Source organism: Nocardia coubleae NBRC 108252, from assembly GCF_001612805.1.
In the GTDB taxonomy this organism is placed as follows: Bacteria; Actinomycetota; Actinomycetes; order Mycobacteriales; family Mycobacteriaceae; genus Nocardia; species Nocardia coubleae.
Map to the genome: position 1 here is coordinate 1 of NZ_BDBD01000028.1, position 44,621 is coordinate 44,621.

Below are 44,621 nucleotides of genomic sequence, written 5' to 3' on the forward strand. Positions count from 1 at the left end.
CGTATCCGGTATTAGACCCAGTTTCCCAGGCTTATCCCGAAGTGCAAGGCAGATCACCCACGTGTTACTCACCCGTTCGCCGCTCGTGTACCCCGAAGGGCCTTACCGCTCGACTTGCATGTGTTAAGCACGCCGCTAGCGTTCGTCCTGAGCCAGAATCAAACTCTCCGTTGAAGACTCACGAAACACCCCGAGGGTGAATCAGAAATATCTAACTAGAGTCCGAAAAATCTAGCAAAGCGAACACCAGCAAATAAGATTCGCTGTTGTTCAAAATGTCCAACCTCCCACGACCGGGGGGTACGCGAAGGCTGGAACCAATAATAATATTGGCACTGACATTCATCGACACACTATTGAGTTCTCAAAGAACACACGCACCAGCAGATCACTGAATCTCTTCAGATCTTCCGTTGGGCAACTGTTCCAGCCTAACCACGCTTCCAGGCGATGTCAATCGTTACCCTGGTCACTTGATCTTGGCCTGTCAGGCGCTCTCCGGCTCTTGCGTCCGTGTCGCTCTGACTTCCAATAAGTTACGCGCCGGATAACGCAACGTCAAATCGCCTGGACACCACCGGATCCCCGCAGGTCAGCGACTCGATGGACGCCGCGGAACCGGCCTGAATCACACGAATGTGATTCAGGCCTCCGCTCCTGGATCAGGCTATCCGACGGACACCCGCCATGTTCTTCTTTCCGCGACGCAGCACCAGCCACTGGCCGTGCAGGTAGTCGGTGTCCGACGGGGTCCAGTCGATGTCGGAGATGCGTTCGTTGTTCACCGAGGCACCGCCTTCGTTCACCGCGCGCCGTGCCGCTCCCCGGCTCTCGCACAGGCCCGAGGCCACGAGCAGGTCGACGATGGTGTCGGGCTCGCCGGGCGCGACCTCGGCGACCTTGCCGTCGATCGCGGTCTCGCGCAGGGCCGCGCCGAGCGTCGACTCGGGCAGTCCGCGCAGATCACCACGACCGAACAGGGCCTGGCTCGCCAGTTCCACCGCCCGGGTCTCGGCTTCGCCGTGCACCAGGGTCGTCATCTCGGCGGCCAGCCGCTTCTGGGCCTCGCGTGCGAAGGGCCGTTCGGCGGTGGCCTGTTCCAGCTCGTCGAGTTCTTCGCGGCTCAGGAAGGTGAACCAGCGCAGGTACCGGACCACATCGGCGTCGGCGGTGTTCACGAAGTACTGGTACCAGGCGTAGGGGCTGGTGAGTTCCGGGTCGAGCCAGAGGCTGCCGCCGCCGGTGGACTTGCCGAACTTCTTGCCGTCGGCCGAGGTCACCAGGGGGACGGTGAGCGCGTGCACGTGGGCGCCGTCGACACGCCGGTTGAGTTCGACGCCGGCGATGATGTTGCCCCACTGATCCGAGCCACCGACCTGCAGTGTGCAGCCGTGTTCACGGCGCAGCTGCAGGTAGTCGTTGGCTTGCAGCAGCATGTAGCTGAACTCGGTGTAGGAGATGCCTTCGCCTTCGAGACGCCGTTTGACGGTGTCGCGGGCAAGCATGACGTTCACCGAGAAGTGCTTACCGATATCGCGCAGGAAGTCGACGGTGGTGAGCGGCCCGGTCCAGTCCATGTTGTTCACGATCACCGCGCCGGTCGGCGAATCGTCCAGGTCGACGAACCGCTCGAGCTGGCCGCGAATGCGCTGCGCCCATTCCGCGACCGTGTCCGTCGAGTTCATGGTGCGCTCGCCCACGTCGCGGGGGTCGCCGATGAGGCCGGTCGCGCCGCCGGCGAGCACGATCGGGCGGTGACCCGCGCGCTGGAAACGCTTGAGCGCGAGCAGCGGGACGAGGTGGCCCGCGTGCAGACTGGCGGCGGTGGGGTCGAAGCCGGCATACAGCGTCAACGGCTGCGCGGCCGCGGCTGCGCGCAACTCGTCGAGGTCGGTGGACTGCGCGATCAAGCCGCGCCAGGTCAGTTCGTCGAAGATGTCGCCGGTCACGAGGATCTATCTTTGCGCATCGCGTCGGCCGGGCGCACCCCGGTTATGACCTCAGGTCCGGACGCGGGTGATCCAGGCGATCAGCTCGGCTTCGACCTCGTCGCGGTCGACTTCGTTGAGCACCTCGTGCCTGGCACCGGCGTAGACCCGGTAGGTGAGGTCGGTCAGGCCCGCGTCGCGGTAGCGCTGGACCAGCAGTTCGCTCAGTCGCAGTCCCGCGTTGAGCGGGTCCTGGTCGCCGACCATCACATAGACGGGCAGGTCGGGGCGCACGACCGGTTTCGCCAGCCGCTCGGTGGCGACGGCAGCCAGCTCGCCGAGGTTCGTCGGGTCGATGGCGAAGCCACACCAGGGATCGGCGATGTAGGCGTCGACCTGGGTTTCGTCGCGGCTGATCCAGTCGGCGTCGGTGCGGGTCGGCTGGAATCGGGCGTTGAAGAAGGCGGTCAGGTCGCCGCCCGCCGCGGCCATCTCGGCGAACAACCCGTCGACGGCGGTCGACCCGCAGAGCACGACGTCGTCGACGAGGTCGGCGTGATCGAGGATGTACTGCTGCACGGCGAAGGATCCGAGACTGTGCCCGAAGAGGGTCACCGGCAGGCCGGGATGACGTTCGCGCAGGATCCCGGTGAGCGCCACCAGATCGGCGACGAGCAGGTTCCAGCCGTCGGGGCCCAGCTCGCCCGCTACCTCACCCATGCTGAGGCCGTGGCCTCGGTGATCGTCGGCGTAGACGGCGAAGCCGAGAGCGGACAACCGCTCGGCGAGATGGCCGTAGCGCTCGGAGTGTTCGCCCATGCCGTGTGCGATCTGCACGATGCCCTGCGGTTCGGTGTCCGACGGCAGCCAGCTGCGCACATGGATCTCGGTGCCGTCGGTGCTGGAAAAACTGAACACGGGCGCTCCTGGGATGCGATCTCGAACCGGTCCCTGATCGTCGCACCTGCGTGGCGCGCGCCACAGTGGCTTCGCAGACGAGATCCGCGCCGACACTTTGTCTCCCGCGACCGAACCCACCATTCGGTCGCGGGATCACCCTGAACATGCCGAGATCACCGGACTCGGTGTCCGGTGATCGTCAGCGTGTCGGGGTGTGGCTCATCGCGTCAGCGCGGTGATGGTGGCGCGGCGTTCGTAGGCGATCCAGGCGAAGATCGCGGCGAGCACCAGCGGGAAGATCGCCATACCGGGCAGGTCGGCGATGAATGCCTGGGTGGCGGCGGCGAGCACGGTGAGCACGGAGAGGCCGACGGCAGCGAGACCGCTGAGTCGCGGCACCATGAGGCCGATACCGCCCGCCACCTCGACCACGCCGATGAAGATCAACAGGCCGAAGGGGATGGTGAAGTTCGCGGCGCCGTTCTCCATCAGAGTGTTCGGGATGACGAGCTTGGGGCCGCCCGAGGCGATGACGAAGAACAGGCCGAGCACGATCTGCAGAGTCCACAGGACGCGGTTGCGGATCTTGCCGGGGCGGTAGGTGGCGGCGGAGGTGGAGTTCGCGGAAAGCGTGGCGGTGGTCATCTTCTCGTCCTTCTGGTCGGTCGCGCTCGGTGGGTAGCGCGTTCAACTGATAGGACGGACCGTCGCCGCAGAACTCATCGCTGTCGGCGAAGAATTTCGAAATCCCTGCTAGATCGCGGGTTTGGTGGCACGCGGACTGCGCCGGTAGGTCGAGACGGCCGACGAGCCGGGCAACCAGAACCGCCAGGGCACCTCGGCGGCCAGGCTCACCCCCACGCGCGGACCCGAGGCGATCTCGTCGAGCGGCACCGGGGGCTTCAGCTCGAGCCGCACCTGCGAGAACGGGTCGAACAGCTCGGTTCCGTAGTCGGACAGGCTGATTCCCAGCGCACTGCCCACATTGCCCGGCCCCCGCGCAAGGTCGGCGTCGGTGCGTGCGGCGGGCCTGCGGTCACGGGCGATCTCGGCCCCCTCGACCACTTCCCCGGCCCGGACGAGCACCGCGCACGCGACACCGTCGAAGCCCGCGGTCACGTTGACGCACAGGTGAATTCCGTACGAGCGGTACACGTAGAGCCGCCCGGCGGGGCCGAACATCACCGCGTTGCGCGCGGTCGGTCCCGGCCACGAGTGCGCCGCCGGATCCGGCCACGGCCCGGTCGCATCGCTCCCGTAGGCCTCGACTTCCACGATGCGCATCGCCACCGGCCCCGACCTCAACACCGATCCGAGTACCCGGCACGCCGCGGCGGCCGGGTCGACAGCGAGTTCTTGAGCAGACACGACGCCCATTCTCACCCGCAACAATCCGCGCGGGCGCCACACCCCGTCAGCCGAGCAGGTCGCGACCCTGGTTCAGGCCGGCGAGTTTGGTCGGGTTGACCTGGAAGCGCAGGTTCTGGATCCGGCCGTCGACCAGGTCGAAGGTGAAGGCTGCACCCGGCGTGCCCGCGAAGGTGATCAGTGCGCCGAGTTCACCGTTGATGTCGGTGGCGGCGAGTTCGGCGCCGGTCGACGACGGTATGTCGAGCACGCCGAGGATCCAGCGCGCGACATGATCGGGGCCGTGCAGGGGGCGGCGAGCGGCCGTGACGATGCCGCCGCCGTCGGACCAGCAGGTCACATCGGGAGCGAGCAGGTTCATCAAGGCGTTCAGGTCGCCACCGGAGCAGGCGGCCATGAACTGTTCGGTGACGCGGGCGCGAGCGGCCTTGTCGGCGTCGAACCGGGGGCGTCGTGATTGGACGTGACTCTTGGCGCGGTGCGCGATCTGGCGGATGCCCGCCTCGGAGCGGTCGAGTGTTTCGGCAATCTCGGCGTGGGAGTAGCCGAACACCTCGCGCAGCAGGAAGACCGCCCGTTCCACCGGGGTCAGTGTTTCCAGTACGACGAGCATGGCGGTGGAGACGGTGTCGGCCAATGCGGTGTCCTCGGCGATATCGGGTGTGGTGAGCACCGGCTCGGGCAGCCACGGGCCGACGTACTTCTCGCGGACGGCGCGGGCGCTGGTGAGCCGGTTGAGTGCGAGATTGGTGACGGTGCGGACCAGGTAGGCGCGGGGGTTGGCCACCGCCGACCGGTCGGTCTCGTGCCACTTCAGCCAGGCGTCCTGCAGGACGTCCTCGGCGTCGGTGACGGTACCGAGCATGCGGTAGGCGGTGGCGAACAGCAGCCTGCGATGGTCGACGAACGGGTCGTGCTCCTGCATGTGCTCAACCATGACGGACGAGATCGCGGGTCGCCGCGCCGCCCTTGGACAGCTGCACATCGACGGGCATCCGCTTGGTCACCTTGATCGCCGGTACGGGGGTGCTGCTGACCATTTCCTTGTAGGTGCGGGCGGCCCAGCCGGTGAGGTAGAACCGGCCGGGGGAGTCGTCGGCGCGGGTGAACTGGATGACGGCGGCGCGGCGTCCGAGGCTGACGGGCTGGTGGAAGTAGCCGAAGCGGAAGGGACGCACAGTCTTTCCGCGCAGCTCGGCGGCGATCGCATCGGCGGCGTAGGTGGCCGAGGGCAGGCCGCTCTGGCAGGTGCCGTGGATCCGGCCCCACGGTTGACGGATCGCGGCGGCGTCACCGATGGCGCGGATCGTGGGGTGCGACAAGGATTTCAGTGTGGGTCCGACGACGATCAGCCCGCGTTCGTCGGTCTCGATCCCGGACTCGGCGGCCAGGGGTGACACGCGCACGCCGCTGGTCCACAGGGTCAGATCGGTGGCGATTCGTCGGCCGTCGGCGAGGACGACGGAATCGGCGGTCACCTCGGTCACCCGCTGACCGATCTCCCGCACGATGCCGAGCCGGTCGAGCACGGTGTTCAGGTAGGCGCGGGCTTTGGTGCCCATCATGGCGCCGAGTTCGCCGGAACTGACGAGGGTGACGCGCACGTCCGGGTGGCTTTCGGCGATCTCGGTGGCTGCCTCGATCCCGGTGAGGCCACCGCCGCACACGGTGACGGTGCGGCAGGCGGCCACCCGGCGCGCGAAGTCGTGCGCACGCCGGGGGTCGTTCAGTGTCCAGGCGTGGTCGGCGACGCCGGGGACCACGGAGGTGTCGGTGCTGCTGCCGAGGGCGTAGATCATGTCGTCGTAGGTGATGTCGCCGAATCCGTCGACGTACACGCGGCGGGCGTCCGGATCAATGGCGGTGGCGAACCCCTGGACGAACCGGATTCCGGTGCCGTCGAGGATCGTCGGGATGTCGTGGTGTGCCAGTTCCTGACCGGCCGCGATCTGGTGCATCCGGAGCCGTTCGGTGAACCGGGCCGATGGGTTGACCAGGGTGATGTGGACGTTCGTCTTCCTGGTGCGACGGGCCATGCGGACGGCCGCGAGCAAGCCGGTGTAGCCGGCGCCGAGGACGACGATGCGGTGCGTGGTGGTGGTCATGTCCTGCTCCTTCTCGGTGAGGTTGTGCATGGGACAAGACAGGAGCGTCGAACGTGACAACCCGTCGAAGTGACCCGCATCACAGCACCGGAAAGTCAGGGTCCGAATGGGTGACGCTCCCGATGTGACGGCGGGTCGGGCAGACCTAGCGTCGTGGCATGCGAACTCTCCGCCGGCTCCTCCTCGGCATCTGCGCACTCGCGATCGCTTTCGTCACAGTGATCGCGAGCGTGGTGACGTGGACGTGGTCGTCGGCCGACGTATCGACGGTCGGCACAACAGAGTTCACGCGACCGCTGAACATTCCGCCCCTGGCCGACAGCACCATCCATGCCGACGGGACCAGGGTCTTCTCCCTGGACATGCGCACGGGGACAACCGAATTCGAGGCCGGTCGAGCCACCGAGACATGGGGATTCAACGGCAGCTATCTCGGGCCGACATTGCGCGCGAACCGTGGCGAGAAGGTCCGGGTGCGGGTGCGCAACGAGTTACCCGAGGCGTCGACCGTGCACTGGCACGGAATGCACCTGCCCGCCGAGATGGACGGTGGACCGCATCAGATGGTCGACCCAGGCGACATCTGGACGCCGGAATGGACAGTGGCACAACCCGCTTCGACACTCTGGTACCACCCACATCCGCACGGTGAAACCGAAGACCACGTGCGGCGCGGACTCGCGGGCATGTTCCTCGTCGACGACGGACCCGCACCCGCCCTGCCGAGCACCTACGGCGTCGACGACCTGCCGGTGATCGTGCAGGACGTGCGGTTGCGCGACAACCGGCTCGACGGCGCGCACAAGATCTTCCGCAATGCCGGCTTCCTCGGCGATCGGACGATGGTCAACGGCACCCTCGACCCGTACCGCGAGGTGGGCGACGAGCTCGTCCGGTTGCGGCTGCTCAACGCCTCGACCGCGCGGGTCTACACCTTCGCCTTCGACGACACCCGCCCGTTCGCGCTGGTCGGCACCGACGGCGGGCTACTCGAACGGCCGGCGACTCTCGATCGGGTGCGGCTCTCGCCTGGCGAACGCGCCGAGATCGTGGTTCGGATGCGACCGGGTGAGCGCACCGTATTGCGCAGTGGTCGACTGGATGTGGGCATGGACTTCTGGGGAAACCGATTCTCCGGTGGTGACGACAGTTTCGACGTGCTCGAGTTGCGGGCGGCCGAGACCCTGAGGCCCTCGAAGGACGTCCCGGAATACCTTGCCGCGCAAACCATTCCGAACCCCGCAGACTCGGTGACCGAACGGCGGTTCGAGCTCGCCGGCATGGCGATCAACGGAAACGCGATGGCCATGGACCGCATCGACACCGTCGTCACCCGGGGCGCCACCGAGACGTGGGCGGTGGCCAATGTCGACGGCCAGCCACACAACTTCCACGTCCACGACGTGCAATTCCGGATCACCGAGTACAACGGCGGCCCGCCACCGCCCGAACTGACCGGCGCCAAGGACACCGTGTTCCTGCCGCCGAACACGACAGCGCGGCTGGTGCTGCGTTTCGACGGACCCGCCGATCCGGACACGCCGTACATGTACCACTGCCACCTGCTGTGGCACGAGGACCAGGGAATGATGGGCCAGTTCGTGGTCGTCGAGCCCGGTCAGGCCGCCGCGACACTCCCGGGTCACGAGCACTGACCCTTGCCGTGTCGCCGGTGCGGAGTTAAATTCATCGAGTAGTGAATTCAACACTTGATGAATTGAGGCGACCATGTCGCGCACCGCATCACCACCCGCCGTGGAAGTGGTAGGACTGACCGTCCGCCGAGGTAAACGCACAGTGCTCCACGGACTGGACCTCCAGATCGAGCCGGGAACCATCACCGGGCTGCTCGGGCCGTCCGGATGTGGCAAGACCACCCTGATGCGCAGCATCGTCGGCACCCAGCTGGTGGAATCGGGCACGGTCACCGTCCTGGGCGAAGCCGCGGGTAGCGGCGGGTTGCGACACCGGGTCGGGTACGTCACCCAGGCGCCGAGCATCTACGCCGATATCAGCGTCCGCGACAATGTCGCCTACTTCGCGGCGCTCTACGGGCGCGACCGCGACGACACCGAATCCGCCCTCGCCGCAGTCGGTTTGACCGATCACGCCGACCAGCTGGGCGACGAGCTCTCCGGTGGGCAGAAGACCCGCGCCTCGCTGGCGTGCGCACTGGTCGGCAAGCCCGAGCTGCTGGTTCTCGACGAACCGACCGTAGGCCTCGATCCGGTGCTGCGGGTGGAACTGTGGCAGCGATTCCGCGAATTGGCCTCGGCGGGAACGACCCTGCTCGTCTCGAGTCATGTGATGGACGAGGCCGAACACTGCGACCGGCTGCTGCTGATGCGCGACGGCGAGCTTGTCGCCCAGCTCAGCCCCGCCGAACTGCGGGAACGCACCGGCGAACAGAATCTCGAAACGGCGTTCCTCGCCCTGATCACGAAGGGAACGCGGGCATGAGCACTCCCTACACCGCGACCACCGGCAGGATCCTGCGACAGCTGCGCAACGATCACCGCACCGTCGCCATGATCCTCGTCGTCCCCGCCCTGCTGATGACGCTGCTGTACTTCATCTATCAGGACACACCACAGGCGCCACACGCTCCCCTGACCTTGTTCGACCGGGTAGGCATCACCATGCTCGGCATCCTTCCGTTCATCGTGATGTTCCTGATCACCGCCATCGCCATGCAGCGCGAACGCACCTCCGGCACCTTGGAACGGCTGCTCACCACTCCCCTGCGCAAACTGGATCTGCTCGCCGGATACGGCACCGCGTTCTCGCTGGCAGCCGCCGCGCAAGCCGCCGTGGCCTGTGTTGTGGCGTTCTGGCTGCTCGATCTCGAGGCAGCCGGTAGTCCGGGGTGGGTGATGCTGATCGCCGTGGTCGACGCGGTGTGTGGGGTGGCGCTCGGCCTGCTCGCCAGCGCTTTCGCCCGGACGGAATTCCAGGCGGTGCAGTTCATGCCGGTGATCGTCGCGCCGCAGATCTTCCTGTGCGGCTTGCTCGTTCCGCGCGATCGGCTGCCCGGCTGGCTCGAGGCGATCAGCGATGTGCTGCCGTTGAGTTACGCCGTCGACGCGCTCCAAGAGGTGTCGACCAATGCCGAAGCCACCGCGACGATGTGGCGCGATATCGCCGTCGTTGCCGGGTTCGCGGTTGTGGCACTGTGTCTTGGCGCGGCGACGCTGCGCAGACGCACGCCGTAGCGGAGCACGGCGCGGAGCGGGTCCGCACGTCGGTCGGTGAGGAGTCCTGGGATGAGCGCGAAGAGATCGCCCGGCACACGGTCGGGGCGACGGCCGGGCAATGTCGACACCCGGGCGGCGATCCTCGACGCCGCCCGCGCGCGCTTCGCGGAGGCCGGGTTCGACAAGACCTCGATCCGCGCGGTTGCCGCCGCCGCGCAGGTCGACCCCGCCCTCGTGCACCACTACTTCGGCACCAAGCAGCAGCTGTTCGCGGCCGTCGTCGAATTCCCGGTCGACCCGGAAGCCACTCTCGCCATTGTGGATTCGGCGCCGCTGGACGAGCTCGGTGCGGCGATCGTGCGCGCGGTGGTCGGGATATGGGACTCACCCGCCGGGCCGGGCATCGTCGCCATGGTGCGCAGCATGCTCACCGGCGACGCCGACATGACCCGCACATTCCTGCTGAAGGTGGTGCTGGAACGGGTGCGGGCCCGGATCGCGCGACCGGACGACGACGGTCACGCCCGTGTGTCACTGGCGGCCGCTCAGATGATGGGTGTCCTGATCGCGCGCAAAGTGATCTGTGTGGAGCCGCTTGCCTCGATGCCGCTCGACGCGGTCGTCGAGGCGGTCGGGCCGAGTATGCAGCGGTACCTGACGGGCGCGATCGATGCCGCTCAGCCGTGCTGAACCGGCTCAGGATTCGGCGAGGAAGAATTCGTGTTCGGCGTCGGTGACGTCGCGGGCCTCGTCGATCAGCAGCACCGGGATGCCGTTGTCGACCGGGTAGGCGCGACGCAGGCGGGGGTTGTAGAGCACGCTGGCACCGGCTTCGGTGCGCACCAGCTGCAGCGGGCCCTTGTCCTGGGGGCAGGCCAGCAGGCCGAGCAGAGTTGCGTCGATGGTGGATTCGTGCGCCATGTGCCTAACCTACCGCGCCCGCCGGAACGAGATGTAGCGGTGTCCGAAGAAGCTGAGTACCGCGACCAGACCCATCACCACCACCGACGCGGGTTCGGCGGGAAACCCGAACGCCTTCACCGCGAGTTCCACGAGCACCACGTTCAGCACGAGCCCACCCGCGTTCACGCCACAGAAGGCGACGAAGTCACGCAGGAGTCTGCCGCTGACCCGGAATACCAGGGTCCGGTGCAGGACGAACGCCACCACCGTGCTCACCGCGTACGCGGCGACGACGGACAGGCCGGGGCGGTCGTCGCCGAGCACCTGCAACCAGCACACGACGAGCACCATGCCGAGCAGCGTGTTGAACCCGCCGACGATCGCGAAGGCCAGTTCCTGACGTTTGACGATCCGCAGCAGTGGGCCCGGCGTGGCGAGCACGCCGTCGGTGGGGACCGCCTCGGTGGTCATCGCAGCGCGTCCGCGAGTTCGGCGTCGCCGTCGGGGATGGTTTCCGCGGCGGGCGCTTCCTGTTCGGGTTTGCGGCCGCGCACGTACAGCCACTGGAAGAACGCGACCCCGAGCAGGCCCAGGCCGATCGCGGCACCGCCGATCTTCCAGCCCGGCGGACGCCAGGTGAGTTCGAGTGCGGCATCGGTGGTTCCGGCGGGGATGTCGACGGCGACGAAGCTCTTGGCGACCACCTTGAACGGGATGTCCTTGCCGTCGAGGCTCACCCGGTAGCCCGGCCAGCCCAGCCGCGCGAACACCACCCGTCCACCGTTTTCCGAGCTCACCCGCACCTTGCTGGTGGTGTCGCTCTCGGCGGTGGAGACGGCGGTCGCGTTCTCGACGGCCGAGATGCGGCCGTTGCGGGTGGAGATCAGCCCGTTCTCGCGTTCGAGCACCGCGATGTACTTCTCGTGGCCGGGGTAGTCGACCCACTTCCAGCCCGTCGGGGCCGGTTGGGTGGCGGCGTCCGGGTAGAGGGCGCGGTGCAGAACGACCCGGTCGACGTTCATCAGGTCGACCACGGTCTTGCCCGTGGACGGCTCGACGGCGAACGCGCGCCGGTAGGCGTCGGGGCAGACGCTGGTGTCCCAGCGCATGCAGAGCATGTCGCCGAACCAGTAGTGCCCGTTCGGGGTGTAGCCGCTGACGTAGGTGCGTTCGATGTCCTTGGCGTAGTTGCCGAACACCAGCGACCCGTAGGCGCCGTCGAGGGTGCGCTCCCCCGGCGGGATCAGGGCACGGTCACCGAGTTGCAAGGTGGTGCCCGCGAATTCGGGGAACGCGGCGCGGGCGGCGGCCCGGTCGCTCGGCAGGTTCCAGCTCATGGGTGTCGGCTGGGCGCGCTCGACCTGGATGTAGGCGATGGGGAACACCGCGATGATCGCGAGGGCGACCGCGGCGGTCGTGCTCTTCTGCACCGCCAGCCACACCACGGCCGCACCGAGCGCCGCGATCGCGAGCGCGGCGATCACGTGGGCGATCCAGTTGTGCGGGTCGGCCGAGAACGACCGCACCCACAGCAGTCCGATCAGCACGGCCGCCGCGATGCCTCGCGCCCGCCAGTCCTTGAAGGTCGCGAACCGGCCGAGCAGCACACAGACCAGCAGCAGCAGGCCGAGCGCGACCATCGGCAGCACCCGGGCAGGCCAGCGCAGCGGGCCGATGGTGCCGGGACCCGCGGTCCACATCAGTGCGGCGATGGCGAACACCGCGATACCGGTGAGTTCACGCCACGCACCGCGCGCCCGGTTCCAGTCCACGAATGCCAGTGCCGGAACGAGGAACCAGGCGATGTAGACCACCGGCATCGACTGCACGTAACCCCACCACGAGGTGAACGCGGGCAGCGTGGAGGGCAGGCTGGCGTTCAGCGACTCCGACCACGGGACGGTGAGGAACTGGTCGTTGTTGATCTGGGCGGTGCCGCGCCAGGTGACCTTCGCCGACAGCATGCTCGGCAGGTAGGTGGCCAGCCCGGCCAGCGCGGCGAGGCCGGAGACGAACAGCAACCGCAGCGTCGGTCGCCAGGTCCGCTGGTAGACCAGTTCGCCGACGGCGACCGCGCCGATCATCAGCCCGGCCTCGACCGCCGGGAAGATGTACTGCACCGAAATCGCCAGGTACAGATACACGAAAACGGGGATCGGGCCGCCGTTTCCGCGCGCGTAGCGCACACCGGACGCCCACGCGTGCACCATCCACGCGGTGCCGGTGAACGCCGTCATCCAGCTGGCCTCGTCGAAGAACAGCAGCCAGCCCGTGAACGGGATCGACACACCGGCCAGCGCCGCCCACTGCACGCGCGAGCCGTAGACCAGGCAGATCCGGTAGACACCGAGCCCGAGAATGATCGCGAAAATCAGCTTCACCACGGTCGCGTAGAGCACGAGGTTGTCCACCGAGGGCGCGATCAGATCGATCAGCAACTGCGGCGGATTCAGCAGGCCCGCTTCCTCGATGGCGTAATTGCCCGCCATCCAGTGCTCGGGAACCATCACCGGCAGGTCGCCGTCGCGCAGCCGGTTGCCGAGCATCACCCACAGCGGCACGTACTGCGATTCGGTGTCGTCGGTGTAGAAGTGCCGGACGTTGGCGAGTAGCACCGCGCCATAGCCCGCGATCACGCCGAGGGCGGTGATCAAGCCCCAGATGTAGACCGAACGTCGGGACGGGTTTCTACTTTCCACCACGAGCACCAGACCCTACAGGCATCCCCGCGTGACAGCGCCTCGCACAGCCCGATCCGGCACCGCCGACCCGTCACCGTGCGGTGTTAGAGTGCCCACACCCCTCGCCTGCCAAGACACCGAAAGTCGACCCATGCCGCTTCCCACCGCACATTCGTCCCGGTCCGGCGCTGTGCCACGCGCGGGCGCCGCCGAGCGCAACGGTTCGCATCCGGTGCATTCGGTGTCGGTGGTCGTCCCCGTCTACCGGGGTGAGGACACGATCGCCGCGCTGGTCGCCGAACTGGACGGGCTCACCGGGCCGAGCACGACCCCGTCGGGTGCGCGGTTCGCGGTGGAGGAGATCATCCTCGTCCATGACAACGGGCCGGATCGCTCCGATGTGGTGCTGCAGGAACTGGAAGGCTCCTACCCGCAGGTGCGCGCGGTGTGGTTGAGCCGCAACTTCGGTCAGGACGCGGCGACCATCGCGGGCATGGCGGCCGCGCGGGGCGACTGGATCGTCACGATGGACGAGGACGGCCAGCACGACCCAGCCTTCATCGCCGACTTCCTCGACGCGGCACTGGCCTCGCGTGCGGATCTCGTCTACTCCAAGCCGTCCAACACCCGCCCGCACGGCTTCCTGCGCAACCTCACCTCGCGCGGCGCGAAGATCGTGCTGGCCACGGTGTTCGCCTTCCCCGATTCCACCCGGTTCGAGAGCTTCCGCCTGATCCGGGGCGATATCGGCCGTCAGCTCGCCGAGGTCGCGGCCAACGGCGTGTATCTGGATGTGGCGCTCACCTGGGTGGTCGGTAATACGGTCTCGGTGCCGGTGGTGTTGCGTGCCGAGGGCCGCGACGAGTCCGGCTACAACTACCGTCGCCTGTTCTCGCTGTTCTGGAAGATGGTGTTGTGCAGCGGAACTCGTGGCCTGCGGCTGGTGAGCATGCTCGGAGTGAGCCTGGCACTGGCCGGTGTCGCGATGGCCGCGTTCATCGTGGTGCAGGCGCTCACCCAGGACAATCACGACCCCGAGGGCTGGGCGTCGATCATCGTCGTGCTGCTGCTGTGCTCGGGCGCCACCCTGTTCTCGCTCGGCCTGATCGCGGAGTATCTCGGTGTGGCCCTGCACATCCTGGTCGGTAAGCCGCTGTACCTGACCGTGCAGACCCCGACACCGCGCCCGGATACGATGCACGCGCCGGTCTCCAACCATCGAGTCGACGTCGCGGTGCCGGCAGCCGTGACGGACAAGGACCTCCGCGAGTGAACGACCGCATCATCTTCAGCAGGCCGTTCCGTGCCGCCGCCGAGCGCGCCAACCTGTCGGCCGTCCTCGATTCCGATCACAGCCACGGCGACGGCCAGTTCACCAGGTCGGCAACGGCCAAGATCAAGGCCATCACCGGCGCCGAACACGCGCTGCTCACCACCTCGTGCACGCACGCGCTGGAACTCGGTGCGCTGCTGCTCGAACTCGGCCCCGACGACGAAGTGATCGTGCCGAGTTTCGCGTTCACCTCGGCCGCCACCGCGATGGCGCTGCGCGGGTCGACCTGTGTGTTCGTCGACATCGACGACGCGACCGGCAATATCGACCCCGCCGCGGCCGCCGAGGCGATCACCGAGCGCACCAAGGCGATCGTGGTGATGCACTACGGCGGTGTCGCCGCCGACATGGAACCGCTGCTGGCACTGGCCGCCCAGCACGGTGTGGCGATCGTCGAGGACAACGCGCACGGCCTCGGCGGAACCTGGCGCGGCAGGCAACTCGGCACCATCGGCACGGTGGGCACCCAGAGTTTCCACGACACCAAGAACGTCCATTGCGGCGAGGGCGGCGCGCTGCTGCTGTCGGACGAGATCCTGATGGGTCGCGCCGAGATCATGCGTGAAAAGGGCACCGACCGAGCCCGTTTCCTGCGCGGGCAGGTCGACAAGTACTCGTGGCAGGACATCGGTTCCAGCTACCTGCCCAGCGAACTCAACGCGGCGGTCCTCGACGCGCAACTGGCCGAGTTCGACACCATCCAGGCCGCCCGCCACCGGGTGTGGGACACCTACGCGGCCGCGCTGCCCGACTGGGCCGCCGCCAACGACGTGCGCCCGATGACGGTGCCCGCCGACCGTGGCCACACCGCGCACCTGTTCTACCTGCGGATGCCCACCGAGGACAGCCGCGACGGGATCATCGCGCACCTCGCCGAGCGCGGGATCGTCGCCCCGTTCCACTACATTCCGCTCGATTCGAGCCCGGCGGGGCTCAAGTACGGGCGCACTCCGGTGCCGTGCACGCGGTCGGCGGAGTTCTCGGCCACCATCGTGCGGTTGCCGTTGTGGCCGATGCTCAGCGAGGCGCAGCTCGGTCGCGTCATCGATGCCGTCACGGAGTACCGCGTCTAGGTTTCGGAAATGACGAAGGCCGCCCGGTTCGCCGGGCGGCCTTCGTCGTCGATGTGTCAGTCGCCGCCGAACAGTGCCGCCGCGCCCGCGTCGGTGAGCACCTCGTAGGTGTCGGTCTCCCGGTTGTAGATCCAGGTGCCCGGCCCGGCCTTCGGGTAGCCGGCCGCCTGGACCGCCGACGCCGAGGGCCGGAAGCTCGCGCTGCGCGGGATCTCCTCGACCACGTAGACCAGGTCGGGCCGCTGACTGCGGTCGAGCGCACGCATCGCCTCGGTGACATCGCCCGGTTCGATCCGGAACCCGTCGCGTACGCTCAGCGCGGCCGCGGCAAGGGTGCCCGACGGGGTCGGCAGGGCGAAGGCCACCTCGAGGTCGACCGGGGTGATGTCGTTGAGCACGTCGACGATCGGCTGGGTGAACACCGGACCACGAGCGGTGCGGATCACCGTGTCGCGGCGGTCGACGAGCCAGTAGTCGCCGTCGCCGTCGCGGCGGAACAGATTCTCCGTCGGCCACCAGGCGTCGCCCGCGCGGAACACCCCGCGCAGTCCGCCGTCGGAGATGTCGCCGCCGTCGACGGCCTTGCCGAGCAGCAGGCCGGGCTCGTTGTCGGCGCAGCGCCGGGCGAAGCCGTCGTCGCCGACGAGGATCTGCTCGCTGACCGGGTCGTAGGCCACCAGTTCCACCGTCGCGGTGCCGGGAACCGGTCTGCCCTTGGCACCGATCTTGGCGCCGGTGACATTGGCGAGCACCACGTCACCGTCGATGGAGGCGTAGAACTCGAGCACCCGCGCAGGCGGGAATTGCTCGATGGTCCTTCGCCACAGCCCCTTGGGCATACCGGAGCCGATGAACAACCGGATCGGATGGTTGTACCCGGCCGGGAAGACCTGCGCGTCGAGCAGATCGCGCAGCATGGTCCAGGTGTAGGTGACGACGGTGACGCCGTAGCGGTGCACCTCCTCGGCGAACCGGCCCGGGTCCATGTCCACCGGCCTGGCCAGCGCGATGCGGCTGCCGCCCGCGATCGCGCCACCGAGACTCACCAGCAGGCCGGACGAATGATGCAGTGGCGCAAGGCAGTACACGGTGTCGCGGCGGTCGAGGTCCGCGGCGCTGGCGGTACCGAAGGCGGACAGGGCCCAGCGGTGGTTGGTGATGTACTTCGCCTCGAGCCGGTCGCCGGTGCCGAGCACCAGCACGAAGGCCAGTTCGCGGGCGAGGCCGGGGTTGGGCCGGTACCACGCGGGCACGCGAACCGTATCGGGGTCGATCTGTTCGAGGTCGATCACCCGGTCGCTCGTCGGCACCGCGAGCCGGCGCTGGTCTCCGCCGCCGAGCACGAGCACCCGGGCGTTCGTCCCGGCGGCGGCACGCAGGTTCTCCGGGTCGGTGACGAGGGTCTTCACGCCGGTGAGTTCGATGGCCCGATCGAGTTCGGCGCCGGGGGCGAGCAGCACGGCGACGGCACCGAGGCGCGAGAGCGCGGCCACCGAGGCCAGCGCGCTCGGGCGGGTCTCCATCACGATGCCCACCCGCATGGCGGGCCGGATACCGACCGAGATCAGGCCGCGCACCACATTGTCGACCCGCTGCTCGACGGCGGCATTGGTGTGCACGCGGTCGTCGAACAGGACCAGGTCCTTCTGGGGCGCGCGCCTGGCGTGTTCGCTGAGCAGTTTGCCGAGGGAGATGCGGGTGTGCGGCTGGATCATGCCCAGGCGGGTCAGGCGCGGCAGTGCGCGCGCCGCCTCGCCCGCCATCTCGATGGAGCCGCGAATCGTGCTGCCCGCGACCCCTTCCAGCGCCTTGCCGACCCCGGCGCCCGCCTCGGCGAGGCTGGCGGCGGTGTGCACCATGCGGGTGGCCGCCGTGCGCGGTGCGTTGCCCGGCACGTGTTCCTGCATCGGGACGATGGTCTCGGGCAGCGGGCCGTGACCGTCCATCCAGGCGATCCAGTCGCGCACCATCGGCCACGTGTGGTTGGTGGCGGTCGAACCGGCGACCAGACCGAAATGCCCCGCGACGAGGCTGGCCTCGTACACCTCGGCGTGCGGCGCGGCACGCACGATGCCGCGCACGGCGGCAGGCTGGCCGATGTCGTCGACCTCGCCGACGAAGGCGAGGATGGGGCACTTCAGTTCGGCGAGCGAGACAGGATGATCGCGGATCACGAAGCCGCCGAGCATCATCCGGTTGTGCGCCACGAACTGCTTGAGCAAGTCGGCGACGGCGGGCCCCGCGTATCCGACCCAGCCCTCGCTGTTGAGGAAGCGACGCTGACGCTCCTTGGGCAGCAGCGCCTCCCGGTCGTGCAGCTGCAGCAGGAAGTCGATGCGCGACTTCGCGGTCTTCACCGGGTCGAGCATCTGGAAGCCGAAACGCACCATCGATTCGGTGATCGGCAGCCGGTGCATCACGTGGTCGGCCAGGAAGTCGGCCACCTCGGACACCAGACCGTAGGGCAGCCCGAACGGCATGCCTGCCACGATGTCGACGGGGCTGCCGAAGGTGACGATGGAGGCGACGCCCTTGCCGTAGCGGTAGGCGGTGGTCTGGTAGGCGAACATGCCGCCCTGGGAGTAGCCCATCAGGTGCACCTGCGCACCGGTGGCCTCGCACACGGTGTCGATGGCGGAGTTCACGGCAAGCACGTGATCGGCCAGGTCGCGTTCCCAGCCGCCCTCCTCGGTGGCGGGGGAACCGAAATCGATGACCCAACAGTCGATTCCGCCCGCGTTCAGAATCCCGACGGCACCGCCCGCCGCGTTCACGTCCCAGATGTCGGCGTTCACCATGAGCGGTGGAACCAGCAGCGCCACCGGACGACCGGGTGTCGTGTCGTCGGGGAAGTAGTGCCGCAGGCGGTACATGCGTCTGCGTTCGACGACCTCGAACGGCGAGGACTCGACGTCGTGCGCCAGTCCGCCGAAGCGGATCACCTCCAGCCCGTTCTGCGCGGTAGCCAGCAATCGCTGCACCGACCCGACCACACCTTTTGGACTGATATTCACCGTTCCCACCTGACCCTACTGACTGTGATGCACCTCACACACCCCGATGTGCTCATATGAGCTAACCACACCGGACCTCCATTATGTGTCGGCTGTGACAGGCCGCATGTTGCGGCGTTTCATGTCACACCACGCCGGTCGGGGGCCCCTTCGTCACCGGCGCGGCCGCGGTCCGAAACGAGCGTGTTGCGGAGCCGGAAGTCCAGGTGTTGGGCCGGCCGTTCACGGACACCGCCATGTCCGCAATCGCCTATCGCACAAGGGATCTCCCGGTCAGGACCCGATTTTTCGCGAACGTGCGCGATCACGGCCTCCAGCACCTAACATCGTTGTCGTCCGGAACGCTCTGCCGCACATCACTTTTCGTGCAACACGTTTCACACGCCGGGTTCGCCCGCGCAGGACCATTCGCATTCGCTTCACCAACGTCCCAACCTGTCGTCGCGCGACGACAGGTCGATCGGCCGTACCCGAATCCACTCGAGGTGAGGATGCTATGACCATCGAAATGCCGCTGCCCACAGACAATTCCGTACGCAAGAGCCTGTCCACCACCGCAGCACAGAAGCTCACCCACACCACCAAATCCGAGCCGCAGATGCAGGGCATCAGTTCGCGCTGGCTCTCGCGCGCACTGCCGTGGGTGCAGGTGGCGGGCGGTATCTACCGGGTCAACCGAAGGCTCACCCATACCGTCGGCAACGGGGAGGTCGAATTCGTCGTCGACGGCGCCCGGGCCAGGGTGATCCCGCAGGAATTGCGCGAACTGCCGCCGCTGCGCGATATCGACGACGACGACCTGTTGCGTCCCCTCGCGGACAGTTTCGTGCAATACGATCTCGACCCCGGAACCGTGCTCGCGGAATTCGGGAATCCGATGGATCAGGTCATTCTCGTCGTCCACGGGAAATTGGCCAGGATCGGTTCGGGTGAATACGGGGAGGCCACCAAACTCGGTCTCCTGTACGGCGGCGACTATTACGGCGAGGAGATGCTCACCGACCCGTCGGCGATCTGGCCGGACACCGTGAAGACGGTCACCAAAACCACCGTCCTCTGCTTGCCGAGGCAGGAATTCGAGCAGTTCCTCGAATCGACACCCGGCCTGGCGCGGATCCGGGCGGATACGTCGGCCGCGTCTTCCAGGAACCAGAATTCCAAGGGCGAGGCCGATATCGAGATCGCCTCGGGGCATTCCGGGGAACCGTTGCTCGAGGGCACCTTCGTCGACTACGACGCCAGTCCGCGCGAGTACGAACTGAGCCTGGCCCAGAGCGTGCTGCGGATCCACACCAGGGTCGCCGACCTGTTCAACGACCCGATGAACCAGGTCGACCAGCAGCTGCGACTCACCGTCGAGGCGCTCTACGAGCGTCGCGAACACGATCTGGTGAACAATCCCGACTTCGGCCTGCTGCACAATTGCGATCTCAAACAGCGCATCACCACCGAATCCGGCGCACCGTCCCCCGACGACATGGACGAATTGCTCAGCATGCGCCGTGGAACGAAATTCTTCCTCGCCCACCCGAAGGCGATCGCCGCGTTCGGTCGTGAATGTTCGCGCCGCGGCCTGTACCCCGACCCGGTGGAATTCCAGGGCCACCGGGTGCCCGGCTGGCGCGGTGTGCCGATTCTGCCGTGCGGCAAGATCCCGATCAGCGAAACCCAGACCACCTCGATCATGGCGATGCGTATCGGCGAGAAGGACCAGGGCGTGGTCGGACTGCATCAGACCGGCATTCCCGACGAGTACGAGCCGAGCCTGAACGTGCGGTTCAAGCAGATCGACGATCAGTCGATCATGTCGTACCTGGTGAGCTGCTACTACTCGGCGGCGGTGCTGGTGCCCGACGCGCTCGGTGTGCTCGACGACGTCCTCGTCGCGCGCCGGGCCGACTGAACGGTCGGGCCATGTCCCTGCTCAGCAGAGCCGCCGCTCCCCCGGCGGCCGACGACCTCGCCGCGACGGTCGTTGCCCTGTTACACGGCGCGTCAGCCCCGGCCGACGTGTTCGCGGGTGCGTCACCGGTCGCCCGACCCTTCGCGCTCCACTCGAATCGCGGCGCGGAGCTCATCGGCCGTGTGCCCCGGCTCGCGGCACCCACCTCGGCGGCGCGGAGCGGCACGTCCGATGTGGTGAGCCCGCCCGCCGCGCACCGGCTGCGCGGTCCGACCGGTCTCGGCACGTCGGGCCTGCAGGTGTCCCTGCTCGCGAACCGCACCACCGAGCAGCCCGAAAGCGGTGGAAGGCAAGACATCCCGGCGCTCTACTGCCCGCCGCCGGAACGTGACGACCCCGCCCTGGCCGAAGCCGTCAATGTCGGACTGCTCGCGTGGGCCGCCGAGATCGGCCTGTACGAGGGCCGCCTCGACGAACTCGGCAAGGCCGATTTCGGCAGGCTCATCATGCTGGCCCATCCCGACTGCGACGACCCCGATCTGCTGCTCGCCGCGGCCCGCTGCGCCGTCGCCGAATGGTCGGTCGACGACTACTACTGCGAGGAGGACGCCCCTGGCGACACCGCACCCGACGGCACCCCGTCCAGCGCCGCCGCCGAACTCGGGCCACGGCTCGAACTCGCCGCCGCCGCCATGGACCCGGCGCACCTGCCCATGCGCTACGCGCCACGGCTCGAACAGGCCATGCAGGCCGACCCGATCCTCCGCGCGTTCCGCACCTCGTTCGCGCACCTGGCGGGGTACGCGAGCGACGCCCAGCTGGCCAGGCTCCGGACCGAGATCGCGGGCTGGTTCATCGCGCTCGGCGCCGAGGCCGGCTGGCGGGCGGCGGGGCGGATGCCGCCGGTGTGGGAGTACCTGACCAACCGGCAACCGCACAGTTTCCTGCCGTGTATGGCGCCGATCGACGCGGTCGGCCGCTACGAACTCGGCGCCCCCGAGTACACCGACCCGGCCGTCCGGCGGGTCGTCACCACCGCGGCCCTGGCCGCACAGATGGTCAACGATCTGTATTCGATGGCACGCGAAGACCTTTCGGGCGGGCGGGAGTTCAACCTGCCGACCGTCCTCGCCGCCGAGGAGGGGTGCAGCCGGGCCGATGCCGTGCTGCGCACCGCCGAGATCCACGACGAACTCATGCACCGATTCGAACGCGAGGCCGCACCCTTGGCCGCCGCGGGTTCACCGCAATTGCGCCGATTCCTGACGGGCCTGTGGGCCTGGATGGGCGGCAACCGCGCCTGGCACGCCGACAGCCGCCGGTACCACGACACCGCACCACGAGAGGACGACCGATGACCATCGCGAACGCCCACACCGACAGCTCCGTGCTGCGCACCACCTACCAGCGTTCGGTCGCTGCCTACTGGAACAACAATCCCAACGACGACCGGGTCAACACGAAGCTCGGCGAGGTGGACGGCCTCTACCACCACCACTACGGCATCGGTGAGCCCGATTGGTCGGTGATCGAAGGCCCCGAGGACACCCGGCAGGAGCGCCTCGTGCGGGAACTGCACCGCCTCGAGACCGCCCAGGCCGATCTCCTCCTCGACCACCTCGGCGCCATCACCCCCGCCGACCGCCTGCTCGACGGCGGTTCGGGTCGCGGCGGCACCAGCTTCATGGCGGCCGAGCGCTTCGGCTGTTCGGTCGACGGGGTGAGCATCTCCGAGTACCAGGTCGGTTTCGCCAACGACCAGGCCGTCGAACGCGGTGTCTCCGATCGGGTGCGCTTCCACTTCCGCAATATGCTCGACACCGGTTTCGACGACGAGTCGGTCCGGGCCGTGTGGACCAACGAGACCACCATGTACGTCGATCTGTTCCCGCTGTTCGCGGAGTTCTCCCGCGTGCTGGAACCGGGCGGGCGCTACGTGTGCATCACCGGCTGCTCCAACGATGTGATCGGCGGCCGGTCCGCATCGGTGAGCTGGATCGATGCCCACTACGGCTGCATGATCCACCCGCGCAGCGAGTACTTCCGTGCGCTGTCGGAGAACGGTCTGGTGCCGACCACGGTCATCGATCTGACACCGGACACGATTCCGTACTGGGATCTGCGGACGCATTCGGAGCTCGCGACCGGGGTGGAACAGCCGTTTCTCACGGCGTACCGGGAGGGAAGCTTCCAGTATCTGCTGATCGTGGCGGACAAGGTCGCCTGCTGACCTCTGACCGACCTGCCCTCGGAGTGCCCGGTAGTCGCCATCGACCACCGGGCACACCCGTTCCCCTCCTTGCCGTCTTTTCCCGGCCATGCCGGGTGAGCTGCACTCCTAACACAACTCCCGATAGATGCGTATATCTACATTAAACTATGCCTCTGACTTCCTTGGCTAACTCACAGGCTCGCCACAGTCGCAAGCCAGGCCACGGGAGCACTCTCGATAGGGAACGTTTCCGCAGATGGTGAGTGAGGTAGCGATGGTCGAGCTCGAGGTCGACAACGACACGGTGACGGTCCATGTACTCGGTGGGCATCGGCTGCTCGCACTGCGCCAGCAGGTCGTGATCGACCGTGCCGCCATCACCGAGATCACCACCGCCGAGGTGGATCTGCGGCCACCATGGGTCCGCGCTCCCGGTACCTTCATCCCCGGCGTGATCGCCGCAGGTGTCTATCGGGGCAAGGGCCGGAAAGAGTTCTGGGACACCACTTTCGACGGAAACGCGGTCCGCATCGACCTGAACGGACCCGACTTCACCCGCCTGGTCGTCGACGTCGACAACCTCGACGCGGTACTCGACGCCCTGACCGGTGAGCTGGCCGACGCCTGACCTATTCCGACCCGAACGATTCCAGCAGCCCGGTATAGGGCTTAGCCGGCGGTGTCGCGAACTCGCCCCTCCCCGACTTGCGCAGTCCGAGGGTGAGCAGAGATTGCACGGTCGACGTGGCCGCCGCGACACCGTCGATCACCGGCACGCCGATCTCCGCCCGGATGTGCGCGCACAGGTCGGCCATTCCGGCACAGCCCAGGACGACGGCGTCGGAACCGTCGGCCAACACCGCCGCCCGGCACGCTTCGGTCACGACCTTGCGTGCGTCCGGGTCGGTGTCCAACGCGAGTACAGGTAGTTCGCACGCGTGCACTCCGTAGCAGAACCGTTGCAGCCCATAGTGTTCCGCTAGATCCATTGCGCGGCCCCTGGTGCGCTGGAGGGTGGTCACGACACTGAACCCCCGCCCCAGGTGAGTCGCTGTTCGCATCGCCGCCTCCGCGATCCCGATCACCGGTCCGGTCGCGACCTCGCGTGCGGCGTCCAGGCCCGGATCACCGAAACAGGCGATGACGTAGCCGTCGACACCGTCGGCCTCGCCTTCCCGAATGGCGGCCAGCAGTCCGGGAACGCTCATCGCCTCGTCGTAGTGGCTTTCGATCGAGGCCGGTCCGGTCGCGGAGGTGACCGCGTCGAGCACGGTGCCCGCGCCGACGACGGCCCGGGCGCACCGCTCGATCGTGTCGGTCATCGCCCGGGTGGTGTTCGGATTGACGACCCGGATTCGCATCAGGCGAGAACCTCCGGCCGGGTCCTGCGCCTGGCTGCGGTGAGCAGGTAGTAGGTGGCGAAACCGAGGCCGCAGCCGATGAACCAGCTGTACTGAGCCGCGGTGTGCATGCCGGGCAAACCGTTGGCCAGCACCGGGAACACCGCGACGCCCGCGCCGACCGCCGTGGCGACGATCGCGGCAGGGTGGTAGCCCTTGCGGTAGTAGTAACTGCCCTGTTCCGACATGGTGAAGAGGTCGTCGACGATCACATTCTGCTTGCGCACCAGGTAGTAATCGCAGATCAGCACGCCGAACAGCGGTCCGATGAAGGCGCCGAGCACCTCGAGCGTGTAGTGGATCACCTCGGGATTGTTGTAGAGGTTCCACGGCGTGATCAGGATCGAACCGACCGCGGCGATCATCCCGCCCGCGCGCCAGCTGATCCGTTGCGGGCTCACATTGGAGAAGTCGAACGCGGGCGAGATGAAGTTGGCGACGATGTTGATACCGATGGTGGCGATGGTGAAGGTGAGCGCGCCGAGCACGATCGCGAACGTGGAGTCGATGCGGGCGACGGTCGCGACCGGATCGGTGATGAGCTCGCCGTAGACGGGCACCGTCAGCGAGGCGGTGACCACGACGAGCAGGGAGAACAGCAGGAAGTTCACGGGCAGGCCGAGCAGGTTGCCGGTCTTCACGGCCGGAAAGCTCTTGCCGTAGCGGGAGAAGTCGCCGAAGTTGAGCATCGGACCCGAGAAGTAGGACACCACGAGGGCGATCGCGCCGAGCATCACCGGCACCGACGCCCAGCCGGTGTAGGTCACCTCCCCCAGGTTCAGGTCGATGGCGCTCCAGCCGGCGCGCGAGATCAGGTAGCCGCAGAGCACGAACATCACGACATACACGGCGGGACCACAGAAGTCGATGAACTTGCGGATGGATTCCATCCCCCGCCAGAACACGCACGCCTGCACCACCCACAGCAGCAGATAGCTGCCCCAGCCCAGCGCCGACAAACCCAGGAAACCGTAGTCGGCGGTGACGGCGTACGGCGCCAGACCCGGAAACAGTTTCACTAGAACGACATCCAGGGCGGCAGAGGCAAGGAAGGTCTGAATTCCGTACCATGCCACCGCGATCAGACCGCGAATGATGGCCGGGATATTGGCACCGAGCACACCGAACGCGCTCCGGCAGATCACCGGGTACGGAACACCGGTCACCTGGCTCGGTTTGGCGACCAGATTGCAGAAGAAGTAGACGATGACGATGCCGATCAGCAGGGCGACGAGAACCTGCCAACTCGCCAGACCGAGCGCGAAAAGGCTTCCCGCGGTGACGTATCCGCCGACGCTGTGCACGTCCGACATCCAGAACGCGAAGATGTTGTAGGTGCCCCATGTCTGCTTGCGCAGCGGTGCGAGATCCTCGTTGGTCAATCGTGGATCGTAGGCGGGCGGATCAGTGGCGGGCGCACCGGCGGTGACGGTGATGATATCGGTCATGGTCGTTCCCATCCGAAGGGTTCAGCTGCTGCGATGACCGTAGGTTTGGGCAGTTGCCCTGCGGTTTCCCGCGAATTTCGCCGCTATTGCGCCGAAGATATATCCTCCGGCGCGAGCAGACCGGTGTCGGTGGGAAGGGTCGCGATCACCGATTCGAGTCGCCGATGGTGCTCCTCGGCCGCGGCGAGCAGACGGGCCACATCACGGGCGAGGAAGGCGTCGAGCATCGCGAGATGGTCGGTGTGCAGGAGCTCACGGTCGGCGCGGTCGACGTGCACCATGGATTGCACGGGTTCGGTGACATTCCAGGCGGATTCGAGCATCTGCAGCAGGCGGAACATGCGCGACGGGCGGGTCAGCGCCACATGAAAACAGCGCGATCGGCGCTGATACGCCGCCGGATCGTCGTCGAGGATCGCCCGCTCGAGCAGGTCGTTCACGGCGAGCAGTTCGGCGCGTTCGGCGTCGTCCGCCGACAGCGCGGCCGCGGCGAGCGACGCCGATTCCAGGGTGTCGCGCACGATGTACATCTCCCGCAGTTCACGCGCCGTCAGCTGCGCGACCTGGTACCCACGCTGCGGCCGGTGGGTGACCAGCCCCTCTCCGATCAGAGTTTTCAGCGCTTCGCGCACCGGGATGTGACTCACTCCGAAGAGCACGGCCACCTCGCGCAGCGGGATCACGGTGCACGGCGGGACGGCACCGTCGAGGATCACGCGGCGCAGTTCACCCAGGATCACCTGTGGCCTACCGGGTTCGTCCACCACAAGCCTCGCGAGCAGCGCCGATCGTCGTCTCGAGGACATGCGTGCACGCTATGACCCGAGTATTGCGCCCACGCTGCCGGATGTGACGGTCAGGAAAAGATCACCGTACCGACCGGTCCCATGGGTGATTTGGCATGCTCGGGTGATGGGAGTTTCGACAACGCAGTCGGTGGATCGCCGTTTCGTCCGTCTGGTCACCGTGTTCGACCAGTTGTTCCGCAAGCCTTCGCACGGGGGTGGCGCGCTGTGCGTGTACCTGCACGGCGAACCGGTGGTCGATGTGTGGGCCGGGTACGCACGCCCGGGTGTGCCGTGGACGGCGGACTCGGTGGCGCTGGCCTTCTCCACCGGAAAAGGCGTGGCGTCCACGGTGATTCATCAGCTCGCCGAGCGTGGCGAGCTCGACTACGACACCCCGGTCGCCGAGTACTGGCCCGAGTTCACGGCGGCGGGCAAGGGCCGCATCACGGTTCGCGACGTGCTCACCCACCGAGCCGGGCTGCACCGGTTGCGCGGGCTGATCTCCGGGCCGATCGACACCTTCCTCGACGACAAGGCGGTCACCGCCGCGCTCGCCGCCGCCACCCCGGACCCGCGTCATCTCGTCACCAGTGGTTACCACGGGATCAGCTATGGGCACCTGGCCGCCGAACTGGTGCAGCGAGTCACCGGCCGCGAATTCGTCGACGTCGTCCGCACCGAACTCGCCGAACCTCTCGACGCCGAGGAGCTCTGGTTCCGCGTGCCCGCCGGGGAACGCCATCGCATCGCCACCACGTTCCCCCGCCTCACCGCGGCGGGCATGGATTGGGAGCGCGGCTCCGACCTGCTCACCCGCACCCGATTCGCGGCGGCGGCCGAAACCACCCCGCGCGGTTTCGCCGACCTCATCGTCGACCCGCGTGTGCACGACGCGGTGATGCCCGGCGTCAACGGTGTCTTCTCGGCCCGCGCCCTGGCCCGCGTCTACGGCGCCCTCGCCAACGGCGGCGAACTCGGCGGCACCCGCATCCTGTCCCCCGACACGATCCGCCGCGCCGCCACCCGTCAGGTCTTCACCCCCGACTATGTGCTCGCCTTCCGCATCCCGTGGGCGATGGGCTATCACGGCGTCCCCATGAAACCCTCACGTGCCGAACCGATCTCGGCCTTCGGACACTTCGGTCTCGGTGGCTCCGGCGCCTTCGCCGACCCCGAAACGGGCCTGTCCCTCGCCTTCGTCACCAATCGCCTCGGCGGCAAACTCACGCCCCTCGGCGACGCCCGCCTCACCCGCCTCGGCACCATCGCCCACAACATCGCCAAGGCCGCCCTCCGCGCCTGAGCTGGTCATTCGATCACCACGCTCCGGTGGCGGCATCGGCCGAGTGGCAGCCGCCACCAGAGCGTGGTGATCGCGCGTCCAGGTCCGTGGGAGGGCGGCGGCTGGCACGATGGGGCGATGGAGAGCGTTGAGTTCGGGCAGGTGGAGGCCGCGGCGCGGGTGGTGGGGGCGGTGGTGCGGCGGACTCCGGTGGTCGGGTCGCGGGTGCTGTCGGAGCGGGCGGGAGTGCCGGTGTGGTTGAAGTGCGAGAACCTGCAGCGGACCGGGTCGTTCAAGCCGCGGGGCGCATACAACCGGATCGCGAATCTGTCGCCTGCGGAGCGGGCTCGCGGAGTGGTGGCGGCGAGCGCGGGCAATCACGCGCAGGGGGTGGCGTGGTCGGCAGCGGAGCTGGGGATCACCTCGACGGTGTTCATGCCGATCGGGGCGTCGTTGCCCAAGCTCGTCGCCACCCGGGCCTACGGGGCGGAAGTGCATCAGGTCGGTGAGACGATCGATGAATCACTGGTCGCGGCAAAGGAATTCGCGGAACGCACCGGGGCGACACTGATTCATCCGTTCGATCATCCCGACATCGTCGCCGGGCAAGCGAGTGTCGCGCTCGAGATTCTCGAGCAGGTGCCGGATGTGCGGACCCTGGTGGTGCCGACCGGCGGTGGCGGGTTGCTCGCGGGGGTGGCGATCGCGATGAATCATTGTGCGCCGCAGGTCGGAGTGGTCGGCGTGCAGGCGGCCGAGGCGGCGGCGTGGCCGGATTCGCTGCGGGCAGGCACGCCGATGCGGGCGTCGCGGATGTCGACGATGGCCGACGGTATCGCGGTGGGGATGCCGGGTGCGGTGCCGTTCGATCATGTGTCGAAACTGGTGTCGCGGATCGTGACCGTCGACGAGGAATCGCTGTCCAAGGCTCTGCTGCTGTGCCTGGAACGGGCCAAACTCATTGTCGAACCGGCGGGCGCGGCGGGGGTCGCGGCGTTGCTCGGCGCCGAATTGCGTGACCTGCCCGGTCCGATCGTGGTGATTCTGTCAGGCGGCAACATCGACCCGCTGCTGCTCACCCGGGTGATAAACCACGGCCTGAGCGCGGCCGGACGCTATCTGGCGATGCGGGTGACGATCTCGGACCGGCCGGGTGCGTTGTCGGCGCTGCTCGGAGTGGTCGGCCGGGCCGGGGCCAGTGTGGTCGATGTGGTCCACTCCCGAACCGGGACGTGGCTCGCGGTCGACGAGGTGGAGGTGTCACTCACCGTGGAGATGCGGGGGCCCGCGCACCGCGACGATGTGCTGGACGCGCTGCGCGACGCGGGCTTCCGGGTCCGCGCCGAGTTGTGAGCCGAGCGGGATTCACGTCGGCGCCGCCCGAAGTCAGTGCACGCCACCGAGTTCCAGTGCCAGCACGCCGAGAATGACCAAGCCGATTCCACCGACCTGCACCAGTGACAGCCGCTCACCCAGGAACAGCACACCGATCAGGGCGATGGCGGCCACCCCGACGGCAGACCAGATCCCGTACGCGACGCCGATACCCATCCCCCGCTTCAGCACCTGGGACAGGAAGTAGAAGGCCGCACCGTATCCGAGCACGACCACCACCGACGGCGCCGGTTTGGTGAATCCTTCCGACAGTTTCAGCGAAACGGTCGCGGTCACCTCGGAGGCGATGGCCAGTGCCAGCAAGAGCAGGGTCATGGCGGCAGACTAGCGGGGCGCGGCGAGTTGTTCAGTTCAGCCAGGCGCGGGCTTCGTCGGCGTTCTCGCGGACCTCGTCGAGTTGCTCGGCGACGCGGACGCCCGCGGTGCCGCCGCGGGCGTTGCGGGAGGCGATCGAGCCGGGGACGGTGAGTACTTCGCGCACACCGGCGGTCAGCGATGGGTCGATGGCGGCGAATTCCTCGTCGGTGAGTTCGTCGAGGCCGACACCACGTGCCTCGGCGGCGCGCACGCACGCACCGGCCGCCTCGTGGGCGACACGGAACGGAACACCTTGGCGCACCATCCATTCCGCGATGTCGGTGGCGAGCGTGAAACCGGCGGGGGCGAGTTCGGCCATGCGGTCGGTGTGGAAGGTGAGGGTGCCGACCAGGCCGGCGATGGCGGGCAGCAGGAGTTCGAGCTGGGCGACCGAGTCGAACAGGGGTTCCTTGTCCTCCTGCAGATCCCGGTTGTACGCCAGCGGTTGGGCTTTCAAGGTGGCGAGCAGGCCGGTCAGGTTGCCGATCAGGCGGCCCGCCTTGCCACGGGTGAGTTCCGAGACGTCGGGGTTCTTCTTCTGCGGCATGATCGACGAGCCGGTGGACCAGGCGTCGGCGAGGGTGACGTAGCCGAATTCCGGTGTGCTCCAGAGAATGATCTCCTCGGCCATCCGGCTCAGGTCGACACCGATCATGGCGAGGACGAACGCAGCCTCCGCCGCGAAGTCACGCGAAGAGGTGGCGTCGATCGAATTGGCCGCGGAGGCGGTGAAATTCAGTTCCGCGGCGATCTGCTCGGGATCGAGACCGAGCGAGGAACCGGCGAGCGCGCCCGAACCGTAGGGCGAGATCGCGGCGCGCTTGTCGAAGTCGCGCAAGCGTTCCAGGTCGCGCAGCAGGGGATGCGCGTGGGCGAGCAGGTGGTGGGCCAGCAGCACGGGCTGGGCGGCCTGCAGGTGGGTCTTGCCCGGCATCACCGCGTCCGGGTGCGCGGCGGCCTGGGCGACGAGCGCGTCGACCACATCGAGCACACCGGCGGCCACGCGGCGAACACCGTCACGCAGCCACATGCGGAACAGGGTGGCCACCTGGTCGTTCCGCGACCGGCCCGCCCGCAGCCTGCCGCCGAGCTCGGTGCCGACCCGTTCGATCAGTCCCCGCTCGAGCGCGCCGTGCACATCCTCGTCGGAGTCGGCGGGACCGAACGCCCCCGAGGCCACGTCGGCGGCCAGCGCGTCCAGCCCGGCCAGCATGCCGGACAGATCCTCGTCGGACAGCAGCCCCGCCTTGTGCAGCACCCGGGCATGCGCCTGGGAGGCGCGGATGTCGTAGGGAGCCAGCGCCCAGTCGAAGTGCGTCGACTTGCTCAGCGCCGCCATCGCCTCGGCGGGCCCGGACGCGAAGCGCCCACCCCAGAGGGCACCGGTGTTCGTGCTGCCGCCGTCGGTCATGGTCTACAGGTCTCCTCGGATCGAAGTGCGGGGGAATTGCCCGTGACCACCGTAACCAGCGTCGCGGGTGCCGGTGCCACCCGGCTACGCCGGCATCTCGACGAGACACCGGACCCGGGTGTCTGCTCCCGGGTGCGAACACGCCGCGTCCCCGGCCCGTCGGATGTCGGAACCGGGGACGCGGGAAGCTCGTCCTACTTCTGGTTCAGATCGCGACGGGCGGCGACCTTGGAGGACAGGCCGTGGATCTGGACGAAGCCCTTGGCCAGCGACTGGTCGAAGGTGTCGCCCTCGTCGTAGGTGGCCAGGTTGAAGTCGTAGAGCGACTGCTCGGAGCGGCGGCCGTTGACCACGGCGGAACCACCGTGCAGCACCATGCGGATGTCGCCGGAGACGTGCTGCTGGGTGTCCTGCACGAAGGCGTCCAGGGCGCGCTTGAGCGGGGAGAACCACAGACCGTCGTAGGCCAGCTCGCCCCAGCGCTGCTCGACCTGCCGCTTGTAGCGGCCCAGCTCGCGCTCGATGGTGACGTTCTCCAGAGCCTGGTGCGCGGTGATCAGCGCGATGGCGCCGGGCGCCTCGTAGATCTCGCGGCTCTTGATGCCGACGAGCCGGTCCTCGACCATGTCGAGGCGGCCGACGCCCTGGCGACCGGCGCGGGTGTTCATCTCCTCGATGGCCTGCAGCACGGTGACCTGGCGGCCGTCGATGGCGACCGGCACACCCTTGTCGAAAGTGATGATGACCTCGTCGGGCGCCTCGAAGTTCACCGTCGGGTCGGCGGTGTAGTCGTAGACGTCCTTGGTCGGCGCGTTCCACAGGTCCTCGAGGAACCCGGTCTCGACCGCGCGGCCCCACACGTTCTGGTCGATGGAGAACGGCGACTTCTTGGTGACGTTGATCGGGAGCTTGTTCTCCTCGGCGAAGGCGATGGCCTTCTCGCGGGTCCAGGCGTAGTCGCGGACCGGGGCGATGACCTCCAGGTCGGGAGCAAGGGCGCCGATGCCGACCTCGAAGCGGACCTGGTCGTTGCCCTTGCCGGTGCAGCCGTGCGACACGGTGGTGGCGTTGTGGAACTTGGCAGCCTCGACGAGGTGCTTGACGATCAGCGGCCGGCTGATGGCCGAGACCAGCGGGTACTGGCCCATGTACATGGCGTTGGCCTGGATGGTGGGCAGGCAGTATTCGTCGGCGAACTCGTCGCGCGCGTCGACCACGATGGCCTCCACGGCGCCGCAGTCCAGGGCTCGCTGGCGCACCACGTTCATGTCCTCGCCGCCCTGGCCCAGGTCGATGGCGACGGCCACGACCTCGGAACCGGTCTCCTTCGCGATCCAGCTGATGGCGACGGAGGTGTCAAGCCCACCGGAGTAGGCGAGTACGACGCGATCGGACATGTCTGTTGCGCTCCTTGAACTGGTGTCTGTGGACGGCTCGCGCCGTTGCTGCAAATGATTATGCACGATGATGCAAGCTCATTCATCACCGGGGTGCGACTCCTCGACGGCCGACACCATCTGTGAGACGCTGGTCACAGTAGCTACTCATCCAGTCGGGGTCGAGGAGTAAACATGCAGCAATTACGTGATTTCGCTCAGGCCAACTACGACCTCATCGGGCTCGTCGTCATCGGCGTCGGGAATTTCGCACTGACCGTCGGCAAGACCCTGTTCGACCTGAGCACCCCCATTCTCCAGGATTTCTTCGCCTGACCCTCGGCACCGGAGGACACCATGGAAGACGCCATCCTGCAATTCCTCATGGAGAACTACGAGCCCGGCGCGGCGGTCGGCCTGCACGTGGGCCGCGTGCTGTTCGACCTCAGCTCGCCCCTGATCCTCGCCGTCCTGAATTTCCTCGCGTCCTGAACGCGGTCGTACCGGCTCGCGCGGGCAGCGCGCGTTCAGCTCGCGCAACTCCTCAGCGAAGTCGGCGAGCCGCCGTGCGCGCCAGGCAGGTCTGAACGCCTGCCCGCGGTACCGCGCGGCCGGGGTCGGCCCACGGTTTGAACGACGCGAGATCGGGAAGCACCCTCGCAGGGTAGTGCGCCGTACGTGGTGTACGGCACTCTGGGACAGCACTATTCGGCCCGCCAGAAGTGAGGACGAACAAGATGCTTCATTACATCGCGCAGGAATTCTCGACGCTCGGCAACGGTGTGCTCGATGTCGGTCGCGCCGTGGTCGAGCTGGTGCAGGACATCATCGATGTCGCCACGCCGGGCCACAACGGTGGCGCGGGTGGCGGCGACTACCCGTTCAACTGATGTCGATCGGCGCGGGCTGCGCCGGATGACGGGCCCGCGCCGATAGTCTCCCCGGCATGAGCGACGACGTGCGACTCAGCGCCGGTACCGCGACAGTCACCATCGCCCCCGACGACGGGGGTGCCATCCACAGCCTCACCGTGGCGGGCACGGAACTGCTCCGCCAGGACCCCGGCACCGGATGTTTCGTGATGGCGCCATGGGCGGGCAGGCTCGGCTACGGCAAGCTCACCGTGGGTGATCGCACCTACCAGCTGCCGATCGACAACCCGCCGAACAGCATTCACGGCACCGTCCGCGACCGGGCGTGGGAAGTCGTTTCCAGGACCGCGAACGAGGCGATACTCCGTTGCCGGTTGACAGCGCCCTGGCCGTTCGCGGGCACGGTCGTCCAGACCTTCACCCTCACCGAGTCGGGCCTCACCCTGGCGATGCGCATCACCACCGACCACGACCCGTTCCCCGCCCAGGGCGGCTGGCACCCGTGGTTCCTGCGCGAGGTCGCCCCCGCCACCGGCCCACTCGAACTCGGCTTCCACCCGGCCTGGCAGTACGAACGCGGCCCCGACTACCTCCCGACCGGCCGCCACATCCCACCCACTCCCCCGCCGTGGGACGACTGCTTCGCCATGCCCGACGGAGTCCGCGCCCGCCTCACCTGGCCGGGCTTCCTCGAGTTCACGATCACCAGCCCCGTCACCGACGTGGTGGTGTGGACACTGCCGGAGGAATCACTGTCCGTCGAAGCACAATCCGGCCCACCGAACGGGCTGAACACCGAGCCGAGGACTGTCACACCGAACAACCCTCTGGATGTGCGAGTCGATTGGGCTTGGCGGCAGCTGACGGACAACTGATCCCGCCGGTCGCGACGCATCGCGTCATCGATCACCACAGGATGCGGAGATTCTGTGTGGACTCCGCGCAGATCGAGTACGCGTCAACGTGACACCGCCCGCCCCAGATTACGTTGAGACGGTGCCGATTACGTTCGCTCATCCGCTCGCGGTCGTGCCGTTCTTCCGGCAGTTTCCACCGGTCGCGCTGATCGCGGGCTCGATCGCCCCTGACCTCGTCTACTACCTACCGAGCCCGCTCACAGGTAAGGCAACCCATTCGATAGTCGGCGTGCTGAGTTGGGATGTGCTGATCGGGATCGCGCTGCTCGCTGCTTTCCGGCTCTCGGCAGCGCCGGCCGTCGCCCTGTGGCCGTATCGCATATTTCTTTCCTCACCAGCGCTTTCCGGCTCCCGCCACAGGACGGGTCGAGATGCTCGATCGAAATGCGTTCCATCGCCGAATCGTGGTGCGGGCCGGGTAGCGCCGCTCCGCTCGATCAGCGCGATCGTACTCGGTGCTTCGACCCACGTGCTGTGGGATTCCTGCACACAAACCGCTGGTTTCGCGGTGCGACGCTGGGAGCTGTTGCAGCTGCCGGTAGTCGAGCCACACAAGGTGTACAACGTGCTCGGATACGTCTCGTCGGCGGTGGGCACAGTAGTGCTCTGTGTTCTGATCCGACGCCGCGCCGAACGGCTGCCGTCGAGCCCGCCGCACCCGTGGCGCCCAGCGATCCACACCGTACTCATCGGTGCCGCGCTCCTCGGGTCAGTTCTCGCTGTCGACGACCACAGCGCCCGGACCAGCATGTATGACCTCGTCCGGCACGTCATCGTCCGCGCAGCCGGGGTCCTGTTGTGCGCATGGACGGCCTACGTGCTTATTTGGCAGGTCGCCCACCGCGATCGATGGCGCACGAAGTGAGGCTCGGATCGCGAGACATCCGGCTGTCGTGCCGGTTCAGGCCAGGCTTTCGATCTTGGCGGCGAGTTCGGCGCCGGTGAGGGGTTCGCGGGCGATGACGGCGATGGTGTCGTCGCCTGCGATGGTGCCGACGATGTAGGGCAGGGCGGCGCGGTCGAGGGCGCTGGCCAGGAAGTGGGCGGCGCCGGGTGGGGTGCGCAGGACGGCGAGGTTGCCGCTGGAATCGGTGGACACCAGCAGGTCGGCCAGCAGTTTCGACAGGCGGCCGGTACCGCCGGTGACGCCGCGGACGGGGCTGCCGTCCTCGGGGACGATGTAGACCCCGGCGCCGCCGTCGGCGGCTCGCAGCTTCACCGCGCCGAGTTCGTCCAGGTCACGCGACAGGGTGGCCTGGGTGGTCTCGATGCCCTCGGCGGCCAGCAGTGCGGCCAGTTCGGTCTGGCTGCGCACCGAATGCGCCGAGAGCAGTTCGACGATGCGTGATTGGCGGCCGGCGCGGGTGCGGGCGATGGCGGGTGTGCCCTTCTCGGGTGCGCTCATCGCCTGCCCTCCGCGTCGGCCCCGCATCGCGGTCTCACGCGGCGGCTTTCGCGAGCAGCCACACCAGCAGCGCCTTCTGGGCGTGCAGCCGGTTCTCGGCTTCGTCCCACACCACGCTGTGCGAACCGTCGAGCACCTCGTCGGTGATCTCCTCGCCACGGTGCGCCGGAAGGCAATGCAGCACAATCGCTTCCGGGTTGGCGGCGGCCAGCAGTTCGGTGTTGAGCTGGAACGGGCGGAACGGGCCGACGCGATCGAGCCCGTCGTTCTCCTGACCCATGGAGGTCCAGGTGTCGGTGACGAGCACGTCGGCGCCGGTGGCTCCGGCGACGGGATCACCCGTAACAGCCACTGTCGCACCGGTTTCGGCGGCACGCTTGGCGGCGGCCTCCATGATCCAGGGCAGCGGCTCGAAACCGGCGGGCGCGGCGACGGTCACGTTCATGCCCGCCGTGACACCACCGAGCAGCAGCGAGTGCGCCATGTTGTTGGCGCCGTCGCCGAAGAAGGTGAGGTTGAGTCCGGCCAGCGAACCCTTGCGCTCGGCGATCGTCTGCAGATCGGCGAGGACCTGACACGGGTGGAACTCGTTGGACAGCGCGTTCACCACGGGAACCGTTGCGGTGGCGGTCATTTCGTCCAGTCGCGACTGCTCGAAGGTGCGCCACACGATGGCGTCGACGTAACGCGAGAGCACGCTGCCGGTGTCGCCGAGGGTTTCCTCACGGCCGAGCTGGGTGTCGCGACCGTCGACGACCACGGCGTGCCCACCGAGCTGGGCGATGCCGAGTTCGAAGGAGAACCGGGTGCGGGTGGAGTTCTTCTCGAAGATCACCCCCACTCCGCGCGGGCCTTCCAGCGGGCGGTGCGCGAAGGGGTTCTTCTTGAGTTCGGCGGCGAGAGCGAGGATCTCGGCCTGTTCGGCCTGGCTCACGTCGTCGTCGCGCAGGAAATGGCGCAGGGTCACTTGGTCGCTCCCTTGGCATCGGCGGCGGCCTTGTCGAGGATCTCGGGCAGGTCGGCGACGAAATTGTCGGCCTGGGTTTCGGTGAGCACCAGGGGCGGTGCCAACCGGATCACGTCGGGCTTGGCGGGATTCAGCAGATACCCGGCCTCGCGGGCCCGTTCGTCCACGTGGGCGGAGATGTCGTTGCGCAGCACGATGCCGATCAGCAGGCCCGCCCCACGCACATGGTCGATCTCGGGGTGCTCGAGCAGGGCGATGCCGTCGCTGAGTTTCTTGCCGACCCATTCCACATGGCTCAGCAGGTCCTCGGAGTCGATGGTGCGCAGCACGGCCAGCGCCGCCGCGGCGCAGACCGGATTGCCGCCGAAGGTGGTGCCGTGCAGACCCGGGGTGAGCAGTTCGGCCGCCCGTCCCTGTGCCAGCACGGCGCCGATCGGGAGGCCACCACCCAGACCCTTGGCGAGGGTGATCGCGTCGGGCACGATCCCGGCCGCCTGGTGTGCGAAAAACGTTCCGGTACGGCCGATTCCGGTCTGCACCTCGTCCAGGATCAGCAAAGCGCCTGCCCGCGAGGTGATTTCGCGCGCCTTGGCGAGGTAGTCGAACGGCGGGACGACCACACCGCTCTCCCCCATCATCGGCTCGAGGAACACCGCGGCGGTGTCGGAGTCGACGACGGCTTCCAGGGCGGCGGCGTCACCGTAGGGCACGTGCACGACACCGGGGGGCATCGGCTCGAACGGCGCCCGCTTCGACGGCTGACCGGTGAGCGCGAGCGCGCCCATGGTCCGCCCGTGGAACGCCTCCTCGGCGGCGACGATCTTGGACCGCCCGGTGAGCCGCGCGATCTTGAACGCGGCCTCGTTGGCCTCGGTGCCGGAGTTGCAGAAGAACGCCTTGCCCTCGCCGTCGCCGAAGTGGGCGAGCAGCTTCTCGGCCAGTTCGATCACGGGTTCGCTGGCGTACAGATTCGACACGTGGCCGAGGGTGCCGAGCTGCTGGGTGACCGCCTCGAGGATGGCGGGATGACCGTGGCCGAGGCTGTTGACCGCGATACCACCGAGGAAATCGACGTAGCGCTTGCCGTCGGCGTCGTAGACCACGGCCCCGGCGCCACGCACCAGCGCCACCTTCGGGGTGCCGTAGTTGTTCATCAGCGCGGCCGACCACCGCTGCTGCAGTTTCGCCACTTCACTCATCTTCGGCCTCCCCCGGGGTCACCATGGTTCCGATTCCTTCTCCGGTGAACAGTTCAAGTAGTACCGAATGCGGGACGCGCCCGTCGATGACGTGGGCACTCGGCACCCCGCCTCGGACCGCGCGCAGGCAGGCCTCCATCTTCGGCACCATGCCCGCGTCCAGGCTCGGCAGCAACTCGGCGAGGGCGTCGGCGTCGATCCGGCTGGTGAGCGAGGATCGGTCCGGCCAGTCCGTGTACAGGCCCTCGACATCCGTGAGGACGACGAGTTTCTCGGCGCCGATGCCCTCGGCCAGCGCGGCCGCGGCGGTGTCGGCGTTGATGTTGTGCACCACGCCGTCGGCGTCGGGGGCGATGGTGGAGACCACCGGGATGCGGCCCGCGTCGATCAGGTCGAGCACGGCGCCGGGGTTGACCTCGGTGACATCGCCGACCAGGCCGATATCGGTGGCCACCCCGTCGACGGCGACGGTGCGCCGGGTGGCGGTGAACAGGTGCGCGTCCTCACCGGAGATGCCGACCGCGTACGGCCCGTGCGCGTTGATCAGCCCGACCAGCTCGCGCCCGACCTGACCGAACAGCACCATCCGCACCACATCCATCACCTCGGGGGTGGTGACGCGGAAACCGCCACGGAATTCGCCTTCCATGCCCAGCTTCTTCAGCATGGCATTGATCTGCGGGCCGCCGCCGTGCACGACAACGGGGTGCACGCCGACGGTGCGCAGGAACGCCATGTCGGCGGCGAAGGCGGACTTGAGGTCGTCGTCGATCATGGCGTTGCCGCCGTACTTCACGACGACGATTTTGTCGCGGAACTTCTGCAGCCACGGCAGCGCGTCGGCGAGGACATGCGCTTTGTCGAGGGCCGAAAGGCTGTGCAGCACACCGGCGTTCATGAGCTGTACGCCGAATTCTCTTCGACGTAGCCGTGCGAGAGGTCGGTGGTGCGCACCATGGCGGTGCCCTCACCCACATTGAGCTCGATCAGCACGTCGATGTCGGCACCGGACAGGTCGACCTCACGCGCGCCCGGAGCGCCGACACTGTCGACACAGACCGGATTCCCGTTGAACGACACCGCGATCCGATGCGGGTCGAGGGTCACCGGGGCGATGCCGACGGCGGCGAGTACCCGGCCCCAGTTCGGGTCCGAGCCGAACAGCGCGGTCTTGACCAGGTTGTCGCGGGCGACGGCACGGGCGACGGTGAGCGCCTCGTCCTCGGTGGCCGCGCCGGTGACGGTGACCCGCACCCGCTTGGTGACGCCCTCGGCGTCGGCCATGAGCTGAGCGGCCAGGTCGTCGCACACGGTGAACACGGCGGCGTCGAGGTCGTCCTGCGACGGGGTGACGCCGCTCGCGCCGTTGGCCAGCAGCAGCACGGTGTCGTTGGTGGAGCAGGAGCCGTCGACATCGAGCCGGTCGAAGGTGTATTTCGTGGCCTTGCGCAGCGCCTCGTCGAGCTGTTCGGGGGTGGCCACCGCGTCGGTGGTGAGCACGACGAGCATGGTGGCCAGCGAGGGGGCGAGCATGCCCGCGCCCTTGGCCATGCCGCCGACGTTCCACTTGTCCTCGTGGTGGAAGGCCGATTCCTTGGGCACCGTGTCGGTGGTCATGATGGCGTGGGCCGCGTCGGAGCCGCCGGTGAGACCGCCGCCCATCTCGTGCACGATCTCGGTGATCGCGGGGACGAGTTTGTCCATCGGCAGCCGGTCACCGATCAGGCCGGTGGAGCAGACCGCGATCTCGCCCGCGCCGGTCTCGGTGCCCCAATTACTCAGTGCCGCGGCGAGTTCCTCGGCGGTCCTGTGGGTGTCCTGGAAACCGCCGTGGCCGGTGCAGGCGTTGGCGCCACCGGAGTTGAGGATGACCGCGCGCACGTGACCGGACTTCAGCACCTGCTGCGACCACAGCACGGGGGCGGCCTTCACCTGGTTGCGGGTGAACACGCCCGCCGCGGCGTATTCGGGGCCCTCGTTGAGCACCAGCGCGAGGTCGGGCTTGCCGCTGGCCTTGATGCCCGCCGCGATGCCCGCCGCGCGGAAGCCGAGCGGGGCCGTGACGCCCTGGGTGTGGATGAGTTTGCCGTGGTCCGGCGCGTGCGGATCAGGGGTTGTCACGGTGCCACTCCTACGGTGGAAAGTCCTGCGGTCTCGTCGAAACCGACGGCCAGATTCATCGATTGCACCGCGGCGCCCGCGGTGCCCTTGGTCAGATTGTCGATCGCGCCGATCACCACGAGCAGGCCCGCGTCGGCATCGACGGCGACCTGCAGGGTGATGGCGTTGGAGCCGAGCACCGAACCGGTCTGCGGCAGCATGCCTTCGGGCAGCAGGTGCACGAAAGGTTCGTCGGCGTAAGCCTTTTCGTAGACGGCCCGGGCCTGCGCGGCGTCGACCTTCACCGGTGCGGTGCAGGTGGCGAGGATGCCGCGCGGCATCGGCGCGAGCACGGGCGTGAAGGACACCGAAACATCCACGCCGCCCGCGGCTTTCAGGTTCTGCGCGATCTCCGGGGTGTGCCGGTGGGCACCCGCCACGCTGTAGGCGCGCACGCTGCCCATGATCTCGGATCCGAGCAGGCCGATGTCGAGTTTGCGGCCGGCACCCGAGGCGCCGCTCACCGCGACGACGTTCACGTTCGGCTCGATGATGCCCGCCGCGACGGCCGGGGCGAGCGCGACACTGGACACCGTCGGGTAGCAGCCGGGCACCGCGATGCGGCGGGCACCGGTGAGCCGGGCGCGCGCGCCGGGCAGTTCGGGCAGACCGTAGGGCCAGCTGCCCGCATGGGCGCTGCCGTAGTACTTCTCCCAGGCGGCGGGGTCGGTGAGCCGGAAGTCGGCGCCGCAGTCGATGACGACCGTCGACTCGGGCAGCGCCTGGGCGATCGCGCCGGACTGGCCGTGCGGCAGACCGAGGAACACGATGTCGTGTCCGGCCAGGGTCTCCGGGGTGGTTTCCTGCAGGACGCGGTCGGCCAGCGGCAGCAGCTGCGGCTGCAGTGCGCCGAGGGCGGTGCCCGCGTTGGATCCGGCGGTCAGCGCCCCGATCTCGAGGCGCCCGGCTCGGTATTCGGGATGGCCGAGCAGCAGACGCAACACCTCGCCACCGGCGTACCCACTGGCACCGGCAACCGCCACCCGTAATACGGGTCCTCCGGACGTTTCCACCATGTGATGATTATGCACGAGTATGCAAGCTCATTCATGCGCGGGTGTGACGGGCTCGGCGCCACGTGCCCCGATCAGTCGCGCGACCAGCGGGAACACCAATACCGTTGTGGCTCCCGCGGCCACCAGTATCGAGGCTACCTCGCTACTGAGCAGGCCGGTGCGGGTCGCGACCTGCGTCACCGCGACGATGATCGGCAGACCGGTGGCCGCGTAGAGCGCCAACTGCACCCGCTCGCGGCCGGTGGGCAGGTTCAGCCCGTGCGGCACGAAGCGCTCGCTCAGCCACACCGGCAGACCGCGTGCGATCGCGATGGTGAGCACGAACCACACCCACAGCGCCGGGTTGCCCGCGACGGCGGACACGTCGATACCCATTCCGGACACCACGAAGAACACCGGGATCAGCAGGCCGTAACCGATGGCCTCGAGCGAGGCGTCCACATCGGGGTGGCCCGCGGCGATGAGTTTGCGCAGGATCATGCCCGCGGCGAAGGCGCCGAGCACCACGTCGAGGTCGAATTCCTCGGCGATCACCATCAGGACGAGGAGCAGCAGCACGACTCCGCGCACCGGGAGCTGCGAGGTGCCGCCGTCGAGCCGGCCGAGCGCCGATCCGAGGTCGGGCATCCGGTCGAGCATGCGCACCGGGATCAGCCCGACGAGCACCGCCGCGATCACGAACATCAGCACGGTGACGAGCGCCGACATCGAGTCGCGGCTGCTCAGCAGCACCGACATCGCGACGATGGGCCCGAGTTCGCCCACCGCGCCGTGCGTCATCACCGCGCGACCGAGTGGTGAGTCGGCGATTCCGGCCTGCTTCAGAATCGGCAGGAGCGTGCCGAGCGCGGTGGAGGTGAGCGCGATAGCCACGGCGATGCGGGTGCCCGTCGACCGGTCGGTGGCCAGCGTGACGATCCCGAACGCGAAGACCAGGCACACGAGCCAGACCAGCCAGGCCGTTCGCCCCGATTTCCCTCGCAGCAGGGCCGGGTCGAGTTCGTAGCCCGCGAGCAGGAACAGCATTCCCAGCCCGAGCTCGCTGACGAGGTCGACGCCGCCGCCGGTGTCGGCCCACCCGAGCACGTACGGGCCGAGCACCGCACCCGCGACCAGCAGGATCACCACATCGGGCAGGTATCCGCGCAGCAGGCGCGACACGACCGGTGCGATCACCGCGACCAGCGCGATCCAGAACAGCGACACGATCGGCGTCGGCCCGTCGGCACCGGCGGAAGCGAGCAGCTCCATGCGGGTCATCGTGGCACAGCGCACCAGCCGATCCCCGACACCGCGCGCGGGCGATCCGTCACCTTGCCTGCGGTGTATCGGGCTGAAGGTGCGCGAGGAGGAGTTTGATCAGCAGTACCGGGCCGAACCAGAGGAGGAAGGTCGGCACTGTGAGCATCGACGTGGTGATCGCTACGCCGAATACCGTGGCGGCGAAGGCCACCGGCACGCGCAGCTGATCGGGCACCGAGAGGACGACGACGGCCGCCGCGAGGACGAGTCCGTAGATCGCCGCCGCGACCCACCAACCGAATCCCGGGACCACCAGCGCCAGCAGGAACGGTTGGGCGTGGATGGCGACGAAGGTGAGGTGATGACGGGCGGTTCGGCCGGGCCGGTGGAACCAGCTTTTAGCCGATGCTGTCGCATTGACCACCGCGCCGCCGAATAGGTCGAAGCCGATCAGGGCGACCACCGCGACGACCAGTGCGGAGCCCCCCGCGTTTCTCGCCAGCAGCGCAGCCGTCACCCCACCGACGACTGCCGACGAATAGCACAGGGCTGCTTCGCTTCTCGTCGCTCCGGGCGCGATGAGCCGGTCGGTGATCGTCATCGGCGGATACCTTCCACGCACACCTGCACCAGGGGTTCGGTCATCTCGGTGAGGGCGACGCGGTCGTCGGCCAGCCACTGCACCAGGCACCCTTCGATCGCGCCGACGATCACCGCCGCGTGCGCGTCGCCGATACCCGCCCGCAATTGCCCCTCGGCGTCGGCCGCACGCAGCAGTTCCGCGACGGCCGCCCGGTAGCCCTCGTAGACGGCGGCCATATCCAGCGGTGTCCTGGCCGACCACACGTCCAGCAATACGCGCGCGTGGTCCGGGTGAGCTGCCAGCATCGCCACGGTCGACCGGATCAACTGCGCCAGCCGATCGAGCGCTGGACCACTTCCGGGCGCGGCGAGCTGCTGTTCCGCGCGGGCACGGTATTGGTCGAACGCGGCGGTCAGCAGTTCTTCCCGGCTGCTGACCGCGAGGTAGACACTCCCTTTCGCGACCCCGGCCTCCGCCGCCACATCCTCGATCCGCGACGCGGCGAACCCTTTCCTGGCGAAGACCCGGACGGCCGCCTCCAGAATTTCGGTCCGCCGCGCATCTACATCCACTCGCTTCGGCACGAATTTATAATGACTGACCAGTCAGCCATAGTCCATAGTCAGTCGGACGCGGGCGGTGGAGGGATTCAGCGTTTGGTGACGACTCGCTCGCCCTCGCCGGGTTTCCAGATGGTGATGGCGAGCTGGTCATCGGCGACTTCGACCGTGGAGGCACTGGTGAGGTCGGCGATGTAGAAGTGGTCGAATTTCTGGCCGCGGATGTCGAAACCGCTGTCGTCGAAGAGTTTCTGCGCGAAGCGGGCGTGGACGGATTCGTCCTTCAGGTCGGTGACGGTGCCGAAGAGTTTGGCGTCGCCTTCGGTGACGTTGGTGTCGACGGTCGCGGTGTGCAGGCAGAAGCGGGGGTCACGGGCGAGGTCGTCGAACTTGCGGGTGTCCGGCATGCCCGCCAGCACCAGCATGTCCTCGAAGACCATCGGTTCGATCGGGCTGATCCGTGGCCATCCGTCGGCGCGGAGGGTGCCGAGCATGCACAGATTGCCGGTGGCTCGGTGTCTGCGCAGGAACAGCTCGGCGATGCGCGGCGCTTCCTCGGTGAACTGGCTCCAAGTGGTCATACGCTCACGCTACGACCCAACCTTGACATCCTGTGTCAAGGTTCACGGCTAGTCTCGGGGTATGCGAGCGAGCAGGCTGGTGCAGCTACTGCTCTTGTTGCAAGCCAACGGCGGGTCGACGGCCGGGGAGCTCGCGCGGGAGCTGGAGGTGTCGGTGCGCACGGTGTACCGGGATGTGGAGGCGCTGTCGGCGGCGGGTGTGCCGGTGTACAGCGAACCCGGGCGCGGTGGTGGGGTGCGATTGGTCGACGGGTACCGAACCCGGCTCACCGGCCTCACCTCCGACGAGGCCGACGCCGTCTTGCTGGCCGGCCTACCGGGCGCCGCCGCCGACCTCGGCCTCGGCACCGTCCTCGCCACCGCACAGCTGAAAATGCTGGCCGCGCTGCCACCGGAACTGCGCGGCCGGGCAACCCGCATCGCCGAGCGCGTCCACATCGATATGCCCGGCTGGTTCCACCGCCCCGACGAAACCCCCACTCTCGCAACCATCGCCGACGCCGTCTGGCACGACCGCCGCCTCGCGATCACCTACCGACGAGGTGACGACGCGGTCGAACGAACGGTCGACCCGCTGGGCCTGGTGATGAAGGCGGGCACCTGGTACCTCGTCGCACGCGTCCGCTCCGATATTCGTTCCTATCGGGCCAGCCGGATCGCCACGGCCCACCTCACCGGCGAACCATTCGACCGCCCAACCGATTTCGACCTCGCCGCCCACTGGCAGGCCGCAGCAGCCGACTTCGGGCGGTCCATGCTGAAAGTCGACGCGCAATGCCGGATCGCCACCGCACACCTCGGCCTGTTGCGCCTCATGAACGACCCGGCAGCCGTCCACGCCGCACTGGCCACCCTCGGCCCCACCGACCCCAACGGCTGGGCCGACATCACCATCCCCTCAGAGTCCTACGAAGTACTGACCCACGCCCTACTCCCCCTGGCAAACCACGTCGAGGTCCTCGCTCCCCCCGAGTTCCGCGCCCACCTCCGGACAATCACCGAGGCCATGGCCTCGCGCTACCGCCCCACCTAAGTCCGCCATGACAGC

Annotated in this window: 44 protein-coding genes and 1 rRNA gene; 18 read left to right on the top strand and 27 right to left on the bottom strand. The window is 67.9% G+C overall.

The features are described 5' to 3' along the window. The 7 genes from NCO8_RS28490 to NCO8_RS28520 all read right to left on the bottom strand — a co-directional run. A 16S ribosomal RNA gene (locus NCO8_RS28490) occupies positions 1–174 on the bottom strand; the annotation flags it as partial. 488 nt (positions 175–662) lie between these two features. Further along, positions 663–1,949 (bottom strand): tyrosine--tRNA ligase, encoded by a 1,287-nt coding sequence (gene tyrS / locus NCO8_RS28495; RefSeq protein WP_067644366.1) that lies wholly within the window; start codon positions 1,947–1,949, stop codon positions 663–665. 51 nt (positions 1,950–2,000) lie between these two features. Next, positions 2,001–2,846: an alpha/beta hydrolase gene (locus NCO8_RS28500; protein WP_067644373.1), complete on the bottom strand. Its 846-nt coding sequence runs from the start codon at positions 2,844–2,846 to the stop codon at positions 2,001–2,003. A gap of 201 nt (positions 2,847–3,047) precedes the next feature. Next, a complete protein-coding gene (locus NCO8_RS28505; protein ID WP_067644376.1) occupies positions 3,048–3,473 on the bottom strand; it encodes a DoxX family protein in 426 nt (141 codons plus the stop codon). Positions 3,474–3,581: 108 nt separating this feature from the next. Continuing rightward, complete coding sequence (locus tag NCO8_RS28510) at positions 3,582–4,205, bottom strand: DNA-3-methyladenine glycosylase (RefSeq protein WP_084457563.1); 624 nt, start codon at positions 4,203–4,205, stop codon at positions 3,582–3,584. 37 nt (positions 4,206–4,242) lie between these two features. After that, positions 4,243–5,121 carry an RNA polymerase sigma-70 factor gene (locus NCO8_RS28515; protein WP_210740881.1) on the bottom strand — a complete coding sequence of 293 codons (879 nt, stop codon included), beginning with the start codon at positions 5,119–5,121 and terminating at the stop codon, positions 4,243–4,245. 4 nt (positions 5,122–5,125) lie between these two features. After that, on the bottom strand, positions 5,126–6,301 hold the full coding sequence (locus tag NCO8_RS28520) for an NAD(P)/FAD-dependent oxidoreductase (RefSeq protein ID WP_067644463.1): 1,176 nt from the start codon (positions 6,299–6,301) through the stop codon (positions 5,126–5,128). A 158-nt stretch (positions 6,302–6,459) separates the two neighbouring features. On the opposite strand from NCO8_RS28520, the gene NCO8_RS28525 reads away from it, so the two are divergent. The 4 genes from NCO8_RS28525 to NCO8_RS28540 all read left to right on the top strand — a co-directional run bounded on the left by NCO8_RS28525 (position 6,460) and on the right by NCO8_RS28540 (position 10,185). Next, entirely contained in the window at positions 6,460–7,956 is a 1,497-nt protein-coding gene (locus NCO8_RS28525; RefSeq protein WP_067644382.1) for a multicopper oxidase family protein, read from the top strand. A gap of 73 nt (positions 7,957–8,029) precedes the next feature. Next, positions 8,030–8,761 (top strand): ABC transporter ATP-binding protein, encoded by a 732-nt coding sequence (locus NCO8_RS28530; RefSeq protein ID WP_067644384.1) that lies wholly within the window; start codon positions 8,030–8,032, stop codon positions 8,759–8,761. Next, positions 8,758–9,513, top strand: a complete 756-nt coding sequence (locus NCO8_RS28535) for an ABC transporter permease (protein ID WP_067644388.1) — start codon at positions 8,758–8,760, stop codon at positions 9,511–9,513. Before NCO8_RS28530 ends, NCO8_RS28535 begins: the two co-directional genes overlap by 4 nt. A 51-nt stretch (positions 9,514–9,564) precedes the next feature. Further along, on the top strand, positions 9,565–10,185 hold the full coding sequence (locus NCO8_RS28540; protein WP_067644391.1) for a TetR/AcrR family transcriptional regulator: 621 nt from the start codon (positions 9,565–9,567) through the stop codon (positions 10,183–10,185). A gap of 6 nt (positions 10,186–10,191) precedes the next feature. Here the strand turns inward: NCO8_RS28540 and NCO8_RS28545 are convergent, their stop codons facing one another. Genes NCO8_RS28545 through NCO8_RS28555 form a run of 3 tightly spaced genes read right to left on the bottom strand, consistent with a single transcriptional unit; the run spans position 10,192 to position 13,097 of the window. Beyond that, the gene (locus NCO8_RS28545) at positions 10,192–10,416 is read right to left on the bottom strand and encodes a Trm112 family protein (RefSeq protein WP_067499129.1); all 225 of its coding nucleotides are present in this window, start codon (positions 10,414–10,416) and stop codon (positions 10,192–10,194) included. A 9-nt stretch (positions 10,417–10,425) separates the two neighbouring features. Continuing rightward, entirely contained in the window at positions 10,426–10,869 is a 444-nt protein-coding gene (locus tag NCO8_RS28550; protein WP_067644394.1) for a GtrA family protein, read from the bottom strand. Continuing rightward, positions 10,866–13,097 carry a hypothetical protein gene (locus NCO8_RS28555; protein ID WP_067644466.1) on the bottom strand — a complete coding sequence of 744 codons (2,232 nt, stop codon included), beginning with the start codon at positions 13,095–13,097 and terminating at the stop codon, positions 10,866–10,868. The genes NCO8_RS28550 and NCO8_RS28555 overlap by 4 nt, the downstream gene beginning before the upstream one ends. Positions 13,098–13,311: 214 nt before the next feature. Between NCO8_RS28555 and NCO8_RS28560 the strand changes: the two genes are divergently transcribed. Further along, on the top strand, positions 13,312–14,352 hold the full coding sequence (locus tag NCO8_RS28560; protein ID WP_243750153.1) for a glycosyltransferase: 1,041 nt from the start codon (positions 13,312–13,314) through the stop codon (positions 14,350–14,352). Then, the gene (gene rffA / locus NCO8_RS28565; protein ID WP_067644396.1) at positions 14,349–15,485 is read left to right on the top strand and encodes a dTDP-4-amino-4,6-dideoxygalactose transaminase; all 1,137 of its coding nucleotides are present in this window, start codon (positions 14,349–14,351) and stop codon (positions 15,483–15,485) included. The genes NCO8_RS28560 and rffA overlap by 4 nt, the downstream gene beginning before the upstream one ends. 56 nt (positions 15,486–15,541) lie before the next feature. Here the strand turns inward: rffA and NCO8_RS28570 are convergent, their stop codons facing one another. Beyond that, the gene (locus NCO8_RS28570) at positions 15,542–18,499 is read right to left on the bottom strand and encodes an AMP-binding protein (RefSeq protein WP_067499155.1); all 2,958 of its coding nucleotides are present in this window, start codon (positions 18,497–18,499) and stop codon (positions 15,542–15,544) included. A gap of 496 nt (positions 18,500–18,995) precedes the next feature. Here NCO8_RS28570 and NCO8_RS28575 point away from each other — a divergent pair, with 496 nt between their 5' ends. From NCO8_RS28575 to NCO8_RS28590, 4 genes are all read left to right on the top strand, one after another. Then, positions 18,996–20,402 carry a family 2B encapsulin nanocompartment shell protein gene (locus NCO8_RS28575; protein ID WP_067644399.1) on the top strand — a complete coding sequence of 469 codons (1,407 nt, stop codon included), beginning with the start codon at positions 18,996–18,998 and terminating at the stop codon, positions 20,400–20,402. 11 nt (positions 20,403–20,413) lie between these two features. Next, on the top strand, positions 20,414–21,760 hold the full coding sequence (locus tag NCO8_RS28580) for a family 2 encapsulin nanocompartment cargo protein terpene cyclase (protein ID WP_067644402.1): 1,347 nt from the start codon (positions 20,414–20,416) through the stop codon (positions 21,758–21,760). Beyond that, positions 21,757–22,632: a geranyl diphosphate 2-C-methyltransferase gene (locus NCO8_RS28585; RefSeq protein WP_067644405.1), complete on the top strand. Its 876-nt coding sequence runs from the start codon at positions 21,757–21,759 to the stop codon at positions 22,630–22,632. Before NCO8_RS28580 ends, NCO8_RS28585 begins: the two co-directional genes overlap by 4 nt. Positions 22,633–22,870: 238 nt before the next feature. Continuing rightward, a complete protein-coding gene (locus tag NCO8_RS28590; protein WP_245655543.1) occupies positions 22,871–23,242 on the top strand; it encodes a hypothetical protein in 372 nt (123 codons plus the stop codon). Between the two features lies 1 nt (position 23,243). On the opposite strand, the gene NCO8_RS28595 is transcribed toward NCO8_RS28590, so the two are convergent. The 3 genes from NCO8_RS28595 to NCO8_RS28605 all read right to left on the bottom strand — a co-directional run bounded on the left by NCO8_RS28595 (position 23,244) and on the right by NCO8_RS28605 (position 26,268). Further along, positions 23,244–23,975 carry an aspartate/glutamate racemase family protein gene (locus tag NCO8_RS28595; protein ID WP_067644408.1) on the bottom strand — a complete coding sequence of 244 codons (732 nt, stop codon included), beginning with the start codon at positions 23,973–23,975 and terminating at the stop codon, positions 23,244–23,246. Then, positions 23,975–25,462 carry an NCS1 family nucleobase:cation symporter-1 gene (locus NCO8_RS28600; protein ID WP_067644412.1) on the bottom strand — a complete coding sequence of 496 codons (1,488 nt, stop codon included), beginning with the start codon at positions 25,460–25,462 and terminating at the stop codon, positions 23,975–23,977. The genes NCO8_RS28595 and NCO8_RS28600 overlap by 1 nt, the downstream gene beginning before the upstream one ends. Positions 25,463–25,545: 83 nt before the next feature. After that, entirely contained in the window at positions 25,546–26,268 is a 723-nt protein-coding gene (locus NCO8_RS28605; protein ID WP_067644415.1) for a GntR family transcriptional regulator, read from the bottom strand. A gap of 106 nt (positions 26,269–26,374) precedes the next feature. On the opposite strand from NCO8_RS28605, the gene NCO8_RS28610 reads away from it, so the two are divergent. After that, a complete protein-coding gene (locus NCO8_RS28610; RefSeq protein WP_067644418.1) occupies positions 26,375–27,553 on the top strand; it encodes a serine hydrolase domain-containing protein in 1,179 nt (392 codons plus the stop codon). Positions 27,554–27,670: 117 nt separating this feature from the next. Continuing rightward, positions 27,671–28,885, top strand: a complete 1,215-nt coding sequence (gene ilvA / locus NCO8_RS28615) for a threonine ammonia-lyase (RefSeq protein ID WP_067644468.1) — start codon at positions 27,671–27,673, stop codon at positions 28,883–28,885. Between the two features lie 33 nt (positions 28,886–28,918). Here the strand turns inward: ilvA and NCO8_RS28620 are convergent, their stop codons facing one another. The 3 genes from NCO8_RS28620 to NCO8_RS28630 form a co-directional block, all read right to left on the bottom strand. Continuing rightward, positions 28,919–29,242: a DMT family transporter gene (locus NCO8_RS28620; protein ID WP_067644420.1), complete on the bottom strand. Its 324-nt coding sequence runs from the start codon at positions 29,240–29,242 to the stop codon at positions 28,919–28,921. Positions 29,243–29,273: 31 nt separating this feature from the next. After that, complete coding sequence (gene argH / locus NCO8_RS28625; protein WP_067644424.1) at positions 29,274–30,695, bottom strand: argininosuccinate lyase; 1,422 nt, start codon at positions 30,693–30,695, stop codon at positions 29,274–29,276. 194 nt (positions 30,696–30,889) lie between these two features. After that, positions 30,890–32,092: an argininosuccinate synthase gene (locus NCO8_RS28630; RefSeq protein ID WP_067499100.1), complete on the bottom strand. Its 1,203-nt coding sequence runs from the start codon at positions 32,090–32,092 to the stop codon at positions 30,890–30,892. A 174-nt stretch (positions 32,093–32,266) separates the two neighbouring features. Here NCO8_RS28630 and NCO8_RS31950 point away from each other — a divergent pair, with 174 nt between their 5' ends. The 5 genes from NCO8_RS31950 to NCO8_RS30930 all read left to right on the top strand — a co-directional run bounded on the left by NCO8_RS31950 (position 32,267) and on the right by NCO8_RS30930 (position 34,725). Continuing rightward, the gene (locus NCO8_RS31950; RefSeq protein WP_166655845.1) at positions 32,267–32,407 is read left to right on the top strand and encodes a hypothetical protein; all 141 of its coding nucleotides are present in this window, start codon (positions 32,267–32,269) and stop codon (positions 32,405–32,407) included. A 21-nt stretch (positions 32,408–32,428) separates the two neighbouring features. Then, the gene (locus NCO8_RS32815; RefSeq protein WP_255284058.1) at positions 32,429–32,563 is read left to right on the top strand and encodes a hypothetical protein; all 135 of its coding nucleotides are present in this window, start codon (positions 32,429–32,431) and stop codon (positions 32,561–32,563) included. 245 nt (positions 32,564–32,808) lie between these two features. Then, the gene (locus tag NCO8_RS31705) at positions 32,809–32,961 is read left to right on the top strand and encodes a hypothetical protein (RefSeq protein WP_157102182.1); all 153 of its coding nucleotides are present in this window, start codon (positions 32,809–32,811) and stop codon (positions 32,959–32,961) included. Positions 32,962–33,017: 56 nt separating this feature from the next. Next, entirely contained in the window at positions 33,018–33,818 is an 801-nt protein-coding gene (locus NCO8_RS28635; RefSeq protein ID WP_067644427.1) for an aldose epimerase family protein, read from the top strand. A gap of 88 nt (positions 33,819–33,906) precedes the next feature. Continuing rightward, positions 33,907–34,725: a DUF4184 family protein gene (locus NCO8_RS30930; protein ID WP_167353350.1), complete on the top strand. Its 819-nt coding sequence runs from the start codon at positions 33,907–33,909 to the stop codon at positions 34,723–34,725. Positions 34,726–34,761: 36 nt separating this feature from the next. Here the strand turns inward: NCO8_RS30930 and NCO8_RS28645 are convergent, their stop codons facing one another. From NCO8_RS28645 to NCO8_RS28690, 10 genes are all read right to left on the bottom strand, one after another. Beyond that, positions 34,762–35,265, bottom strand: coding sequence for an arginine repressor (locus tag NCO8_RS28645; RefSeq protein ID WP_067499094.1), 504 nt, complete (start codon positions 35,263–35,265; stop codon positions 34,762–34,764). A gap of 34 nt (positions 35,266–35,299) precedes the next feature. Further along, a complete protein-coding gene (argF, locus tag NCO8_RS28650) occupies positions 35,300–36,232 on the bottom strand; it encodes an ornithine carbamoyltransferase (protein WP_067644433.1) in 933 nt (310 codons plus the stop codon). After that, entirely contained in the window at positions 36,229–37,431 is a 1,203-nt protein-coding gene (locus NCO8_RS28655) for an acetylornithine transaminase (protein WP_067644436.1), read from the bottom strand. Before NCO8_RS28655 ends, argF begins: the two co-directional genes overlap by 4 nt. Continuing rightward, positions 37,424–38,329, bottom strand: a complete 906-nt coding sequence (argB, locus tag NCO8_RS28660) for an acetylglutamate kinase (protein ID WP_067644438.1) — start codon at positions 38,327–38,329, stop codon at positions 37,424–37,426. The genes NCO8_RS28655 and argB overlap by 8 nt, the downstream gene beginning before the upstream one ends. After that, positions 38,326–39,552: a bifunctional glutamate N-acetyltransferase/amino-acid acetyltransferase ArgJ gene (argJ, locus tag NCO8_RS28665; RefSeq protein ID WP_067644442.1), complete on the bottom strand. Its 1,227-nt coding sequence runs from the start codon at positions 39,550–39,552 to the stop codon at positions 38,326–38,328. Before argJ ends, argB begins: the two co-directional genes overlap by 4 nt. Beyond that, positions 39,549–40,607: an N-acetyl-gamma-glutamyl-phosphate reductase gene (argC, locus tag NCO8_RS28670; protein ID WP_067644445.1), complete on the bottom strand. Its 1,059-nt coding sequence runs from the start codon at positions 40,605–40,607 to the stop codon at positions 39,549–39,551. Before argC ends, argJ begins: the two co-directional genes overlap by 4 nt. Positions 40,608–40,634: 27 nt before the next feature. Continuing rightward, positions 40,635–41,858, bottom strand: a complete 1,224-nt coding sequence (locus tag NCO8_RS28675) for a cation:proton antiporter (protein WP_067644469.1) — start codon at positions 41,856–41,858, stop codon at positions 40,635–40,637. Between the two features lie 58 nt (positions 41,859–41,916). Then, positions 41,917–42,450, bottom strand: coding sequence for a hypothetical protein (locus NCO8_RS28680; protein ID WP_067644449.1), 534 nt, complete (start codon positions 42,448–42,450; stop codon positions 41,917–41,919). Continuing rightward, positions 42,447–43,016: a TetR/AcrR family transcriptional regulator gene (locus NCO8_RS28685; RefSeq protein ID WP_067644452.1), complete on the bottom strand. Its 570-nt coding sequence runs from the start codon at positions 43,014–43,016 to the stop codon at positions 42,447–42,449. Before NCO8_RS28685 ends, NCO8_RS28680 begins: the two co-directional genes overlap by 4 nt. Positions 43,017–43,081: 65 nt before the next feature. Next, positions 43,082–43,573: a pyridoxamine 5'-phosphate oxidase family protein gene (locus tag NCO8_RS28690; protein ID WP_067644453.1), complete on the bottom strand. Its 492-nt coding sequence runs from the start codon at positions 43,571–43,573 to the stop codon at positions 43,082–43,084. Positions 43,574–43,634: 61 nt separating this feature from the next. Here NCO8_RS28690 and NCO8_RS28695 point away from each other — a divergent pair, with 61 nt between their 5' ends. After that, positions 43,635–44,606, top strand: coding sequence for a helix-turn-helix transcriptional regulator (locus NCO8_RS28695; protein ID WP_067644456.1), 972 nt, complete (start codon positions 43,635–43,637; stop codon positions 44,604–44,606). The last annotated feature ends 15 nt before the right edge of the window (positions 44,607–44,621 follow it).

Coding starts and splice junctions, on each gene's coding strand:
- NCO8_RS28515 (WP_210740881.1), bottom strand. CDS start 5,121: ATGCAGGAGCACGACCCGTTCGTCGACCATCGCAGGCTGCTGTTCGCC.
- NCO8_RS31705 (WP_157102182.1), top strand. CDS start 32,809: ATGCTTCATTACATCGCGCAGGAATTCTCGACGCTCGGCAACGGTGTG.
- NCO8_RS32815 (WP_255284058.1), top strand. CDS start 32,429: ATGGAAGACGCCATCCTGCAATTCCTCATGGAGAACTACGAGCCCGGC.
- NCO8_RS28695 (WP_067644456.1), top strand. CDS start 43,635: ATGCGAGCGAGCAGGCTGGTGCAGCTACTGCTCTTGTTGCAAGCCAAC.
- NCO8_RS28525 (WP_067644382.1), top strand. CDS start 6,460: ATGCGAACTCTCCGCCGGCTCCTCCTCGGCATCTGCGCACTCGCGATC.
- NCO8_RS28605 (WP_067644415.1), bottom strand. CDS start 26,268: ATGTCCTCGAGACGACGATCGGCGCTGCTCGCGAGGCTTGTGGTGGAC.
- NCO8_RS28575 (WP_067644399.1), top strand. CDS start 18,996: ATGACCATCGAAATGCCGCTGCCCACAGACAATTCCGTACGCAAGAGC.
- NCO8_RS28690 (WP_067644453.1), bottom strand. CDS start 43,573: ATGACCACTTGGAGCCAGTTCACCGAGGAAGCGCCGCGCATCGCCGAG.
- NCO8_RS28545 (WP_067499129.1), bottom strand. CDS start 10,416: ATGGCGCACGAATCCACCATCGACGCAACTCTGCTCGGCCTGCTGGCC.
- NCO8_RS28630 (WP_067499100.1), bottom strand. CDS start 32,092: ATGTCCGATCGCGTCGTACTCGCCTACTCCGGTGGGCTTGACACCTCC.
- NCO8_RS28680 (WP_067644449.1), bottom strand. CDS start 42,450: ATGACGATCACCGACCGGCTCATCGCGCCCGGAGCGACGAGAAGCGAA.
- NCO8_RS28540 (WP_067644391.1), top strand. CDS start 9,565: ATGAGCGCGAAGAGATCGCCCGGCACACGGTCGGGGCGACGGCCGGGC.
- NCO8_RS28600 (WP_067644412.1), bottom strand. CDS start 25,462: ATGACCGATATCATCACCGTCACCGCCGGTGCGCCCGCCACTGATCCG.
- NCO8_RS28675 (WP_067644469.1), bottom strand. CDS start 41,858: ATGGAGCTGCTCGCTTCCGCCGGTGCCGACGGGCCGACGCCGATCGTG.
- ilvA (WP_067644468.1), top strand. CDS start 27,671: ATGGAGAGCGTTGAGTTCGGGCAGGTGGAGGCCGCGGCGCGGGTGGTG.
- NCO8_RS31950 (WP_166655845.1), top strand. CDS start 32,267: ATGCAGCAATTACGTGATTTCGCTCAGGCCAACTACGACCTCATCGGG.
- NCO8_RS28550 (WP_067644394.1), bottom strand. CDS start 10,869: ATGACCACCGAGGCGGTCCCCACCGACGGCGTGCTCGCCACGCCGGGC.
- NCO8_RS28520 (WP_067644463.1), bottom strand. CDS start 6,301: ATGACCACCACCACGCACCGCATCGTCGTCCTCGGCGCCGGCTACACC.
- NCO8_RS28635 (WP_067644427.1), top strand. CDS start 33,018: ATGAGCGACGACGTGCGACTCAGCGCCGGTACCGCGACAGTCACCATC.
- NCO8_RS28610 (WP_067644418.1), top strand. CDS start 26,375: ATGGGAGTTTCGACAACGCAGTCGGTGGATCGCCGTTTCGTCCGTCTG.
- NCO8_RS28655 (WP_067644436.1), bottom strand. CDS start 37,431: ATGAGTGAAGTGGCGAAACTGCAGCAGCGGTGGTCGGCCGCGCTGATG.
- argC (WP_067644445.1), bottom strand. CDS start 40,607: ATGGTGGAAACGTCCGGAGGACCCGTATTACGGGTGGCGGTTGCCGGT.
- NCO8_RS28535 (WP_067644388.1), top strand. CDS start 8,758: ATGAGCACTCCCTACACCGCGACCACCGGCAGGATCCTGCGACAGCTG.
- NCO8_RS28645 (WP_067499094.1), bottom strand. CDS start 35,265: ATGAGCGCACCCGAGAAGGGCACACCCGCCATCGCCCGCACCCGCGCC.
- NCO8_RS28590 (WP_245655543.1), top strand. CDS start 22,871: ATGGTGAGTGAGGTAGCGATGGTCGAGCTCGAGGTCGACAACGACACG.
- NCO8_RS28620 (WP_067644420.1), bottom strand. CDS start 29,242: ATGACCCTGCTCTTGCTGGCACTGGCCATCGCCTCCGAGGTGACCGCG.
- NCO8_RS28530 (WP_067644384.1), top strand. CDS start 8,030: ATGTCGCGCACCGCATCACCACCCGCCGTGGAAGTGGTAGGACTGACC.
- NCO8_RS28585 (WP_067644405.1), top strand. CDS start 21,757: ATGACCATCGCGAACGCCCACACCGACAGCTCCGTGCTGCGCACCACC.
- argB (WP_067644438.1), bottom strand. CDS start 38,329: ATGAACGCCGGTGTGCTGCACAGCCTTTCGGCCCTCGACAAAGCGCAT.
- NCO8_RS28595 (WP_067644408.1), bottom strand. CDS start 23,975: ATGCGAATCCGGGTCGTCAATCCGAACACCACCCGGGCGATGACCGAC.
- NCO8_RS28510 (WP_084457563.1), bottom strand. CDS start 4,205: ATGGGCGTCGTGTCTGCTCAAGAACTCGCTGTCGACCCGGCCGCCGCG.
- NCO8_RS28505 (WP_067644376.1), bottom strand. CDS start 3,473: ATGACCACCGCCACGCTTTCCGCGAACTCCACCTCCGCCGCCACCTAC.
- argH (WP_067644424.1), bottom strand. CDS start 30,695: ATGACCGACGGCGGCAGCACGAACACCGGTGCCCTCTGGGGTGGGCGC.
- NCO8_RS28580 (WP_067644402.1), top strand. CDS start 20,414: ATGTCCCTGCTCAGCAGAGCCGCCGCTCCCCCGGCGGCCGACGACCTC.